Source organism: Herbaspirillum lusitanum, assembly GCF_046025995.1.
GTDB lineage: Bacteria > Pseudomonadota > Gammaproteobacteria > Burkholderiales > Burkholderiaceae_D > Herbaspirillum > Herbaspirillum lusitanum_A.
Genome location: NZ_JAQQFM010000013.1, coordinates 57,672 through 114,944, shown reverse-complemented (window position 1 = coordinate 114,944; position 57,273 = coordinate 57,672). Strand labels below are relative to the sequence as shown.

At 60.9% G+C, this 57,273-nt stretch carries 52 protein-coding genes (2 of these 52 running past the window's edge); 20 read left to right on the top strand and 32 right to left on the bottom strand.

The window, feature by feature from the left end; translation table 11 throughout:
* The 5 genes from PQR62_RS23655 to PQR62_RS23635 all read left to right on the top strand — a co-directional run.
* On the top strand, positions 1–353 hold the 3' portion of the coding sequence (locus PQR62_RS23655) for a MarR family winged helix-turn-helix transcriptional regulator (RefSeq protein ID WP_408160527.1). The gene continues 220 nt to the left of window position 1, outside the view; only the last 353 of its 573 coding nucleotides appear in the window; the start codon falls outside the window, past its left edge; the stop codon is at positions 351–353.
* 444 nt (positions 354–797) lie between these two features.
* Positions 798–1,691 carry an ABC transporter substrate-binding protein gene (locus PQR62_RS23650; protein WP_408160526.1) on the top strand — a complete coding sequence of 298 codons (894 nt, stop codon included), beginning with the start codon at positions 798–800 and terminating at the stop codon, positions 1,689–1,691.
* A gap of 29 nt (positions 1,692–1,720) precedes the next feature.
* Positions 1,721–2,584 (top strand): ABC transporter ATP-binding protein, encoded by an 864-nt coding sequence (locus PQR62_RS23645; RefSeq protein WP_408160525.1) that lies wholly within the window; start codon positions 1,721–1,723, stop codon positions 2,582–2,584.
* Positions 2,577–3,374 (top strand): ABC transporter permease, encoded by a 798-nt coding sequence (locus tag PQR62_RS23640; protein ID WP_408160524.1) that lies wholly within the window; start codon positions 2,577–2,579, stop codon positions 3,372–3,374. Before PQR62_RS23645 ends, PQR62_RS23640 begins: the two co-directional genes overlap by 8 nt.
* An 11-nt stretch (positions 3,375–3,385) precedes the next feature.
* Positions 3,386–4,135 (top strand): ABC transporter permease, encoded by a 750-nt coding sequence (locus tag PQR62_RS23635; RefSeq protein WP_408160523.1) that lies wholly within the window; start codon positions 3,386–3,388, stop codon positions 4,133–4,135.
* A 472-nt stretch (positions 4,136–4,607) separates the two neighbouring features.
* Here the strand turns inward: PQR62_RS23635 and PQR62_RS23630 are convergent, their stop codons facing one another.
* The 3 genes from PQR62_RS23630 to metC form a co-directional block, all read right to left on the bottom strand.
* A complete protein-coding gene (locus PQR62_RS23630; protein ID WP_408160522.1) occupies positions 4,608–5,378 on the bottom strand; it encodes an amino acid ABC transporter ATP-binding protein in 771 nt (256 codons plus the stop codon).
* The gene (locus tag PQR62_RS23625; protein WP_408160521.1) at positions 5,375–6,025 is read right to left on the bottom strand and encodes an amino acid ABC transporter permease; all 651 of its coding nucleotides are present in this window, start codon (positions 6,023–6,025) and stop codon (positions 5,375–5,377) included. Before PQR62_RS23625 ends, PQR62_RS23630 begins: the two co-directional genes overlap by 4 nt.
* A 149-nt stretch (positions 6,026–6,174) precedes the next feature.
* Positions 6,175–7,329 carry a cystathionine beta-lyase gene (gene metC, locus PQR62_RS23620; RefSeq protein WP_408160520.1) on the bottom strand — a complete coding sequence of 385 codons (1,155 nt, stop codon included), beginning with the start codon at positions 7,327–7,329 and terminating at the stop codon, positions 6,175–6,177.
* A 106-nt stretch (positions 7,330–7,435) separates the two neighbouring features.
* Here metC and PQR62_RS23615 point away from each other — a divergent pair, with 106 nt between their 5' ends.
* From PQR62_RS23615 to PQR62_RS23600, 4 genes are all read left to right on the top strand, one after another.
* On the top strand, positions 7,436–8,365 hold the full coding sequence (locus PQR62_RS23615) for a LysR substrate-binding domain-containing protein (RefSeq protein WP_408160519.1): 930 nt from the start codon (positions 7,436–7,438) through the stop codon (positions 8,363–8,365).
* 299 nt (positions 8,366–8,664) lie between these two features.
* Positions 8,665–9,495 (top strand): transporter substrate-binding domain-containing protein, encoded by an 831-nt coding sequence (locus tag PQR62_RS23610; RefSeq protein WP_408160518.1) that lies wholly within the window; start codon positions 8,665–8,667, stop codon positions 9,493–9,495.
* A 96-nt stretch (positions 9,496–9,591) separates the two neighbouring features.
* The gene (locus PQR62_RS23605) at positions 9,592–10,755 is read left to right on the top strand and encodes an NAD(P)/FAD-dependent oxidoreductase (RefSeq protein WP_408160517.1); all 1,164 of its coding nucleotides are present in this window, start codon (positions 9,592–9,594) and stop codon (positions 10,753–10,755) included.
* Positions 10,756–10,876: 121 nt separating this feature from the next.
* Entirely contained in the window at positions 10,877–11,365 is a 489-nt protein-coding gene (locus PQR62_RS23600; RefSeq protein ID WP_408160516.1) for a hypothetical protein, read from the top strand.
* Positions 11,366–11,493: 128 nt separating this feature from the next.
* Here PQR62_RS23600 and PQR62_RS23595 read toward each other — a convergent pair whose 3' ends face one another.
* From PQR62_RS23595 to PQR62_RS23560, 8 genes are all read right to left on the bottom strand, one after another.
* Positions 11,494–12,810, bottom strand: a complete 1,317-nt coding sequence (locus PQR62_RS23595; RefSeq protein WP_408160515.1) for an MFS transporter — start codon at positions 12,808–12,810, stop codon at positions 11,494–11,496.
* A gap of 255 nt (positions 12,811–13,065) precedes the next feature.
* Positions 13,066–14,220: an FAD-dependent oxidoreductase gene (locus tag PQR62_RS23590; protein ID WP_408160514.1), complete on the bottom strand. Its 1,155-nt coding sequence runs from the start codon at positions 14,218–14,220 to the stop codon at positions 13,066–13,068.
* 347 nt (positions 14,221–14,567) lie between these two features.
* Entirely contained in the window at positions 14,568–15,605 is a 1,038-nt protein-coding gene (locus PQR62_RS23585; protein ID WP_408160513.1) for an XdhC family protein, read from the bottom strand.
* A gap of 59 nt (positions 15,606–15,664) precedes the next feature.
* Complete coding sequence (locus PQR62_RS23580) at positions 15,665–16,399, bottom strand: ABC transporter ATP-binding protein (RefSeq protein ID WP_408160512.1); 735 nt, start codon at positions 16,397–16,399, stop codon at positions 15,665–15,667.
* Positions 16,396–17,166, bottom strand: a complete 771-nt coding sequence (locus PQR62_RS23575) for an ABC transporter ATP-binding protein (protein ID WP_408160511.1) — start codon at positions 17,164–17,166, stop codon at positions 16,396–16,398. Before PQR62_RS23575 ends, PQR62_RS23580 begins: the two co-directional genes overlap by 4 nt.
* Positions 17,163–19,085 (bottom strand): ABC transporter permease, encoded by a 1,923-nt coding sequence (locus PQR62_RS23570; RefSeq protein WP_408160510.1) that lies wholly within the window; start codon positions 19,083–19,085, stop codon positions 17,163–17,165. The genes PQR62_RS23575 and PQR62_RS23570 overlap by 4 nt, the downstream gene beginning before the upstream one ends.
* A gap of 94 nt (positions 19,086–19,179) precedes the next feature.
* Positions 19,180–20,391 carry an ABC transporter substrate-binding protein gene (locus PQR62_RS23565; protein ID WP_408160509.1) on the bottom strand — a complete coding sequence of 404 codons (1,212 nt, stop codon included), beginning with the start codon at positions 20,389–20,391 and terminating at the stop codon, positions 19,180–19,182.
* Between the two features lie 110 nt (positions 20,392–20,501).
* Positions 20,502–21,542 (bottom strand): porin, encoded by a 1,041-nt coding sequence (locus tag PQR62_RS23560; protein WP_408160508.1) that lies wholly within the window; start codon positions 21,540–21,542, stop codon positions 20,502–20,504.
* A gap of 24 nt (positions 21,543–21,566) precedes the next feature.
* Between PQR62_RS23560 and PQR62_RS23555 the strand changes: the two genes are divergently transcribed.
* A complete protein-coding gene (locus PQR62_RS23555; protein ID WP_408160507.1) occupies positions 21,567–21,890 on the top strand; it encodes a hypothetical protein in 324 nt (107 codons plus the stop codon).
* Between the two features lie 709 nt (positions 21,891–22,599).
* Here PQR62_RS23555 and PQR62_RS23550 read toward each other — a convergent pair.
* A complete protein-coding gene (locus PQR62_RS23550) occupies positions 22,600–23,214 on the bottom strand; it encodes a flavin reductase family protein (protein WP_408160506.1) in 615 nt (204 codons plus the stop codon).
* Positions 23,215–23,446: 232 nt separating this feature from the next.
* Between PQR62_RS23550 and PQR62_RS23545 the strand changes: the two genes are divergently transcribed.
* Complete coding sequence (locus tag PQR62_RS23545; protein ID WP_408160505.1) at positions 23,447–23,887, top strand: MarR family winged helix-turn-helix transcriptional regulator; 441 nt, start codon at positions 23,447–23,449, stop codon at positions 23,885–23,887.
* Here PQR62_RS23545 and PQR62_RS23540 read toward each other — a convergent pair.
* From PQR62_RS23540 to PQR62_RS23520, 5 genes are read right to left on the bottom strand one after another with little or no spacing between them, the layout of a single operon-like run.
* A complete protein-coding gene (locus PQR62_RS23540) occupies positions 23,864–26,191 on the bottom strand; it encodes a xanthine dehydrogenase family protein molybdopterin-binding subunit (protein ID WP_408160504.1) in 2,328 nt (775 codons plus the stop codon). The two genes, PQR62_RS23545 and PQR62_RS23540, sit on opposite strands and share 24 nt — an antisense overlap.
* 52 nt (positions 26,192–26,243) lie before the next feature.
* On the bottom strand, positions 26,244–26,867 hold the full coding sequence (locus tag PQR62_RS23535) for an isochorismatase family protein (RefSeq protein ID WP_408160503.1): 624 nt from the start codon (positions 26,865–26,867) through the stop codon (positions 26,244–26,246).
* A gap of 41 nt (positions 26,868–26,908) precedes the next feature.
* Complete coding sequence (locus tag PQR62_RS23530) at positions 26,909–27,958, bottom strand: 2,5-dihydroxypyridine 5,6-dioxygenase NicX family protein (RefSeq protein WP_408160502.1); 1,050 nt, start codon at positions 27,956–27,958, stop codon at positions 26,909–26,911.
* 48 nt (positions 27,959–28,006) lie between these two features.
* Positions 28,007–28,831 (bottom strand): alpha/beta fold hydrolase, encoded by an 825-nt coding sequence (locus tag PQR62_RS23525; protein WP_408160540.1) that lies wholly within the window; start codon positions 28,829–28,831, stop codon positions 28,007–28,009.
* Positions 28,832–28,853: 22 nt separating this feature from the next.
* Positions 28,854–29,609 carry a maleate cis-trans isomerase family protein gene (locus PQR62_RS23520; protein ID WP_408160500.1) on the bottom strand — a complete coding sequence of 252 codons (756 nt, stop codon included), beginning with the start codon at positions 29,607–29,609 and terminating at the stop codon, positions 28,854–28,856.
* A gap of 539 nt (positions 29,610–30,148) precedes the next feature.
* On the opposite strand from PQR62_RS23520, the gene PQR62_RS23515 reads away from it, so the two are divergent.
* The 4 genes from PQR62_RS23515 to PQR62_RS23500 all read left to right on the top strand — a co-directional run bounded on the left by PQR62_RS23515 (position 30,149) and on the right by PQR62_RS23500 (position 35,393).
* A complete protein-coding gene (locus PQR62_RS23515; protein WP_408160499.1) occupies positions 30,149–30,634 on the top strand; it encodes a (2Fe-2S)-binding protein in 486 nt (161 codons plus the stop codon).
* 11 nt (positions 30,635–30,645) lie between these two features.
* The gene (locus tag PQR62_RS23510) at positions 30,646–33,561 is read left to right on the top strand and encodes a c-type cytochrome (protein ID WP_408160498.1); all 2,916 of its coding nucleotides are present in this window, start codon (positions 30,646–30,648) and stop codon (positions 33,559–33,561) included.
* A gap of 211 nt (positions 33,562–33,772) precedes the next feature.
* Positions 33,773–34,291, top strand: a complete 519-nt coding sequence (locus tag PQR62_RS23505; protein ID WP_408160497.1) for a cupin domain-containing protein — start codon at positions 33,773–33,775, stop codon at positions 34,289–34,291.
* A 151-nt stretch (positions 34,292–34,442) separates the two neighbouring features.
* Positions 34,443–35,393 carry a LysR substrate-binding domain-containing protein gene (locus tag PQR62_RS23500; RefSeq protein WP_408160496.1) on the top strand — a complete coding sequence of 317 codons (951 nt, stop codon included), beginning with the start codon at positions 34,443–34,445 and terminating at the stop codon, positions 35,391–35,393.
* Between the two features lie 15 nt (positions 35,394–35,408).
* Here the strand turns inward: PQR62_RS23500 and PQR62_RS23495 are convergent, their stop codons facing one another.
* Together PQR62_RS23495 and PQR62_RS23490 are read right to left on the bottom strand one after the other, a co-directional pair.
* Complete coding sequence (locus PQR62_RS23495) at positions 35,409–36,089, bottom strand: dienelactone hydrolase family protein (RefSeq protein WP_408160495.1); 681 nt, start codon at positions 36,087–36,089, stop codon at positions 35,409–35,411.
* A gap of 67 nt (positions 36,090–36,156) precedes the next feature.
* On the bottom strand, positions 36,157–36,885 hold the full coding sequence (locus PQR62_RS23490) for an SDR family oxidoreductase (protein WP_408160494.1): 729 nt from the start codon (positions 36,883–36,885) through the stop codon (positions 36,157–36,159).
* Between the two features lie 302 nt (positions 36,886–37,187).
* On the opposite strand from PQR62_RS23490, the gene PQR62_RS23485 reads away from it, so the two are divergent.
* The 5 genes from PQR62_RS23485 (at position 37,188) to PQR62_RS23465 (ending at position 41,729) form a co-directional block, all read left to right on the top strand.
* The gene (locus PQR62_RS23485; protein WP_408160493.1) at positions 37,188–37,475 is read left to right on the top strand and encodes a helix-turn-helix domain-containing protein; all 288 of its coding nucleotides are present in this window, start codon (positions 37,188–37,190) and stop codon (positions 37,473–37,475) included.
* Positions 37,472–38,773, top strand: coding sequence for a type II toxin-antitoxin system HipA family toxin (locus PQR62_RS23480; RefSeq protein ID WP_408160492.1), 1,302 nt, complete (start codon positions 37,472–37,474; stop codon positions 38,771–38,773). The genes PQR62_RS23485 and PQR62_RS23480 overlap by 4 nt, the downstream gene beginning before the upstream one ends.
* A gap of 249 nt (positions 38,774–39,022) precedes the next feature.
* The gene (tauA, locus tag PQR62_RS23475) at positions 39,023–40,021 is read left to right on the top strand and encodes a taurine ABC transporter substrate-binding protein (protein WP_408160491.1); all 999 of its coding nucleotides are present in this window, start codon (positions 39,023–39,025) and stop codon (positions 40,019–40,021) included.
* Positions 39,994–40,815 carry a taurine ABC transporter ATP-binding protein gene (locus PQR62_RS23470; RefSeq protein ID WP_408160490.1) on the top strand — a complete coding sequence of 274 codons (822 nt, stop codon included), beginning with the start codon at positions 39,994–39,996 and terminating at the stop codon, positions 40,813–40,815. The genes tauA and PQR62_RS23470 overlap by 28 nt, the downstream gene beginning before the upstream one ends.
* Positions 40,815–41,729, top strand: coding sequence for an ABC transporter permease subunit (locus tag PQR62_RS23465; RefSeq protein WP_408160489.1), 915 nt, complete (start codon positions 40,815–40,817; stop codon positions 41,727–41,729). Before PQR62_RS23470 ends, PQR62_RS23465 begins: the two co-directional genes overlap by 1 nt.
* 139 nt (positions 41,730–41,868) lie before the next feature.
* On the opposite strand, the gene PQR62_RS23460 is transcribed toward PQR62_RS23465, so the two are convergent.
* The 13 genes from PQR62_RS23460 to PQR62_RS23400 form a co-directional block, all read right to left on the bottom strand.
* Positions 41,869–42,969, bottom strand: a complete 1,101-nt coding sequence (locus tag PQR62_RS23460) for an ABC transporter substrate-binding protein (protein WP_408160488.1) — start codon at positions 42,967–42,969, stop codon at positions 41,869–41,871.
* Between the two features lie 44 nt (positions 42,970–43,013).
* Positions 43,014–43,829 carry a class II aldolase/adducin family protein gene (locus PQR62_RS23455; RefSeq protein ID WP_408160487.1) on the bottom strand — a complete coding sequence of 272 codons (816 nt, stop codon included), beginning with the start codon at positions 43,827–43,829 and terminating at the stop codon, positions 43,014–43,016.
* A 16-nt stretch (positions 43,830–43,845) separates the two neighbouring features.
* Positions 43,846–45,192, bottom strand: coding sequence for an LLM class flavin-dependent oxidoreductase (locus PQR62_RS23450; RefSeq protein ID WP_408160486.1), 1,347 nt, complete (start codon positions 45,190–45,192; stop codon positions 43,846–43,848).
* Between the two features lie 62 nt (positions 45,193–45,254).
* On the bottom strand, positions 45,255–46,076 hold the full coding sequence (locus PQR62_RS23445; RefSeq protein WP_408160485.1) for an NADPH-dependent oxidoreductase: 822 nt from the start codon (positions 46,074–46,076) through the stop codon (positions 45,255–45,257).
* A gap of 72 nt (positions 46,077–46,148) precedes the next feature.
* A complete protein-coding gene (locus PQR62_RS23440; RefSeq protein WP_408160484.1) occupies positions 46,149–48,278 on the bottom strand; it encodes a TonB-dependent receptor in 2,130 nt (709 codons plus the stop codon).
* A 181-nt stretch (positions 48,279–48,459) separates the two neighbouring features.
* Positions 48,460–49,269, bottom strand: a complete 810-nt coding sequence (locus PQR62_RS23435) for a class I SAM-dependent methyltransferase (RefSeq protein WP_408160483.1) — start codon at positions 49,267–49,269, stop codon at positions 48,460–48,462.
* A gap of 254 nt (positions 49,270–49,523) precedes the next feature.
* Complete coding sequence (locus PQR62_RS23430) at positions 49,524–50,624, bottom strand: ABC transporter substrate-binding protein (protein ID WP_408160482.1); 1,101 nt, start codon at positions 50,622–50,624, stop codon at positions 49,524–49,526.
* Entirely contained in the window at positions 50,621–51,979 is a 1,359-nt protein-coding gene (locus PQR62_RS23425) for an LLM class flavin-dependent oxidoreductase (RefSeq protein WP_408160481.1), read from the bottom strand. Before PQR62_RS23425 ends, PQR62_RS23430 begins: the two co-directional genes overlap by 4 nt.
* Positions 51,980–51,996: 17 nt before the next feature.
* A complete protein-coding gene (locus tag PQR62_RS23420; RefSeq protein WP_408160480.1) occupies positions 51,997–54,234 on the bottom strand; it encodes a TonB-dependent receptor in 2,238 nt (745 codons plus the stop codon).
* Between the two features lie 296 nt (positions 54,235–54,530).
* The gene (locus tag PQR62_RS23415) at positions 54,531–55,301 is read right to left on the bottom strand and encodes an SDR family oxidoreductase (RefSeq protein WP_408160479.1); all 771 of its coding nucleotides are present in this window, start codon (positions 55,299–55,301) and stop codon (positions 54,531–54,533) included.
* A gap of 16 nt (positions 55,302–55,317) precedes the next feature.
* Positions 55,318–56,424 carry an ABC transporter substrate-binding protein gene (locus PQR62_RS23410; protein ID WP_408160478.1) on the bottom strand — a complete coding sequence of 369 codons (1,107 nt, stop codon included), beginning with the start codon at positions 56,422–56,424 and terminating at the stop codon, positions 55,318–55,320.
* Entirely contained in the window at positions 56,417–56,962 is a 546-nt protein-coding gene (locus tag PQR62_RS23405; RefSeq protein ID WP_408160477.1) for an RBBP9/YdeN family alpha/beta hydrolase, read from the bottom strand. Before PQR62_RS23405 ends, PQR62_RS23410 begins: the two co-directional genes overlap by 8 nt.
* 87 nt (positions 56,963–57,049) lie before the next feature.
* Positions 57,050–57,273: the end of an ABC transporter substrate-binding protein gene (locus PQR62_RS23400; RefSeq protein WP_408160476.1), read on the bottom strand. 907 nt of this gene lie beyond the right edge of the window; 224 of the gene's 1,131 nt are visible here — the last part of the coding sequence; its start codon lies beyond the right edge, outside the window — the gene reads right to left on this strand; it ends in the stop codon at positions 57,050–57,052.

Genomic DNA, 57,273 nt, shown 5'->3' with positions numbered 1-57,273 from the left:
AGCGCGATCTCGCGGAGCGCGCCGGCGTGAGTGAAGCAACCACCGCCACCGCGCTCAAATCGCTGGAGAGCATAGGCTACGTCGAGCGCACGCACTTGCCGGGCGATAAGAAAAAAGTGCACGTCTTCCTCAGCAAGCAAGGCCGTGCCCTGAAGAAAAAGCTGGTGCCGCTGGCCGAGCAAGTGAATGACATCAGCCTGGCCGGTATCACGGAAGATGAACTTGAAATCACGCGCAAGGTGCTGGTCGCGATGTCCATCAATCTGAATCGCGACGAGCTCGAAGCCATTGAACTGGGCCAGCGCATGCCGTCGACTCAGGAGGTCGGTCGACTGACTTCGGGTATGGGATAAGCGGTCCGTCGCTGCATTGCATTAATGCCTCCATGATGCCTGCGTGACGCCCCATGACTGTGCGCATGCACCGTCAAGTGACATTCCGGATGCCGCTTTGCACCACGAAAGAAGGTAACTCCGGCATGTAGAAATTCGCTGAAATAATTCACACATCTAAGATATCTAACTATAATGGCCTCGTAGTAAATGCACTTTTTTAAGATTTTTTGATTGATATCTAAGGTTGGCACATCGTTTGCATTGACACCTCTGAATGCTCGCAGGTATGCGACTTGCCAGAACGGACAGGAGGATCGAAGCGAGCAACCACTGCAGTGCCCACAACGTATCGAGGAAATCATGAGAATCTTTTGCAAGAATCTGCGAGCTGTGATGTGTCTTACTGCTGCGCTGTCCTTTACGGCAGCCCTCCCCTCCTCGTCCAGCGCCGAGGAAATATCCGTGACCCAATGGGGCACCAGCCTGTACGGCCTGCCCTATGCGGTGGCGATCCAGCAAGGCTACTTCAAGCGGGCCGGTGCGGACATTACCGGCATCCTCACTTCCGGCGGTGGCGGTACGACCGTGCGCAATATTCTGGCCAGCAAACTGCCCTACGGTGAAGTCGCCGTGTCGGCGGCGCTCGCCGCCCAGCGTCAGGGTCTGGATGTGGTGATCGTCAACACCGGCACGCGCAGCGTGGCGGAAGCTTCGGCGGTGACCATGCCCGGCTCCGCCGTCAAGAGCGTGGCCGATCTGGCGGGCAAGAAGGTCGCCATCACCTCGCCCAAGGGCGTGTCCGAAATGCTGTTGCTGATGGTGCTCAAGGCCAAGGGTGTGGATGCCTCGCAGGTGCAGCGCATCGCCTCCGGCGGTTACGTCAACGGGCTGACCATGCTGGAGCAGGGTTCGGTCGCGGCAGCCGTGCTGATCGAGCCGCTGTCCATTGTGCGCAAGGACAAGTACCGCACCGTGTATAGCGCCTCCGAAGCCTTGCAGCCGATGACCACTTCGGTGGGCATCACTACGCGCGCCTTCGCCAAGGCACATCCTGAAGTGATTCGCTCCATCATCGAAGGACGACGCCAGGGCGTGCAGGCGGTATACCGTGATCCGGCCGCTGCCGCCGCGTTGCTGGAAACCAGTTTCAAGCTGACTCCGGAAGTGGCGCGTGAAGCCGTGGACAACATGGTCCGCGCGCGCATGTGGAGCGATGGCGACTTCGAGCAGGCCGAACTGGAACGCATGGTTGATGGCCTTAAGCTGATCGGCGAGATCAAGGAAAACGTGGACTGGAGCAAGCTGATCGACAGCAGCATGTTGCCGGCGTCCGTCAAGGTGAAAAGCAAGCTGTGAGGGAGAATTCGATGGAGATGGGAAATACCGTGTTGGCATATGACGCAGCGGCGCGCAAGGCGCCGCAGGAAAGTGGCCGCGAGCCCTTGGCCGGACAGAGGCAGGCTCACGCGATTCTGCATGGCGTCACCCGCAAGTTCAAGAAAAATGGCGGCACGGAGGTTTTCCATGCGCTGGGTCCGATCGACCTGACCTTGTACAAGGGAGAGTTCTTTTCGGTGGTCGGTCCCTCGGGCTGTGGCAAGTCGACCTTGCTCGACACGCTCTCCGGCCTGGCGCGTCCATCGGACGGCACTGTGCAGTTCGAGAACCGCGAGGTCAAGGGCGTGCCGGATGGCGTCGGCGTGGTGTTTCAGGAAGACGCCTCGTTTCCCTGGCTCAATGTGCGCGACAACATTTCCTTCACGCTGCGCATGCGCGGCATGGATGGCGCCGAGATCAAACGCCGGGTCGATTACGCGCTGGCGTTCATGGGGCTCAAGGATTTCGCCTCGGCCTTCCCTGCCCAGCTTTCAGGCGGCATGCGCCAACGTGTGTGCATCGCGCGAACGCTGGTGCAGCAGCCGCGCCTGATTCTGCTGGATGAGCCCTTCGGCGCGCTCGACCAGCAAACGCGTCTGCTGATGGGCGACGAACTGCTGCGTCTGTGGCGCGAAACCAATGCCACCATTCTGCTGATCACCCACGCGCTGGATGAGGCCGCCATGCTGTCGGATCGGGTCGGCGTGATGTCGTCGCGCCCGGGGTTGTTCATCGACATCGTCGAAACCGGCTGGGAGCGCGACCGCGACAGCCGCGTGGTATCCACTCCGCGCTTCGGCGAAGTCAATGCGCGCCTGTGGGAAAAACTGCGCGTCGAGTCGCTCAAGGTCATGGGGGGGCAGCATGGCTGACGGCGCAGCTGCATCCGGCGCTGGCCGGCAGGCCGGCGGCCATGGCATCGAGAGCTTATTGCGCATCCTGGTGGTCGTGGTGCTGATAGGCGCTATCGAACTGTTGTGCCGCACCGGGGTGATCACGGCCACCACCATGATCGCGCCTTCGGCGATGGCGCGGCATGCCTGGGAGATTCTCCAGAACGGCAAGTTCGACAAGGACATCGCCATCAGCCTGGGCAACATCGGCGCCGCCACGTTGCTGGCGGTGGTGCTGGGATTCATCGTCGGCCTGGCAGTGCATGCCCTGCCGACCTTGCGTACCGCGCTGGAGCCCTTGCTGGCCAGTTATTACGCAGTGCCGACCTTCATTTTCTATCCGGTATTCATCGTCCTGTTCGGGGTGGGCGCCGCGCCCATCATCGCCATCGCGGTGCTGCTGGCGGTCGTCACCATGATCACGGCCACACTCAACGGTCTGGATCGCATCCCGGCTTCGCTGCGCAAGACTGCCTTGGTATTGCGGCTGACGCCCTGGCAATCGGCGGTGCGGGTCAAGCTGCCGGCGGCGCTTCCTTATCTGTTCACCGGGGTCAAGCTGGTGGTGGCGTATGCCTTTATCGGCGTGATCGCATCCGAGTTCATTCTGTCGGGCTCGGGCGTGGGTTATGCCATCGGCTACGCCTACAACAACTTCGAAAACGATGACATGTACGCCCTGATGTTTCTCGTGCTGGTGACGGTGACCGTCGTCAACATCCTTCTCAATGCGCTGGACCGCCGCCTGCAAGCCAAGCTGCGCCGCTGACCGGAGCCGACATGAACAATACAAGCGATATGAAACCGCAGACGCTCTACGTCTTTCTCGCTCTGGCCCTGGCCGGAGCCTGGCAGGCGCTGCACTGGATGATAGGCGGCGATGCCCTGGCCTCGCCCGCGCAGGCCGTGACCACGCTGGTGGCGCTGATGCAGACCGGCGACTTCTGGTCGCACACGCTGGAGACCGCCAAGGCGCTGATCTATGCGCTGGCCATCGGACTGGTCGGCGGGCTTGCGGCCGGACTGCTGCTGGGCGTCAACCGCCTGGCGCGCGACGTCGCGGAACCAATCCTGCTCAACGTCTACGCCATCCCCAAGGTCACGCTCTACCCCTTGGTGCTGCTGGTGTTCGGCCTGGGCCTGTCGGCCAAGGTGGCGTTCGGTGTGATGCACGGCATCATCCCCATCATGGTGTTCACCATGAATGCCATCCGCCAGATGCGCCCGGTGCTGCTGCGGGCCGGACAGTCGATGCGTCTGACGCGGCGCCAGTCGATTCTGCACATCGTGCTGCCGGCCATCCTGCCGGAGATCGCGGTCGGTCTGCGTCTGGCATTTTCGCTGACGCTGCTGGGCGTGCTGATCGGAGAAATGTTCGCCTCCCAGCGCGGCCTTGGTTTCTTGCTGACCAACGCCATGAATCTGGGGGATATGCGCACCATCATGGCGGTAGCGCTGCTGCTGACCACCTTCGCGCTCGGCTGCAATGCAGGTCTGATGCGCTTGGGACGACGTCTTTCGCCGCGCTGAACGCGCGGCACCCTCTCAGCAAGTTGGTTTGCTGATCCCGGGCGTCCCCGGACGTCCTTTGCCCTGTGCTGGCCGCGCAGGGCTTTTTTCTTTTCACCTGAGCGCAATGATTCCGGGGCCACACGCATTCGTGCGCTTGCTGCCTGAGTTCATCATCGCGCGAAAAAACGCGCCAGGCAGCAGCGAGACCTGCTGCCGCAAGTGGCCGACCCCACTCGGCCGGCTGGTAGCGATGGATCTCTTCCGCGATCATCCGGGCAAAGGGGATGAGATTTTCCCCGGCCGCTCGTCCAGCAGGATTTCGCACAGTTGAATACGCAGCTTGAGACGGCCTGCCGGCGCAGCGATTGCGCGGGCCTTGCCTGCCGCCATCTCGCCACTAAGGCAGCGAGATGCCAATCAGAAGAGCGCGCGGGAAAAGACTGCAAGAACAGCGTACGAGACGAAACCGGGAATCGCGGTCCGCCCGTGATCATTCCGTCAGGCGGCCCAGAAACTGTTTGCTGCGCTCGCTGGCCTGAGCACCGAAGAACTGTTCAGGCACGGTGTCTTCAATGACGTGTCCGCCCTCCATGAAGATAATGCGATCGGCAACCTCACGCGCGAATTTTGTTTCGTGCGTGACGACCAGCATGGTCATTCCCTCTTGCGCCAGATCTCGCATGACGCCCAGCACGTCGTCGCGCAATTCCGGGTCAAGGGCCGAGGTTGGTTCGTCGAAAAGAATGACTTCAGGATCCATGGCCAAAGCCCGTGCAATGGCAACCCGCTGCTTCTGGCCGCCGGAGAGTTTTCCCGGATAGGCATCGGCCTTTTCCAGCAGCCCGACCTTGCCCAGCAATGCCAGACCGCGTTCGCGGGCGACGACTTTGGCAACGCCCTTGACCGACAGCAAGCCTTCAATGACGTTTTGCAGCGCAGTCATGTGCGGAAACAGGTTGAAGGACTGAAATACCATGGCCGTTGCGTGACGTATCTGCAGCGTTTTCCGGCGCAGTTCCACACCGGCCAATGTTGCCGGCTCGGCCAGTTCAATACCGCAGATTTCAATGCTGCCGCGGTCCGGCATTTCGAGCAGGTTGAGTGAGCGGATGAAGGTGGTCTTGCCCGAACCCGATGGCCCCATGATGACGACCACCTCGCCTTTGGCGACTTCCAGACTGACGTTGCGCAAGACCTGATTTGCGCCAAAGGCCTTGGCGAGTCCGCGAACGCGGACCGTGCATTGCGACAGATTCTTCATTGGTAGCGCCTCGATAATTTTTCTTCAAGCCAGGTCTGCAGGATGGTCAGGATCTGATTGATGAACCAGTAGATGGAGCCGACCATGATGAACATTTCCATGTAGCGAAAGGTAGTCGCACCGATCTGATCGGCGACCCGCGTCAGTTCCACCACGGTCACGGTCGAGGCCAGCGAGGTGTCTTTCATCAAGGCGATGAGACGGCTGCCGACGGGCGGAATGGCAATGCGCAGCGCCTGCGGCAGGATGACCCGGCTTAGCGTTTTCGGGTAGCTCATGCCCATGGCCCAGGCCGCTTCCCACTGGCCTCGGTCCACCGCGTTGATGCCGGAGCGGAAGTTCTCGCTCAGATAGGCGGCTGCGAACAAGGTCAAGGCCAGCAAGGCCGCCGGTATGGGATCGATGGTGATGCCGTAGTTGGGCAAACCGAAATAGATCAGCAAGATCTGTATCAGCAGCGGTGTGCCGCGAAAGATAGAGACATAGGCAAATGCCAGCCACCGCAAGGCCCGGATGGAAGACAGGCGGGCCAATGCGACCAGCATGCCCAGCATGGAGCCGAGCACGAAGGAGCCCAGCCCCAGCCCGAGTGTGATGAGCACTGCCTTTTCCAACAAGGGTAGCGCCTTCATAAACAGTTCAAACATGTTTCCCCCTTCTACTCTTCTATATTCGGCCGGCATGCAGCCGGCCGTAAAAGAACATCAACAAGCAAATCAACTAGTCGGACTTCATGAGCAGCACTTAACGAGTCGAACTAAGAAGTCGCACTAAGAAGTCGAACTCGGCAAGCCCTTCAGTTTGCCGTCAGCGCCTTGCCGTAGGCCACCAGCGCCTGATCCAGATCGGCCAGCAGCAGCTCGGTATTTTCCAGACCGATCGACATGCGCACCACCGGCTGATCCGTGGCAGGAAACGGACGGTTTGCCTGCAAGGCAGCCGGGTAATACGCCGCCAGACTATGAACGCCGCCCCAGCTCGCGCCGATCACGAAGTGTTGCAGCGTATCGAAGAATGCATGGAAGGCGCGCTCCGGCGCCGGCTTCAGGATCAGGGAAAAGAGGCAGCCGTTGGTGCTGAAGTCGCGCTTCCAGATGGCGTGCCCCGGGTCGCTCTCCAGCGGCGGGTAAAGCACACGATCCACCAGCGGATGCTGCGAAAGATGGCGCGCGACCTTGAGGGTGGATTCGCTCTGGGCCTGCACGCGCAATTGCAGGGTTTCCATGCCGCGCAGGACCAGAAAGCAATCATCCGGGCTGACCTGCTGCCCGAGGATGCTTTGGGTCTCGCGCAAGATATCGTAGTGTTCGTGGCTGTTCATGCTGATGCTGCCCATGAGCACGTCGGAATGCCCGCTGAAGAATTTGGTCGCGGCCTCGATGCTGAAATCAACGCCATGTTCCAGGGGCTTGAAGCCCAGCGGGCTGGCCCATGTGTTGTCCAGCATGGTCAATACGCCGCGCTGTTTTGCCACCTTCGCGATGGCAGGAATATCCTGCATTTCCATGGTGACCGTGCCCGGTGCTTCCATGCAGATCATTCTGGTATTCGATTTGATAAGCGACTCGATTTCCGCGCCGATGGACGGTTGATAGAGCTCCAGCTCGACACCCATGCGCGCCAGCCACTTCTCGCCGAAGGTCTTGAGCGAGCCATAGCATGCGGCCGACATCAGCAGATGATCGCCGCCACGGACGAAGCCCATGACGGTCGTCATCAGCGCTGCAGCACCGGAGGGCGTGATCACACAGTGCCGGCCGCCTTCCAGCGCAGCGATGCGTTGCTCCAGCAGGCGCGCGGTCGGGGTGCCGGTGACGCCATAGCTGAAACCGTCCGGCTGGCGCTGCTTGCGCTGAACAAAATCTTCCAGGGAATTGAAAACCACCGTCGATGCGCGCATCACGGCCGGTGATAAGCTGCCAAAAGGCTGATGTTCTTTGTTCGTGCTCATACGAGTATTTTTGATAATCTAAAAAAGGGCGATGGATGCAAGTATCCGTAACGCCGTACTCCCCATCAACAGCGAGCAGCTCTAACTCTATAAGCACAAGTTATATATGGACATGCGTGATATCCAGGTTTTTCGTGCCGTCATGCGCGCAGGAACCACCAGCAAGGCGGCCACACTTCTGAACGTCTCCCAGCCTGCGATCAGCCAGTCCATACGCAAGCTGGAGACCTCGTCCGAGCTGCGCCTGTTCGAGCGGACCAGAGGGCGGCTGGTGCCTACCCAGGAGGCGCTGGCGCTGATCGTTGAAGTAGACCGCTGCTTTGCCGGTTTCGAGATGATCGAACACCGCATCCGCAGCCTGCGCTCGTTCGGCCTGGGACGTCTTGCGATTGCCTCCTTCCCGGCGCTCGGCACCGGATTCATGCCGCGCGCCATTGCGGCGTTCGGGCTCGACACGCGCCGGGTTCAGATGTCATTCCAGATCATGAGCTCGCGTGAAGTGCATCAGCAGGTCAGCGCCGGCCAGCTGGATTTCGGCCTGATGGCCGATGAACTCTCGGTGTCCGGCCTTGAGCATTCCCAGTTCATGAGCGTGCCCGGCGTCATCGTGATGAACGACAAGCACCCCTTGGCCGGCAAGCCCACCATCAGCTCCGACGATCTGATGGAGCATCCCTTTATTGCTCTCAATCCTGAAGACGCAAGCCGGCGAAGGCTGGAACAATCGCTGGTGCTGGACGGCAAGATTCTGCGTCCGATTCTGGAGACGCCCTATTCCAACTCGGTGTGCGAATTCGCGCTGCGCGGCGTCGGCATGGGAATGGCGCACCCGATTCTGGCGCTGGACTATGTCACACGTGGACTGAAACTGAAGCCGATGGAAAACGCGGTCGGCTTCACCGCCCTGCTGGTGTTCCGGCCCGGCATTCCGCTGTCGGAAAACGCCAAGGAATTGCTCCGCGTGATGCGGATTCAGATGGAGTCGGACATGAGTTCGCTGCGTCAGATTCTGTATCAGAAGGCGGGAAATATTTAAGCCGGATGATGCCGCGCACCAATTTGTGCGCTGCGCCCGAATAATGGGCAAATCAGCATTCCGCCGGCAGGAAAAATCCTGTACACCAGCGCCAGCCCTTTATCCGCCTGAACCGCGCCGATCCGGATCACTTTCGTGCTCGCTCAAGATTGGTGCGGCACTGCATCAGACCGGGCAGGAAAAGTGCAAAGTCTATAAGCCTGGCTTATCAAGCAAGAAAGCGCCTGTGATTGTTCATGCCTCCCTGAGCTTGCAGAATAGCTTCACTTTCAAACCATTCTGTTAAAAACGAGGGAGTCATGAAATTACATCATCTGGTCCGTAGCATTGCCTGTGCCGCCGTTCTAGGCTGCGTGGCTTACGCCGCCGACGCGCAAATCATTCCGGCCGACATTCTCGCGAATGCCCGCGCCACCGGCGTCATTCGCGTCGCCAACACGCAAAGCAGCCCGCCCTGGAGCCTGCTGGACGACAAACTGCAAGTCGCTGGCTATGACGTTGAAGTCGCCAAGGAAGTGGCGCGCCGCATTGGCGTGGCCAAGGTGGTGTTCGTGGCAGACAGCTTCAAAAACTTCGTGGACGGCCTGAAGGTCGGCAAGTACGACCTGGTCATGAATGATGTGACGCCGACCCCCGAACGCGAAAAACAGATCGACTTTTCTGCACCCTACGGCGTTGAAGAATTCCGCATCTTCGTCCTCAATGCGAACAGCGACATCAAGGAAAAAACCGATCTCAAGGCAAAGCGGGTCGGCGTGACCACCGGTTCCAGCAATGAAACCTGGGCCCGCGCCAATCTGAAGGAATCCGACATCCGCACCTACGACAATGGCGGCTTCGTGTTCAACGATCTGGCCAACGGCCGCATCGATGCGGTCATCGTCTCCCACTTCGGCGGCATGAAGTACGCCACCGTCAACAAGCTCCCCATCAAGGAAGTCGGCAAACCGCTGACCTTCCAGCTGTCCGCCGCCGGCATGGTGAAAGGACAGCCGGCACTCAAGAGCGCAGTCAACAAGGCCATCGCCGACATGATTGCAGACGGCACGATCGACCGCCTCTCGCGCAAATGGGTGGGCCCTCAGTACGACATGATCGGCGACATCAAAGAAGCGCTCAAGCAACAGTAAGCCACCGCTGGTCTTCCCCTCGGAAATTGGAGCACCGCCTGGCTCAAGGCAGGACGGTGCACATCCCTCTCTTTCAACTCTACTCAGGATGTGAACATGAAACGTCGTGAATTTTTCCCATTTTTTGCCGTGCCTCTGATTGGCATGGTGCCCGGCATCAGCACGGCTGCGCGTACCAAAGATAAGGTTATTGTCGTCGGCAGCGGCGTCATGGGGGCCTCGATTGCCTATCACCTGGCGAGGCGCGGCGCTGATGTCACGCTGATAGAAAAGGACGCGCCGGCCTCCGGCACGACGAAAAATTCCTTCGCCTGGATCAACGCCAACAACAAGACGCCTTACTCCTACTACGCGCTGAACTACGAAGGCATTCTGGGGTGGCGCCGGCTTCAGGTAGAAATCGGTGCTTCGCTGCAAATTCAGTGGGGCGGCGGGATTTCATGGTGCGGCTTTGATCAGAAACAGATCGACAAGCTGAACTACACGACGGCGGTTCATCAGCCCTGGGGCTATCCGATTGAAAACATCTCGAAGGACGATCTGCAGCGTCTGGTGCCTGGCATCAATGCCGGCGACTACGGCGGTGGATGGTACTCCACCATCGACGGCACGCTCGACCCGGTGGCAGCTACTCTGGCTTTGGTTCAGGCCGGGATCAAGGCAGGCGTCAGACTTGAAAAGGCCAACGTCAGGAATATTGACTTCAAGGGTGATGTCGCGACTGGTGTGACGACCGACAAAGGCTCTTTCGTGGCCGACCATGTCGTGATTGCCGCCGGCAACGACACGACCCGTTTGGGTGCGCAGGCGGGAATCCCGGTTCCGCTGCGAACCTCGAAGGGAATTCTTGCCCATAGCAAGCCGATGCCGCCGCTGGTCCATCAGGTGCTGATGCCCGCCGGCGCAGACATCAAGCAAAATCCGGACGGCCGTATTGTCACCGGCTCCAATTTCGGCGACACGGGCTCGGCGGAGGCCACGGCAGAACTTGGCGCCAAGCTGCTTGAGGTGGTCACCCAATATCTTCCGCAGACGCGTGGAATCGAACTGGATTACATGACGCTGGGCTACCGCGTCATGCCCAGGGATGAATATCCCATCATGGGTAAAGGCCGGAAGTATCGCAACGTGCACGTCGCCGCCATGCACAGCGGCATGACCTCGGCGCCAGTGATCGGCCAGTTGCTGGCCATCGAAGTGCTGGACGGCGTGGAGACGCGCCAGCTGCAGGAGTTTCGTCCGCAGCGCTTCTACGTCTGAAGCGCCCCGCGCATCCTTGCACCTCGCACTTTCCATACGCATTCGCTGTGTACCGCTACACGGCGAATGCCCGATGTCCCATGTTCTTTCGGCCACCTGATAGCGAACAATGAAATTCAATATGAAAAAATTCAGCATCCATCTCTGCACGGCATTGATCGGTCTGGCTTGCGCGGCGACTGCCGGCGCCGAAGGCAGCTTCGATTACGCGAACACGACCAGCTCCCATGTGACGACTTTCGTGCGCGGCACAGAACCGGTGGAAGTGAGCAAGCTCAAGCTCACGACAGGCAAGGATGCCAAGGTTCTGTTTCAGTTTTCCAGCGCGATCAGCTCGGAGTCGGCCGAAGGCTGCCCTTGCTCCATCCGCGCCATGGTGTCGCTGGATGGCCAGGAGCCAAGAATCATCAAGCGCATCAATGTCGGATCGCCGGAGGTCTCGACGGCCTTGCATTATCAATATGACCGCCAGCCGCTTGATGGCACAACGGTTTTCGACGTCGGCCCCGGAACGCATACCTTTGTGCTGCTGTTCAAGCAGGTGAGCGGCGCCAGCAAGAAGCTGGAGGTGAATTATCCCAATGCCCAAGCCTGGGTTCTGGGAAACTGATCGCTTCGGTTTGCGCTGGCTGCAAAGAAAAAACGGGCTCTCCGATCGTATCGGGGAGCCCGCTTGGTTGTTGGCTGTTGGCGTCGGCATGAGGAGCGATTCCTCATGGCCTGGCGCTATTTCGGTGATTATTCCAGGGCGCGGTTGCGCGACTCCACGTCGACGCAAAGAATGGCGATGGCGCCTGCCACCAGGAAGCTGGACAGCATCACCAGCGACAGCGTGAAGTGGCTGGCCATCACCGGTGCGACGATGGTCGGTGCGAACAGGCCACCGAAGCGTGCCACCGCACCGGCTGTTCCCATGCCGCTGGCGCGCAGATCGGTGGGATAGACCTCCGGCGTGAAGGCGTAGAGTGCAGCCCAGGTGCCGAGCAGGGAAAAGCTCAGCAGCAGCGTCGAACCGATCACCAGCACCGGCGTGCTGCCCAGGCTGTAGAGCATGCAGCCCGCAGCGGACAACAGCAGGAAGCCCACCAGCGTCGGCTTGCGACCCCAGCGTTCCACACCGTAGGCCGACAATGCATAGCCCGGCAATTGCACCAGCGCCAGGAAGATCAGGAAAATCTGGCCGCGCATGAAGCCGAAGCCTTCCGAACCCAGCTTCACCGGCAGGTAGACGAACACGCCGTAGTAGGCAATCGAGATCAGCGCCCACGCCACGTACAGCGACAGGCTGCGGCGGCGCAAGGTGGCCGAGAACAAGGCGCTCATGGGCTTGCGTTCGACCACTTCCGGCTGCAGTCTCGGGATCTCGACCTTGCTGCCATTGACCTTGGCCACGCGTTCCAGCACCTTGCGCGCTTCTTCCGACTTGCCGCTGCGGTTGAGGTACATGGGCGATTCAGGCACGTAAAAGCGCAGCACCACGCCGACCAGCGCCGGCAGACCGGTGACGAAGAAGATCACGCGCCAGGCGTCATCGCCCCAGCTCACCGCCACCAGCGCCAGCACCGCCAGGAAAATGGTGCCGATGGCCCAGAAGGATTCCAGCATCACCAGCCAGCGACCGCGTTTTGCGCAGGGCAGGAATTCGGCCATCATGGTGTAGTCCACCGGCAGGGTGCCGCCTACGCCGATGCCGGTCAGCAGGCGCAGCGCCAGCAGCCAGGTGAAATCAGGAGCGAAGGCTGACGCCACGCCGAAACAGGCGTCGATCACCACCGCAGTCATCAGCACCGGGCGACGGCCGATGCGGTCCGCCAGACGGCCGAAGACGAAGGCGCCGATCAGCATGCCGACGAAAAACATGGTGCCGCTTTGCAGCGCCTGCGGCACGGTCAGGCCAAAGGTTTTGGAAATCGACGGCGCCGTAAAGCCGATCGACAGCACCTGCATCGCATCCGCCAGCCACACCAGGCCGAAGATGACGAACAGCCGGTACTGGAATTTCCCTACACCTGCGGCCTGAAGCCCTTTTTCCACCGTCGCGGGTAGTGTGGACATACATATCTCCTAAATATTCATTCAAACAGCTTGAATTCTTGTATCGGCGCCGCGCGCCTAGTTTTACATGCTTCTTGCACGCGTCATGCATACGTCTTGCGTTGCTGCCGCGCCCTAGAGTACTGCGTCGGCATCTGGCCCGATGGCAGCCTGCGTCGGACTGATGCAAAAGCCGGGCCACTCAGGACTGCAGTGGCACCGGCCTGCCGGAGCAGCACCGTGTCGGCGGGCGCTCCCTTTATTGCCAACCGTGCTTCAGGCAGCGGCCTTGCCGGGTGACACCAGCGGCACGTTGAACACGTCGTAGCCGAAGCACCAGGACGGATCTTCGTTAGTGAGCAGCCAGGTGTTTTCGTGCGAAATGCGCTGGACCTTGCTGGCGCGTTCGGCACGATTGGCTTCGTACAAGGCAAACGCCTCGCTGTGATTGTGCGCGCCCACTTCCTTGAAGCAACGTGCCAGCATGGCGCCGTCTTCGATGGCCATCGCCGCGCCCTGCGCCATGTGCGGCTTCATCGGGTGGCAGGCATCGCCCAGCAGCACCAGACGGCCACGGCTCCACAGCGGCAGCGGATCGCGTTCCAGCAGCGACCATTTGGTCACTTCCACGGTGGCGTCCACCAGCGCCTGCACGGTCGGATGCCAGCCGCGGAAGGTCTCGCGCATTTCTTCCTTGCTCGATGGCAGCCAGCGGTCGTTCAGATCCCATTTCTCGACCGGCACGCCGGTCACGTAGTACAGCTCGTCGGCCTTGCTGGTGACGAAATACGTCATCATGTGGCGATCATCGCTCCACCACTTGACGCAGGCATCGAAGGGCAACATGCCGGCCTTGAGTTCCGGGGTGCGGAACACGGCGCGGTGCGCCAGATAGCCGGCGTACTTGGGCGGTTCGACGCCCAGCAGTTCTTCGCGAATCTGCGAATTCACGCCGTCGGCGCCGATCACGATATCGACTTCTTCGGTCGTGCCGTCGGAGAAACTCAGCAGCACGTCGTTGCCGCGATCTACCACCTTGGTCAGGCATTTGCCGAAGCTCACTGCTTCGCTGGGCAAGGCCTTGATCAGCAGCTCGTGGAAATCGCCGCGATGCACGGTCAGATAAGACGCGCCGTAATTTTTGACGGCATAGTCGCCCAGCGGAATCTGCGCCAGCACGTCGCCGGTTTCCCAGTGGCGGCTGTACCAGAAGTCGGGGCGCGAACCCTGACGGTTCATTTCATCTTCGATGCCGATACGACGCAGCACCTTCATCACGTTAGGCCCGACATGGATGCCGGCGCCCAGGCGCGAAAAACCGGACGCCTGCTCATAGACGTGGACGTTGAATCCTTCCTGGAGCAGTAAAGCGGCGGTTGCCGCACCGCCCAGGCCGGCGCCGACAACGGCGATACGGGGGGACTTGGACACTATTTTCTCCTTGCGAAATTGGGAAGACCACACGGCGACGCGGTCTGCGCTTGACAATCCACCGGCCCCTTCATGCCCCTGCCGGGATCTGAAAAAGCATGTGGCGCCGCCGATTAAAATACAGTGTACACGCTATATATTTTAAAGAATAGATGTTTGTTTCAGAGAATTTTCATGCTGCATCGCAGTGCAGATAATGACCTGAAACAGGGATTGAAATCCAGTTTGGTGCGCGTTTCAGGGCTGCCCGGCAATTCTGGTCTTGAATGTCGACAATGGTGATATTTAAAGCGTACACATTGTTTGTTGCGGCCATCTGAAGATATTCCGCACGGACACGCCCGGCGCTAGGCGCGGCGGACCGCGCAGCCCTCTGTGAAGTTCTGGGCAGAGCCTGCGGCGCGGGCGGATTTGGCGCCGTCCACGCCCCAAATCTGAGGGATGACGATGCCGTTACGCACCGCAACAATCTCGGCCATGATGGAAATCGCGATTTCCGCCGGCGTCTTGCTGCCAATGAAAATTCCGACCGGCCCGCGCAGCCGCCGGAGTTCTTCTTCGCTCACATCAAACAAGCGCAGCCGTTCGCGTCGGGCGTGATTGTTCTTGCGCGAACCCAACGCGCCGACATAAAAGGCCGGGGTCCTGAGCGCCTGCATCAGCGCCAGATCATCGAGCTTGGGGTCGTGCGTCACGGCCAGCACGGCGCTGCATGGATCGGGCTGCATGGCGTCCACGGTGTCGTCGGGCATGGTGCGCACCAGCGTAACGCCGGGCAAGTTCCACTCGTCCATGTATTCGCTGCGCGGATCGCACACGGTGACCTGAAAATCCAGCCCCAGCGCCATCTGGCACAGGTAGCGCGAGAGCTGGCCGCCGCCGATCACCAGCAGCCGGTAACGCGGCCCGTGCACGCTCTCCAGCCGCTTGCCGTCGAAACGCAGCATGGCGCCGGAGTCTGCCGGCTCCAGCGTGACGCGGCCGCTTTCCATGCACAGCACGCGGCGCACCAATGCGCCGCCGGTGATCATGCCCAGCAGCTCGCCGATGCGGCTGGCCGCCGACAAGGCTTCGGCCACCAGTTCGATGGTGCCTCCGCAAGGCAAGCCAAAACGGTGCGCCTGATCGGCGTCGATGCCATAGGAAAGACAGGCCGGCGCGCCGTAAGCGATGCCGGCCTTGCGCACGCCGTCGATCAGATCGTCCTCGATGCAACCGCCCGAGACCGAGCCCGCCACGATGCCGTCATCGCGGATGGCCAGCATCGCGCCCACCGGCCGCGGCGACGAGCCCCAAGTGCGCACCACCGTCACCAGCAAGACCCGGCGCCCCTCGGCCAGCCACAGCCGGCTGCGCTTCAACACATCAAGATCGACGCTGTCCATGCTTGCCTCCCCTTTACGCTTGTTTCATGCCTGTCTCTGCCGCATTCCCTTGATGAGATTCACACCGAGAGATAGTTGCGGCGCACCTCCTCGTCGGCGGCCAGCTGCGCCATGCTGCCCTGATAACGGATGTGTCCGTTTTCCAGCACATAAGCGCGGTCGCTGACCAGTTCTGCGAAATGCAAGTTCTGTTCCGACAGCAGGATGGCCATGCCTTCGCGCTTCAAGGTCATGATCATGTTGGCCATCTGCTCCACGATGACTGGCGCCACGCCCTCGGATGGTTCATCCAGCAGCACCAGATAGGGATTGCCCATCAGGGTGCGCGAGACCGTCAGCATCTGCTGCTCGCCGCCGCTCATCTGCCCGCCCGGGCGATCGGGCATTTCGCCCAGATTGGGAAAGAGCTTGAACAGTTTGTCCGGGGTCCACTCGACCGCGCCTTCGCGTGCCGGCTGGCGACCGACTTCCAGGTTTTCCATCACCGACAGGTCGGCAAACACGCGCCGGTCTTCGGGCACGAAACCCATGCCCATGCGTGAAATCTGGAAAGGCTTGGCCCGGCTGATGTCGCTGCCGCGGAACTCGACCTTGCCCTGCGCCCGGTCCAGCAGGCCCATGATGGATTTCATGGTGGTCGATTTGCCGGCGCCGTTGCGCCCCATCAAGGCCACCACCTCGCCGCGCCCTACTTCCAGCGCGACGTCGAACAAGATGTGGGCGCGTCCGTAAAAGGCATTGAGGCCGCTGACCTTCAGCAGCGCCTCGCCTTGCTGTTGCGTGCTTGCGCTCACGATGCCTCCCCTTCTTTTTCGAATGTTTTGCCGCTGCCGAAATACACTTCCTGCACCTTGGGATGGTTGCGAATGGTCTCGCCGTCACCCTCGGCGATCAACTGGCCGCGCGCCAGCACGATCATGCGATCGGCGAAGGCGAACACCACGTCCATGCTGTGTTCGGTGAAGAGCACCGACATGTTTTTCTCTAGCACCAGTTTCTTGGTCAGCGCCATGAGTGCGTTGCGCTCCTTGGGCGCCATGCCGGCGGTGGGCTCATCCATCAGCAGCAGGCGCGGCTTGTTGGACAGCGCCACCGCCAGCTCCACGCGCTTGACGTCGCCATAGGCCAGCACGCCGCAGGCACGCTCAGCCTGCGCCGCCATGCCGACCTGCTCGAGCAGGTCCATGGCCTCCTCCCTGAAATAGGACGGCGCCGGCTTCCACAGCCCGAACAGCTTGCGCTCGCGCGACAGCAGCGCCATCTGCACGTTCTCCAGCACCGTCATGGAACTGAAGGTGGCGGAAATCTGAAAGGTGCGGCCCACGCCCAGACGCCAGATGTCGCGCGGTTTCATGCCGGAGATATCGTGGCCGTCGAAGGTGATCGAGCCGGTTTCCGGGCGGTACTGGCCGTTGAGGATGTTGAAGCAGGTTGATTTGCCGGCGCCATTCGGGCCCAGCAGCGCCAGCAACTGGCCGGCCGGCAGATCGAAGGACACGCCGTTGACCGCCTTGTTGCCGCCGAAGGACTTGCTGATGTTGTTGACCGTGAGCAGACTCATGCCGCCTCCTTGCTAATGCCGACCTTGGCGCCCTTGCGCGCGCCGCCGTCGCGGATGAAGCGTTGGAAATAGCCGGCGATGCCTGCGGGGAACAGCAGCACCAAAGCCAGAATGGTCAGGCCGAGGATGGCGCGCCAGTAGTCGGTCTCGCGCGAGATCACGTCCTGCAGCCAGGTGAACGCCGAAGCGCCGACCACCGGCCCCAGCAAGGTCTGCAAGCCGCCCAGCATGACCATCACCAGACCGTCGACCGAGCGTCCGACGCTGATCGCCTCGGGCGAAATGCTGCCCTTGGAGAACGCGAACAGCACGCCGGCTGCGCCGCAGAATACGCCCGCCAGCGAAAACGCCATCCACTGCATGTGCTTGACGTTGATGCCGACGGCATCCGCCCGCAGCGCCGAATCGCGGCCGGCGCGCATGGCGTAGCCGAACGGCGAGAACAGCACGCGGCGCAACAGCAGCAGGCCGATGACCGCACAGCCCAGCGCCAGATAGTAGTAGGCCAGCGGTGACGACAGCCAGGCGGCCGGCCACACTCCGACCAGACCGTTGCTGCCGCCGGTGACCTCGTCCCATTGATAGATGATGGCCCACACGATCTGCGCAAAGGCCAGCGTCAGCATGGCCAGATAAACGCCCGACAGGCGCACGCAGAACCAGCCGAACAGCAGTGCGCCGAGCCCGGCCACCAGCGGACCGATCACCATCGCCAGCTCCATCGGCAGATGCAGCTTGACCACCAGCAAGGCGGCCGCATACGCGCCCAGACCGAAATAGGCAGCGTGTCCGAAGGAATGCATGCCGCCCGGCCCCATGATGAAATGCAGGCTGGCCGCGAACAGCACGGCGATGAAAATTTCCACCAGCAGCACGGTCAGGTAAGGAAAGCTGTGCGACAGCAGCGGCACCGCCAGCAGCAGCACCAGCGCCGCCCAGGCCAGCTTGCGCACGCCGGGTCCGGCCGGCGCCAGCGGCGCTTCCGGCTGGCCGCTGGCGCGCGACGCGGCCTGCGGTTTGCCCAGCAGGCCCCACGGACGCACCACCAGAATGAATGCCATCACCAGAAACTCCACCACCAGCGTCAGCTTGGACAGCGAGACGTCGATGCCCAGCACCGACACCTGGCCGACCGCCACGCACAGCGCCTTGATCTCGGCGATCAGCAAGGCCGCCAGAAAAGCGCCCGAGATCGATCCCATGCCGCCGACCACCACCACCACGAAGGCGTTGCCGATGGTCTCCAGATCCAGCGCCAGATTGGCGGGAATGCGCGGGCCTTGCAGGGCGCCGCCGAGGCCGGCCAGAAAGCAGCCCAGCGCGAACACCCCGGTGAATAACCAGGACTGGTTGATGCCCAGCGCGCCGACCATTTCACGGTCCTGAGTGGCGGCGCGGATCAGGGTGCCCCAGCGGGTCTTGTTCAGCACCAGCCACAGGATGCCCAGCACCAGCGGGCCGATGGCGATCAGCACCAGATCGTATTGCGGCAGACGGCGGCCGAGCAGTTCCACCGAACCGCCCAGACCGGGCGCACGCGGGCCGAACAGATCTTCCGCGCCCCACAGATAAAGCGCAGCGTCCTTGAACACCAGCACCAGCGCGAAAGTCGCCAGCAGCTGGAACAGTTCGGGCGCGCGATAGATGCGGCGCAGGATCACGATCTCGACGACCGCCCCCAGCAAGGCCACCGCCAGCGCCGACAACAGCACGCTGGACCAGAAACCGATGCCGCTGGCGCCGATCAGGTTGACCAGCGAATACACCACGTAGATGCCCACCATGTAAAAAGAGCCATGCGCAAAATTGACGATGCGCGTGACGCCGAAGATCAGCGACAGGCCGGCAGCGACCAGAAACATGGTCGATGCATCGGCCAGGCCGTTGATCAATTGCACAATCAAACTGGATAGAGTCATGCTGTTTCCTCTGAAGTCCCGCGCCGGCGCGAGGGCGATGCCGATGGCCGGCGGACGGCATACGGCATACGGCGCGGGACAGGTAGTGCTGCGATCAGTTGGCCGGACGCAGTTTCTTGACTTCCGCATCGGGCAGCTGCACGGTGGCGCCATCGACATAGATGAAGTTGCTCATCACGCCCTTGCCGTCCTTGACCGCGGTGCGACCGACGTACGCACCCAGCGTGGACTGGTTGTCCTGCGTGCGGTAGGTGATCGGGCCCACCGGCGTATCCAGCTTCAGGCCGGAAAACGCTGCTGCCAGTTTCTCGGTATCGGTCGAGCCCGCCTTCTTCAGGCCGGCGGCGATCGACATCAGGGCGGCATAGCCGACCAGCGAGCCGTTGCGTGGATAGGTGTTGAATTTCTTGCGATAGGCTTCCACGAACTTCTTGTGCTCGGGCGTCTCGATGGCGTACCACGGGTAGCCGGTGACGATCCAGTTGGCAGGTGCTTCAGCCTTCAGCGGATCCAGATATTCCGGCTCGCCGGTCAGCAGCGACGCCACCTCGCGGCCCTCGAACAGGCCACGGGTATTGCCGTCACGCACGAACTTGCCGAGGTCGGCGCCGAACAGCGCATTGAAGATGGCGTCAGGCTTGGCGTCGGCCAGCGCCTGCGTCACCGAGCCGGCGTCGATCTTGCCCAGCGGCGGCGCCTGTTCGGCCACGAACTCGATGTCCGGCTGCCGTTCCTTCATCAGCTTCTTGAAGGTGGCGACGGCCGACTGACCGTATTCGTAGTTGGGGTAGACCAGCGCCCAGCGCTTCTTCTTCAGCTTGGCGGCTTCATCGACCAGCATCGCCACCAGCATATAGGTGGAGGGGCGCAGACGATAGGTGTACTTGTTGCCGTTCTGCCAGACGATCTTGTCGGTCAGCGGCTCGGCCGCGAGGAAGAAAATCTTGCGCTGCTTGGCGTAGTCGGTCAGCGCCAGACCGGTATTGGAGAGAAAGCCGCCGAACATCAGCGTCACCTGTTCACGCGTGGCCAGTTCTTCGGCTACGCGCACGGAGTCGCCCGGATTGCCGTTGTCGTCGCGTGAGATGACTTCCAGCTTTTTGCCGAGTACGCCGCCTGCGGCATTGATTTCTTCCAGCGCCATTTCCCAGCCGTGGCGATAGGGCTCGAGGAAAGCCGGCTGGGCCTTGTAGCTGTTGATCTCGCCGATCTTGATGGTGGACTGAGCCAGGACGGAGGCGGCGGCCACCAGTCCGAGGGTGGCGGCGACGACATGTTTGATGCGGATGCGGATGCGGATAGTCATGATCTTCCCTTTCTGCACTTGCTTGTGCAAAGAAACGCTGCTGTGGTGTTGGCAGGCGCCCTCAGGCGCTTGCCGTCGCCATCCTGTGAAAGGAGGCGACGGCATGCCGGTCAGAACAGGTGGCGGATGCCGAACTGCACGCCGTTGACGGTGCCGCCGGCGGTGGGTACGTTCTTCGTGATGGGAGCGGCGGCCGACAGCGAAAAGCTGGCGCCGTTGTTGTTGGTCAGGCGCGCATAGGTCGTATAGAGCATGGTGCGCTTGGACAGGTCGTAAGTGCCGATCAGACTGATCTGGCGTGCGTCGCGGCCGGCGCCGGTACTGTCCTTGGCCCAGCCATAACCCGCACCGACGGTGGCTTGCGGGCTCACGCGATAGTTGGCCGACAGCGAGTAGGCGCTGTAGTAAGAGCCCGGCGTGTTGGTCGCAGCGGCTGCGCCGAGATTGTTGCCGCGGTAGTAGCCGAGGAAGATCTTGCCCTGGCCGTAGTCATATGCGCCGCCGGCGAACGTCGACTTGATCGACAGGTTGTCGTTGGCGCTGTTCTGCATCGAGGAACTGATGCCCAGATAGAGCGGACCGCTTTCGTATTCCGCCGCCAGCATGTAGGTCGACAAGCCGTTCTTGGGCGTGGTCTGCTCGCCCAGACCATAGTAGGCCTGCAGCTTGACGCCGCTCATCGACGGCGAGATGTAGCCGATGACGTTGTCATAGCGCGGCGTATAGGACGACACGTTATTCAGGAACGAGGCATAGGTGGCGCCGGCGAAGGGATCCAGACGAGCGATCATGAGGAAGCCGGGCGAGTTCTGGCGTCCCAGACGAACTTCACCGAAACCGCCGCCCAGACCGATCCACGACTGGCGGTTGAACAGGCGGGTGCTGTCGGCCATGCCGCCGGTGTCGGAGGCGAAACCGTTTTCCAGCTGGAAGTTGGCGCGCAAGCCGCCACCCAGATCTTCGGTACCGCGAAAACCGACGCGGCTGGCCTGATAGCCGCCGCTGTCCATTGAAACCACGCTGCCCTTGCCAGTGGCGTTGGTGTAACCCATGTAGGTGTCGATCACGCCGTAGATGGTGACGTTCGACTGTGCCATTGCGCTCCCCGCGCAAAGCAAGCCGACAGCTCCTAGTGCCAGTGCCTTTTTCATTTTGCTGATCCCTATATTTATGTGTTGGATGTACTGCTGGTGTTTGCCTTCGCACTGCAAGGCGGTGCCTGGTCTGCCATCGGGGCCGGCCGTCCCCGGCGACATTCCAGCTTTGTTTCAGCTTTTTTCGGACTTCTGTTGATGGCATCGCGCCGGCGATTCCGGTTCGCCGGCGCGATGCTCCTGCTCACGGAAGAGTTCCGGCAGATGCTGGCCGCACTGCGCAAAATTTCTTCCATGTTTGCCGCTGCTCTGACATGCCAGGCCAGCGACGGACTCTCTGCTGCGCACGACGAAGACGGCATTGATACACGTTGCAAATTACAAATTGCGAGTTGCGAGTCATGAGTTGCAAGTCATGAGTTGCAACGCACGCGTCATGACGTCTTCGATAGCGATACGCCGGTCCAGGATTCGGAATCACCCGGCTCAGAATTCGCCGGGTGCGGCGCGATCACGCGCGCCTTGTTTATCGCCATCGCCGGGAGCAGATAGACCTCCTCTAAGTTGCGACGCGAACCCGATTCCTGATGCCGCAAACGATCCGGATTTTCACCCCGGAAACACATTGCATCCGTCTGCGACACTTCATCAACTATGTGGCGTACACGCTATTAATTTTGAGTGTTAGCAAAATACAGGCCAGCTTTTGATTTAACTCAATGGCCGAACAGATTTAAGGAAAATACTTGTATTTACTTGGTTTAATGTAGGCAAAGCCCGTCTCCGGCGCTTATTTCAGCACCGCCTTATCGCAGCGCTGTTTTATAATGTGTACATCATATTAATGCGATATTTGAAAAGCGCACAAGCAAAGTGCGTTGTGCGTCGCCACATCGCTCCAAAGTGGGTCAGGCGCAATGCCGGCGAGGCGCTTCAGCGCAAGAAAGAAACGCCGACAAAAACGTAGGCAAAAGAGAAACCGGACGTGGAAATGAGGCGGCCGCGTCGATGCCGATGTGGCGCAATACGACGACACGGCGAAGATGGTGGTGGCAGTGTGTGCGAAGGGAAAGTGCGGCGCGCCGGCAGCAACCCGGTGCGCCGGAAAAGCCGTTTAGCGAGGACGCGGCAAGGTGAAATTGTTTTCGGATTGCGTCTTGCCGTACCACTCGCCGCCCATGCGAAACAGCAGATCGACCTGACCGGGGTCAAGCACGCCGCCGGGGCCCAGCAGTGCATCGTCGACATGCGCCGCCAGCACCTGACCGAAGACCAGATGGCAGGACGGATCTTCTTTCGGATAGGGCTGCAGCTGCGCCAGCTTGCACTCGAAGCTGGCGACCGCGCCCTGCACTCGCGGCGCTTTCACCAGCGTGCCGGTGACGGCCTCTACGCCGCAGGCCTCGAATTCGCTGACGCCGGCCTCGAAAGGAAAGGACGTCGCATTCAGCAGTTGCGCCTGCGCCGGTCCTGCAAGATTGACCACGAACTCGCCGGTGGCGGCGATGTTTTGCACGGTGTCCTTGAGCTTGCCGCCGCGTTGCATCAGCGGGCACACCATCAGGGTGGGCGGCTTGCCGGTAATCATCTGGAAAAAGCTGAACGGCGCCAGGTTCGGCCGCCCCTCGGCGTCCAGTGTCGATACCCAGGCGATGGGCCGGGGCACGATCAGCGACGACATCCATTCATAAGCTTGAACGGGCTTGAGGCCCGCGAAATCGATCAACATTATTTTTCCCGCTCACATGAACGAACCAACATCCATTACGACAAAGCCCGCGCGCAAGGCCGCAGACAAGACCGCAAACAATAATGCAAAAAAACGCGCACAGAAGAAGACAGGCCCGCGCACAAAAGTGCTTCCCGCGTATACAGCCGGCGGCGAGGCCATTAGAATCACTAGCTCCTCTCTGCCCGCCTCCGGCGGCAGATCCACGGAAAGTCACCCCAACATTGTGTCCATGGACCAGAAGCCAGCCCTCTCCGAATATCATTTTTCCGACCAGATCGGCCACCTGCTGCGCCGCGCCTACCAGCGCCACGCATCGATCTTTCAGCAGCACATCCCGGATTCCCAGCTGACGGCGGCGCAGTTTGTCACGCTGTGCGCGATCCGCGACCTGGAAACCTGCTCCCTGTCCGACATCGTCAAGATCACGGCCATCGACCAGGCCACCATTCGCGGCATCGTGGAGCGCCTGAAGTCGCGCGATCTGATCGTGCTGTCGCACGACGAGGCCGACCGTCGCAAGGTGCTGGTTTCGCTCAGCAAAGGCGCCGCCGAACTGGTGGCCGAGACCGTGCCCTTCGCCGCTCAGATCACCGAAGCCACTTACGGCAACCTCAATCCCGCCGAACGCGTGGCGCTGGTGTTCCTGCTACGCAAGATGATTGACGAATGAGGATGGGCCGGCATTCGCCGGATTGTCCTGATTTGCCGCAGGCTGTTTCAATGCCGCCAGGATCGTCTCGGCGGTAAACGGCGGCTGCCGGAAGCGCCGTCCGGTGGCGTCGAACAAGGCATTGGCCAAGGCCGCCGCGCTCGGCACCGAAGCCGATTCGCCGGCGCCCAGCGGCGGCTCTCCCTGACGCTCCATCAGCACGATCCCGATAGGCGGCACTTCGCTGAAATGCAGGATGGGATATGCGCCCCACTCCAGACTGGAGGTTCCCTGCGGGCCGAAGCTCACGCGCTCCTTGAGCACCCTGCTCAGCGACTGGATGATGTTGCCGTGCATCTGATGCTTCACGCCGGCGGGGTTGACCATCATGCCGGTATCCTGCCCCACCACCAGTGAGACCACCGTTAAAGTGCCGTCGGCCGGATCGACCGTGATGTCGGCCACCCAGGCCGACCACGCCGCACCAAAGCCGGGAAATTTGCTGTGCACATAGCGCGCATAGGCGATGCCGCGGCCGTGCAGCTTGCCGTCGGCACCCGCCACGCCGCGTGAACCGCGTGCGCCTGGCTGCCAGCCGGCCTTGTCGGCGACCGCCTGCAGCAGTTCGCAGGCGCGGCTGTCGGGCAGATGGCGCAGGCGATAGTCGAGCGGATCCGCGCCGGCCAGTTCGGCCAGCTCGTCGATGAAGCTGTCGTGCGCGAACGAGTTCGGCATGGCCGACACGCCGCGCAGCCAGCCGGCACGCACGATGGGCGCGACGTCGTCGCAGACTATATGACTGTTCGGATAGGCATAGGGCGGCACCACGGTGCGGTCGCCCATTTCCAGCACACGCGGCTCGGGCGCGACCTTGCCGGTCAGCAGCAAGGCCAGCACCGGCGCGTCGTTGGAGGGATAGCGGGTCTTGAAATCGTAGGCGGCCAGCTCGCCGCCGGCATCGAAGCCGCCGCGCACATCCATCAGCTGGGCTGCACCCTTGGGCTCCCAGGCATGTTCTTGTTCGCGCGTGAGTTGCACGCGCACCGGACGGCCGACCGCGCGCGACAACAGCGCAGCATCGGCCACCACATCGTCGGCGCAGTTGCGGCCGTAGCAGCCGGCGGCTTCCAGCCGCACCACTTCGATCAAGCCTTCGTCCAGATCGCACAGACGCGACAGATCGATGCGCATGACGTGCGGGTTTTGCGTGCCCGACCATACCGTCAGGCCGTCGTTGCGATAGTCGGCCACCGCGCACGAAGGGCCGATCGAGGCATGCATGTGGTAGGGCCAGACGTAAGTGCGGGCGATGCTCACCGCGGCCTCGGACAAGGCGGTTTCGGTGTCGCCTTGTTGCACCAGCTCGCGGCGCTTGAAGGGGATGTTGCGCAGGCGCGCTTCGAGGTCATCCATCGGCGGCAGCGGCGGAATGTCCTTCCAGCGCACTTTCAGTTCGCGCATGGCGCGCTGCGCCTGCTCTTCGCGTTCGGCCACCACGCCGATGAAGTCGCCTTCGACCACCACCGCCACGATGCCCGGAATATGCGCCACCGAAGCCTCGTCCACCGACAGCAGGCTGGCGCCGACGAATGAGCCGCCGTCGCGCCCCGGATGCGGCGGTCGCACCACACGGCCATGCAACATGCCGGGCATGCGCACGTCATGCACATACACCGGGGCGGCGCGCACCTTGGCCGGAATGTCGACGCGCTGAGAGCTGCGGCCGACGATGGTGTATTGGCTGGGAGGCTTGAGCGGCACCTCGCCGGACTCCAGCGTGAGGACGATCTTGCGCCCTTCCAGCAGAGAAAAATAAGTGAGGCCCTGCGCCACGTCATCGCGCAGGTGGATGCGGCCATCGTCGATAAGCAGCGCTGCGACCTCGCATTGCAAGCGCTCGGCGGCCATCAGCAGCAGATGCTCGCGCGCCTGCGCTGCCGCCTTGCGCAGCGGCACCGCTGAAATCTGGATGGTGGCGCTGGCGATGGTCGGCCCCTGATTGGGCGCTTCCTCGGTGTGGCCGAGGATCATCGTGACGCGCTCCATGGTCACGCTCAATTCTTCAGCCACGATCTGCGCCAGCGAGGTGCGAATGCCGGTGCCGAGATCGACGTGGCCGTTGAAGGCCAGCACGCGGCCATCGCCCAGCAGCGCGACGAACACATCCGGCAAAGTCTGCACATAGGAAGAGGCCGCGCCGGGCTGGCCGGGCGCCGGCCTGGCGCCGGGTTGCGGCGCGCGCGTGACCAGCAGCGCGCTGTCGCTGTCGAGCAGCTCACGGCGCGCGTCTTTGGGGGTCCGGTAAGAATTGTTCACAGATTCCATGTCACCACATCATCGTCTCGTTGGCCCGGCCGAGCATGACGCGGCCCGGGAATCAGCCCTGGGCGACGACCTTCAGGGCCTCGTCCAGCGGCATCACGGCAGCATACTTCTGCGCCATGTCGAACAGGTTGGCATCGTGCGGACCGATGGCGCGGTCGCCCACGCAGTCCGACACCACCAGCGGCCGGAAACCCCAGGACATCGCATCCACCACGCTGGCGCGCACGCAGCCGCTGGTCACAGCGCCGGCCACCAGCAAAGTCTGCACGCCGTGCTGCGTCAGCCACGGCGCCAGCGAGGTGCCGAAGAACGCCGACGGCACGGTCTTGCGCACTACCAGCTCACCTTTTTCCGGCGCCAGTTCAGGCACGATGGCGCTGCCCGGCAGATCTTCCTTCAGCGTGACCATGCCCGGCACTTTCATGCCGAAGATGTTGCGGTCGGCATCGTCGTCGGCGAACACGATACGGCTGTGCGCCACCGGCCATTTGTGCTTGCGCGCATGCGCCAGCAGGCTGCGGGTGCGCTCGATGGCGGCCGGGATATTGCCGCCGCCGAACTGCGCCGGATCGGCAAAACTGTTGACGAAATCGACGATCAGCAGGCCGAACGGCGGCTTCATTTCCAGCGTCTGGCCGAAGCCCTGACGCTGATAGGTTTCCACTTCCTTGTGCATCGTATCTTCCTTTTAACCGGGCTGCCGGGAAACTCCCGGCCTTATTTGGAATAGCTGAAGTTGTCCAGCACCTTGCCGTCCTTCACCACCGGCTCGCCATCCAGGCTGACGGTGCAGCGGCGCAGCGGGATGTCGATATGGCAGGCTGTGGTGCGGCTGCCGCCGGCTTCGTTGTTGGGGCCGAAGGAAAACAGGAAATTGCCTTCGAAGGCGCGCGCATCCATGCCGATGGTGGCCTCGCGGTCGTACATGGCCAGCGTCGACCATTGCGCGCGCGGCTGCAGGCCCCAGCCTATGTGCGACATGGCATAGGCTTCCGGGTCCTTGAAGGAGGCCATGTATTCGCTCAGCAGTTCGGCATCCAGACCGCCATCGATATGGGTGACGAAACCGTTTTCAACCGTGACCACGATGGCTTCCTGCGCATACGACTTCATCGGCAGCAGAATGTCGCCGCGATCGATCACCAGTGTGCCGTTGGTCTGGCGCTCGTTGGGCCAGGTCAGCACGAAACCGCTGGGCCAGTGATCCCAGCGACCAGGCTGATCGACGAAACCGTATTCCTGAATCACCGGAAACTCGCCCAGCGGGCAGCGCAGATCGGTGCCGGCGGCGGAGGTGATGTGCATTTCCTTCTTGCCTTCCAGCAGACGCGCGGCACGGCTGACGCGTTCGCGGTCGTCTGCGCTGGGCACCATGCGCACCAGCACTTCAGGCGGCTCCACCGCCAGCAGGATTTTGGTGCCGGTGGACAGAATTTCATGCTGCTCGGGAGAGAACAACAGCGTCATCAGATCCAGCACCAGATCGCTTTCCTTCAGCGCGGCGATGGCGGCGCGATTGCCGGTCAGCGGCGTGGTGCCGAGATAGGCCAGCGAATCGCGGCTCAGCGCCTTTTCGGCGTTGACCGGCGGCAGGTCGAGACGGTTGACCATCGCCCCCATCATGGACACCGCCGTCATGGCGGTGGACAAGGTCTGGGGATGGGTGGTGCTGCTGGTGAGCACGGTGACGATCTGCCCCGGCTCCAGTTTCGACAGAGTCAGAACCTGCTTCCAGGCTGCGATCAGGTCATAGTCGCTGACGGCCATTGCGTTCTCCTTTGGTCCGGTTAATCCTGCATGCTCGACGGCCCGCGCTTACAGCGCCGCGCCGAGAAAATCACCGAAGGCAGCATAGAAGCCGGCTTCGTTATCCCAGGGAATCATGTGGCCGGCATCTTCCACCCGGCTCACCACCACCTGCGGCAGCAGGCTGCGGAACTCGTCCACATCGGCCGCCAGAATCACATCGCCGCGCGAGGCTTGCATCAGCATGGCCGGCAATTTAAGCGACGGCAGATCGCCATGGATGTCGTCGCTGTGAAAGCCCTCGAAGCTGGCGATGATGGCGCGCTCGTTGCAGGTATGCAGCCATTCGGCGCGCAGCTGCAATTGCTCTTCGGTCCAGGTCGGGCAGAAGGCGCGCATCTGCTCGGCGCTGCAGCCCTGACGCGCCAGCGCCATCGAGTCGACATACCACGGCAGCTTGGATGGATAGGCGCGACGGCCGGGGCCGGACACCGGCGGATCGATCATCACCAGTTTGCTCAGGCCGCGCGGATTGGCCAGCGCCGCACGAATGCCGATACGTCCGCCCATGGAATGGCCGACGATGGCATAGCGCGTCAAGCCCAGCGCCTCGGCGAAGGCAATCACGTCGGCCGCCTGCGCGTCGAGGCTGTAGTCGAGTTCATCCGAGGCCGACGACAGACCGCGACCGCGCACATCCAGCACGTAAGTGTCGAACTGCCGGCCGAAGCGCTCGCCGACGAAGCCCCAGGTGATCGCCGGGCTGGTGATGCCCGGCACGATGATGACCGCGTCGCGACGGGCGCGTACGCCATCGCTGCCGCCATAGCGCAGGTAATGCTGGCGAATGCCGTTGGCCCTGACGTTGGCGCCGTAGAGGAAGCTGCTGCCCATGTTCATACGGTGCTCCCTTTCCTTAATACGCGCCGGACAACAAGGCGCCGGCGCCCGGCACGATGCGGTCCAGTTCCAGGCGCTTGAGCATGGCGTAGGTGGTGGCCACGGCCGCGGTGATCACAGGTTTTCCGGTCATGGCTTCGACCTGTGCGATCACCGGCAGCGATGGCATCTGCACGCAGGCCGACAGCACAATGGCATCGACCTGGCTGGCATCCATCTGGGCCACGATGCCGGGCAAATTGGCCGGGTCGTGGCGTGCCACCTCGAGGTTGTCGGGAATTTCCAGCGCGCGGTAGTCCAGCACTTCAAAGCCTTCGTGGCGAATGTAGTCCACTACCAGTTCGGTCAGCGGTTTCATGTAGGGCGCCACCACCACGATTTTCTTCGCACCGATTACCTTGAGCGCATCAATCAGCGCGCCGGCACTGGTGACCACCGGCGCGTCGGCACCGTTGGCGGCGGTGTGCGCGGCCAGGCGCTGCTCGGACTGCCGATGGTAGCCGCGGCCCATGGCCATGATCGCCACCAGGCAGGCATAGCCCAGCACGTCGACGCGCGCATCGCTCAGCTCAACTGCGCAGCGGTCGGACTCGCCATCCATCGCGGCCAGTTCTTCCTTGACCACCTTCTTCATGCGCATGCGGCTGGAGTGAAAGGTAAAGCGCTCAGGGCGGATTGCCTGACGCGCGGTCAGCATCGCCGGGATTTCGGTCTCCATGGTGGTGTTGGAGCTGGGAACGATCTGTCCGATACGGTAAGGGCCTTGCTGCATTTCTTGATCTCCTTGATCTGCCGTGCTTTATGCGAATTTCGCTAATATGTAATGCATACACTATATTTAACCATTTTCAGAATCTTTGCAATACAGATTTTTCAGTGCCTTATTTCATGCTGCAGTGCTCCCCTTTTATGTGCGACAAGGCACCAAATACGGGAGATTCGGCCCGCCATTCGCACCAGATGGAGACTATGCGGTGCAGCATGAAAAATTGTGCATTTACTTCGAATTATTCAATGTGTACACTATTTTAATCGCAGCTCACAGCACCTCGGAGCAAGCCGTACAAGCGAGAGGCCGATGCCAATACCGCCCGCATAATCGCCGGCTGCCGCCGTCGCCACCGTATTGGCGCCGGCCGGCGTGGGGACCGATCTGCAGCAGAGCCGGAACCCACGTTGCGGCGCAAGGTGGATTTCGGTACGGCGGATCGCACATACTGGCGCGTTTGAACAAGTCGGCGATTGGCATGAAGCATGCTTTGAACCGGGGACGACTCATCAGGCGACACGTTCGCCGCGACACTGAAGAACATGCATATCCAAGGCCCCATCTCCGTCAAGGTCAATGGTCAGCAGACCACGCTTGACATTGCGCCCGACGCGCCGCTGTTGAACGTATTGCGCAATGACCTTTGCCTCAACGGCCCCAAATTCGGCTGCGGTCTGGGTGAATGCGGCGCCTGTACCGTGCTGGTGGACGGCGTGGCGGCGCGCTCTTGCGTGATCCCGCTGGCCGGGGTGTCCGGCCGCAGCGTGGTCACGCTGGACGGACTGGAGCAGAACGGCAAACTCGACCCGGTGCAACAGGCCTTTATCGATGAACAAGGCGCGCAGTGCGGCTATTGCATGAACGGCATGATCATGACGCTCAAGGCGCTGTTGCTGCGCTCGCCTCATCCCACCGAACAGGAAATCCGCTCGGAGCTCGACTTCAACCTCTGCCGTTGCGGCACCCACGTAGAAATCATGCGTTCGGCCCTGCGCGCGGTCGAGCTGTCCGCCAAGGGCGACCAGTGATGCAGGAACCCGTGCAACACGAGACTGCTGCTACTGCTGCCGCTGGCCGCTTGCTCCATGCGCGCCTGATTCTGCCGCCGGCGCTGAGCTGGGACGGCAGCCGCTACTGCGGCGCGCGCTTGCAACGCATCGACACCGCCGCCGCACTGCAGACAAACGGGGTGCGGCAGGTGCTGGCCATGAAACATCTGGTGGCCGTGATTGCAGACAGCGATGCGCTGGCGCGCAGCACGCGTCATCTGGTGCGCATCAGCTGGAGCAAGTCTGACGATATGCAATCCGCAGTGCGCACACACGGCGGAACAAAGTTGTTCGCGCGCGGCGTGAGCGCGTCATCCTCAAACGACACCACGCAGCTCGACGCCGTCTATCAATGGCAGGCTCCCAAGGCTGACAAGCACGCCAGCGATGCGGCCACGCTGGTGGTGCTGGCCGCGCCTGCGGGCGACGGCATGCGCATCGATCTGCCGTTCGGCAATCCGCGCTCCATCGCACAGGAGTTGTCGTCCTTGCTGGGGCTGGAGCTCGACAAGATTGACGTGCGCAGCCACCGCACGCCTGCCGACGCCAGGGAAAGCGCCGACGCCAGCCACGCGGCGGGCGTGGTGGCACTGCTCTGCCGACAATGCCGCGCGCCGCTGTCTCTGGTGATGGCGACGGACGCCGGCGTAGCGCAGACCACCGTTTTTCAGCTGCGCGCCGGCTTCGGGCCGGACGGTGCGCTGGGCCACTACGCACAGCAATTCGACCATCGCACCGCGCCGCCTCCGCTGGCCTGGCTGCTGACCGAAACCCCTTATGCCCTGAGCGATGCCGGCGCTGCACCGCCCTCCTCGCTGGCGCCCCCCTATGACTGGGCCGGGGTCGAGATTGCCGGGACTGCCGGCGCAGACCTGCCGCTGGCCGCAGCCACCTTTGCGCAGGAAGCCTTCTTCGACGAAGCGGCCGGCAAAAACGGCGAAGATTCGGTGCAATACCGCCTCGACCATCTTCCGGATGCCCACGGCGTACAACTGATTCGCTCCGTCACGCAGGCTGCCGGCTGGCTGCCGCGCGCCCCTGAACGTGCTCGTGCGGGGCAGATCTTGCGCGGACGCGGCTTCGCCTATGCCAGCACCATCGAGCAGGACGCAGCACAGCCCGTGCAAAGCTGGTCGGCCTGGGTGGCGGATGTGGAATACGACCGCGCCTCCGGCGAACTGAGCATCACCAAAGTGACCGCCGGCCACGACATGCGCCCTGCCGCTGCTGCTGCTGCCGCCGATGTGCCGGCACTCGATGCCGGTCAAGCCCATCTGCTGGGTGAGCAGGTGCAGCTGGCCATGGCGAGCACGCTGGTGCCCGGCAACAGCTTCGATGCCTGGGCCCGTGACCATCAGCTGGTGCCGTCGGATGCCGTGCACAGCGCCCAATTGCCTGCGGTGGAGGTAGTCGCCAGCCCGCCTGCGCCGTATCTGAAGGATGTCCAGCTCAAGGCAGGCGGCGCCTTCACGCTGCCGGCGGCGGCGGCCATCGCCAATGCCATCCACGATGCCACCGGCGTACGCCTGCGCAGCGCGCCGTTTTCCGGCGAACAGGTGCGACTGGCGCTGGCGGCCGATGAGAAGCCGCGCGGCTGGCGCCGTTTCAAGAAATACGGCTGGCTGGGCGGCGCAGCGGCCGCATTGGGCGCGACACTGACGCTGGCCATGCCCTGGCGGCCGGCCATCGCTCCGATCCAGCGGCCCGATTCCAATCTGTACTCGGCCGCCACCATCGAGCGCGGCCGTCTGGTTGCGCTGGCCGGCGACTGCGCGGTGTGCCATACGGCACCCAACGGCGGCACGGTCAACGCCGGCGGACATGCCTTGCAGACGCCCTTCGGCACCATCTACAGCACCAATATCACGCCGGATGAAAAGACCGGCATCGGCAACTGGTCTTACGCCGCCTTCGAGCGCGCCATGCGCGAGGGCGTCCACCGCGACGGCCGCAATCTCTACCCGGCTTTCCCGTACACCGCCTTCGCCAAGATCAGCGAGGCTGACATGCAGTCTCTGTATGCCTACCTGATGGCGCAGCCGGCAGTGGCCGCCAGGCCGCCGGAGAACGAGTTGCGCTTCCCCTTCAATCTGCGGCCGCTGCTGTCGGGCTGGAACCTGCTGTTCCACAAGGCCGAGGTGTATCAGCCGGACCCGGCCAGATCGGCGCTGTGGAACCGCGGCGCGTATCTGGTGGAAGGCGCAGGCCATTGCACCGCCTGCCACTCGCCGCGCAACGCCCTGGGCGCCGAAAAAGGCGGCCGCGAATACCTGACCGGCGGCATGGTCGACGGCTGGGAAGCACCGGCGCTGACCGCGCGTTCGAAGTCGCCCAACCCGTGGACCGAGAACGAATTGTTCACCTATCTGCGCACCGGCTTCTCAAGCAAACACGGCATCGCCGCCGGGCCGATGGCGCCGGTGGTGGCCGAATTGTCGCAACTGCCGGCGGGCGACGTGCGCGCCATCGCGCATTACCTGGCGTCCTTCAATGAAGCGGCGGAGCAAAGCCAGGCTGCACCAGCACCAACGCCCCTCTCCGCTCCGGTCATGAACGAAGGCCTGCTGCTGTCGCAGGCCAACGGCAAGCGGCTGTTTCAGGGCGCCTGCGCCGCCTGTCATCAGGAAGGCACCGGGCCGACGCTGTTTGGCGTGCGCCCCTCGCTGCGGGTGAACACCAATGTCCACAGCGATACGCCGGATAATCTGATCCACGTGATCCTGCATGGCATACGCGAACCCGCCAATCCGGATCTCGGCTACATGCCCGGCTTCGCCAACAGCTTCAACGATGCGCAAATGAGCGATCTGCTGACCTACCTGCGCAGCAGCTTCGCACCGGACAAGCCGGCATGGAACGGGCTGGATGCCAGCATCGCCAGATCGCGCGAGCAGACGTCGCATTGACGTTGCATTGACGCGCCGGCTCAACGGCGCTTATTTTCAAAGTTGTTTTCAAAGTTGCTTGCAGGGGATGTTGGAATGCGCCGAGGCGGAGCGCGATATGGGCCGCGTACAATGGCGTACGTGAACCCGGTGCTTGCGCTTTAGCCATGTTAGCCATGGCGACGGCGAACTTCCACGACAGACTTCCCAGACAAACTCCATCATCCCGCCCATGATTCGCAAAACCAGCCCCGACGAGTTGATCTCACATCTGGCCCTGCTGCCGCATCCGGAAGGAGGCCATTTCAGAGAGACCTATCGCAGCCAGCAGCGTGTGACACGATCCGGTGACGATGCAACGCGCTCGGCCGCGACCGCGATCTACTACCTCCTCCGAGGCACAGAGAGATCGACGTGGCACCGCATCAGGTCAGATGAAATGTGGCATTTTTATGATGGCGCGCCCTTGCATGTTCATATCCTCCTGCCGGAGGGTGGACTGACACTTTTGCAGCTCGGCAATCCACTGAAACACGAAGCTGCCGAGTTTCAGGCAGTGGTTCCTGCCGGCGCCTGGTTCGCCGCGGAGTGTACCGACCCTGAAAGTCATAGCCTGGTCGGCTGCACGGTCGCTCCCGGTTTCGAGTTCGAAGAGTTTGAGATCGCGCAAACAGAGCTGCTCTTGAAGAACTGGCCCCAGCACAGAGCCTTGATTGAACGCCTGGCCGTACCGTTTCAGACTGCGGGCTGATTGACGGAGCGAAGCCCGGAGCATTTCTCAGGACTCAGGAAGGTGAACGACTTGCGTGCCCTACGAGGGACTCCGGAGTTCGGTATATTCAGTCAGATCGCATGGCCTGTAAGCGCCTCCTCATTCGTAGCCAGTCTTCAAACCAAACGACATGTCCGCAATAAATCACTTCAATCTCAGAAATTTCGATCTCAATCTGCTCATCGCATTTGACGCACTAATGCGCGATCGCAGTGTGACAAAAGCTGCGGCCAGATTGAAAGTGCAGCAGCCTGCCATGAGTCACAGCCTCGCCACGCTCAGATTGTTGCTGGAAGACGAACTATTTGTCCGGGTCGGCAACCAGATGGCGCCGACAGCGAAAGCAGAAATGCTGACGCAGCATGTTTCCCAGATTCTGCAGTACACACAACAGTTGCTGTCCGTCAGCGATACCTTCGATCCCTTGCGATCCGAGCGCACGTTTAACGTCGGCTTCTTTTGTGAAGAGTTATTGGTCCTGCCGCAGCTAGGCAAGGCGCTGGCGACCTGCGCGCCGGGCGTCAAGCTACTTGCGCGTCGTGTATTGACCGCTGACGTCGCCGCCGCGCTGGACAATGGCTCTCTGGATATCGCCATTGGCTGTACCCCGCCGCCCGCCTCTCGCTTCCGCTCGGAAGACCTTTTCGATCAGGAGTTGGCCTGCTGTCATAACCCGAATCTGCTGGCACTGGATGGTGATCTCGATCTGGATACCTGGCTGTCTGCCAGGCATGCGTTCGTGTCGGAGCATGATGCCGCAGAAGGTTGCCTCGGAAGTTTCCTGATCGGCGCGGGATATCCGATCAATGTCGTGCTCGGAACCCCGGACTATTTATCCTTACTTGCAGCGGTGGCGGATGCACCGCTTCTGGCAACCTTGCCGGCGCAAATTGCCTATCGCTATGCATCGCGTTTTGGTCTGGTGACAAGGCCGGCGCCGTTCCAGGTTCCGCTGGCGCCCGTTCAGATTATCTGGTCCGCCGGCTCGGACGCTGATCAGGGTCTGGCGTGGATGAGATACCAGATCAAAGTGGCCTGTGCTTCCTCCAGCGCGGTAACCGCGACCGCCGATATCCTTTAACGAGGTCGTTGATCCTTAAACCATCGTCGCGCGTTTGTAGAGATCCAGTGTTCTTTGCCGAGCCAGCTGCGCGCTTGAGGCATCAAAATCGGAACGACGATCCGAGTTGAAACCATGGGCGGCGGCGTATGTCCAGATTTCAGCTTCAGGGCGCAACGCGCGCACCGCTTGCACGCGATCAAGAGGAATTTCCTGATCAAATTCTCCGAAATGCAAGGCCACCGGACATTGAGGTGTTTCGTGCGCGAGATCAGGAATGCGTGAGCCGTAGTAACAGGACGCGCCGCTCAATTGCGGCAGGCGGCAGGCGCAGGCCCAGCTGACGGAGCCGCCGTAGCAATAACCAAGCATAAAAACGTGGCCGATTTTAGCGAGTGCTTCGATGCAAATCTGCGCATCGCTGACAGCTTGATCCATGGAATGCTGCTTCACCAAATCAATGGCCCTGGCGATATCCTCCGGTGAATAAGATAATTGCAGGCCCGGTGCTTCGCGATCAAAAATCGCCGGCGCCCACACTTCATAGCCCTCTTCCGCGAAGGAATCGCACTGCTCGCGGATGTGCGCAGTCAGTCCGAAAATCTCCTGAATCAAAACGATTCCACCACGTCTTTCACCTTTTGCAGGGACGCGATAAACCTCAATGTGCGCGCCGTCTCGCATCGCCATTTTATGAATCTGACCTGCACTCATCATTGCTCCCTTTTCTTTCTCATTTTTTCAAATCGGTGAAACGCCGGGCCGGTAGCCCGGCGCAAAAACGCTACCAGGCCAGCACTTCGCCTTCATGGAAAAAGCTGCCAGTGGGGCCGTCTGGCGGCAGCAAGGCCAACTGCACACAGGTCCTGGCGCCTTGTTCCGGCGTCATTGGCGCGTCTACGCCATGCAGATCGGTTTTAACAAAGCCCGGATGCGCAGAATTGACTTTGATCGCGGAGTCTTTCAGCTCAAACGCCAGATGAATCGTCCAGGCATTCAATGCCGTCTTTGAGATGTTGTACGCCGGGATTTTGAAACCGTAAAAAGCCGACGCCGGATCAACATTGGCGGCCATTGAACCCAGAACGCTGGAGACATTGACGATTCTGCCCTGCGCAGATTTCTTGATCAGGGGAAGGAAGGCCTGCGTCACGGCGACAACACCGAACAGGTTGGTATCGAAGGTGGTTTTCCAGGTCGACAGGTTTTGTGCGGACGGCGCCTGATCAAATGCGTCGAGCATGACGCCGGCATTGTTCACAAGAATATCGATATGCCCGTGGCGGGCTTCGACATCTGCAGCCGCCTGTTTGATACTTTGTTCGTCGCTGACGTCCAGTTTGATTGCTTCGGCACTGAGTCCTTGCTTGACCAGGGCATCAACTGCAGCCTGCGCGGCAGCAAGCTGCCGGCTTCCGAGGATGACATGGACATCGGCTTGCGCGAGCTGACGCGCAGTTTCCAGCCCGATCCCTTTGTTCGCTCCGGTGATCAGCGCAATAGTGTGGGTCATTTCATTTTCCTGTCTGTGGGTTAAGTGACAGACGGAAGATAAAGCGATGACCTTCATTAATCCAATCGATCTGAAGCATTCACAGAATGCATATTTTCGATACAGATCAGGACCGGCATGCAAGCTGCTGAGCGCGTTTCATTATCTTGCATGGGAGAAACCGAACATAGTGATTGCAATCGTCAAATATGTATGAATACATAAATATGATAGCTATAAATTGATGTTTTCATACATATCATGTAGATTGTATTCATATGCAAACGTACATATTCATGTTAAATATTAACGTATAGGTACATATGAATATCATTGATCAACTCAAGAAGCGTCGTGAAAACCAGGGCAAGACCTTGGACGATCTGTCGCAACTCACGGATCTGGCCTCCACCACGATAAGCCAGATACTCAGCGGCAAGCGCAATTCCAGGATAGGCACATGTGAACTGCTCGCCGCCGCCATGGACGCCCAGCTGGTGTTGATTCCAAATCATCTTATGCCTGAAGTGAATCGTCTTCTTTCCGGCAAAACCATCGGTCCCGACGACGTCCCGACCGCGGCTGAACTCATCTTGCGAGGTGGCGCTTGAGCAAGGAACTGAGGCCGCGATATCTGGAAGTCTGGTTGCAGGGCCAGCACGCTGGATGGCTCTGCGAAGCCGGCCGTGTGACGCGTTTCGTGGCCTCGGAAGCCTATCTGACGAATCGCGGGCGTCTGACACTTTCCGCATCGATGACAGCGCCAGGGATCGAAGCCGTGACGCAGTCGATTCTGGGAAACCATTTCAACCCGGCGATCTATCGCGAACGCGGTGAGTTGCCCCCGTTCTTTGCGGGTTTGATGCCTGAGGGCGCATTGCGCAAGCGCCTGGCCGCCACGCGCAAGGATGAACGGGATATGGACGATTTCGGCATCTTGGCCGCCGCCGGCGAAGACTTGCCGGGCGCCGTAGTGGTTGTGCCCGCCAATCTGGATAAGCTGACCCAGTCGGCTCGTGCCTTCGGGGTAACCGGCGGCGCCGACAACCTTGAGTCTTATGTGCCGGAAGCAGCCGCAGAAGGTGCCGCATCACTTTCGGGTGTGCAGGACAAGCTGGCCTTGTCCAATGCCAGGAACGGGCAGCGCTTCTGCATGCCGGTCAAGGGCACGCTGTCGGACCTGATCGCGAAGCTTCCACTCAGCCACGACGACTCGCAGGTCATGAACGAATACGTCTGCATGCATCTTGCGCAGCTGGCAGGCGTAGAGGTTGCCCATTGCCGGCCTGAGCGCATGGAGGCAATGGAAGACCATCCTGACCTGGTCGAGGCTTTAGGTGCGCAAACGCGGTTCCTCGCGGTGGACCGCTTCGATCGAACTCCTGCAGGACCCGTCCACATGGAAGATGCATGTCAGATGCTGACATTGATGCCTGCGCAGAAGTACGCCGGTCGCAGCCAGTTCGTCACGTTTATCGCGCTGTTGAACCGACTGAGCGTCAAAGGCATTACTGACGTGCGCCAGATGTTCATTCGTCAGGCAGTCAATACGCTGCTCGGGAACTCGGATGCCCACCTGAAGAACTTCAGCGTTCTGTATCGCGACGGCATCAACCCGGCATTGTCGCCGGCCTATGACATCGTCTGCGTCTCGGCGCTGCCTGGCTTCCGAGGTTTTGCCACCAATGTGGCCATCGACAAGATGCAACGTGCAGAGACACTCGATACCTATTCTGAGGTCGCCAAACTGGCAGATGTACCCCATGGAATCGCCACGGCCGCGGTCAGACAAACCGTCGCCCGGGCGAAAGAGTTGTGGCCAAAGGCGCTTCAGGATATGGATATGCCGGACCCGGTCCGCGTGGAAATCCTGGACCGGTTAAAGACCTTGCCGCTGGCGGCGCAGTAGTATCAGACCGGCATAGCGTGGTTGAATTTGGCATCAGCTGCGCAACTATATTTGCGCGGACGGTATCGATCGCTCCCGGGCGATTACCAGAAAGCATTTCATCCATAGAAATGTGCTACGGCGACTCGCAGACACCGCAGTCATTCCCGCACAAGCACGGTGCGCTTATATGCATAGCCGGAAATATTCGTATTGCTGCAAAAATCCGACTTCTATACTCAGACGCCTATCCACTTGTCCGTCAATACAATGAAAAAAACTCTGCACGCTCTGATATTGGCCGCCTCGGCGGTGCTGATGGGAAATGCCGTCGCACAAAGCAAGGAAGTCGTCATCGCTTACCAGGACATGGTGGTGCCATGGCGTTATGCGCAAGACGCACAGAATCTGGAGCAGAAGACCGGCTACAAGATAAGCTTCCGCAAACTGGCCAGCGGAGCCGATGTGATCCGTGCACTGGCATCTGGCTCCGTGCAGATCGGTGAAGCGGGTTCGGCACCGATTGCCTCCGGCCTGTCACAAGGTCTGGATATCGAACTGTTCTGGATTCTGGACAACATCAACGATGCGGAAGCGCTGGTCGTGCGCAACGGTAGCGGTGTGAAGACGCTGGCAGATCTCAAGGACAAGCGCATCGCCGTGCCGTTTGTCTCGACCTCGCATTTCCACACCCTGCTGGCGCTGGAGAACGCCAGGGTGGATACGCGCAGCGTCAAGATTCTGAACATGCGTCCACCCGAGATTGCCGCAGCGTGGGAACGTGGCGACATCGACGCTACCTTCATCTGGGATCCGGTTCTGGCCAAGGTGAAGAAAAGCGGACAAGTACTGATTACCTCGGGTGATATCGCCAGGCAGACCGGCAAAGCCACTTTTGATGGCATCGTCGTCAACAAGGCATTCGCTCGTCAGAACGACGTTTTCCTGACCGAGCTGGTGAAGACGCTGGCTGCAACCGACGAAGACTATCGCCGTAACAAGGCCGCCTGGACTGCAGATTCACCCAAGGTAAAGGCGGTTGCAAAATGGTCGGGCGCGGAAGCGGCCGAAGTGCCTGCAAGTCTTGCGCTCTATGAGTTTCCCACACTGGAACAGCAAGCTTCAGCGCAATGGCTGGGCGGTGGTGCGGCCAAGTCGCTGGCGGCGACGGCAGCATTTCTGAAAAGCCAGGGCAGCATCCAGACAGTCCTGCCCGATTACAGTACGGGAGTCAACGCAACATGGGTACGCAAAGCCGCAGCACGATAGTCCGCAGCGCGACGCAGACAGGCGGCCGGCTGGACATACGCCGGCTGTCGGTTCGGTTTGCCTCCGCATCGCAGAACGAGGCTTTGGCCTTGTCCAGCGTTGATCTGTCGATCGCTGCGGGAGAGTTTGTGGTCGCCCTCGGCCCGTCCGGCTGCGGTAAAACTACGCTGCTGAATTGCCTGGCCGGTTTTGTGCAAGCCTCGCAAGGGGACGTATTGCTCGACGATGTCGCTATCACCGGGCCCAATCCGGAGTTGGGGGTGGTGTTTCAGAAGCATGCCTTGCTGCCATGGCTCAACGTCGTGGACAACGTGGCGCTGGGATTGCGCTTTCGCGGTATGCCGCGCGGCGAACGCAATGCTGTCGCGCTGGATAAGCTGCAACTGGTGGGACTCGGGCAGTTTGCGCAATCTCCGGTCTATCAGTTGTCCGGTGGCATGCAGCAGCGTGTCGGTATCGCGCGCGCCCTGGCCAACGACCCACGTGTGCTTTTGATGGACGAACCCATGGGAGCGCTGGATGCATTGACCCGCGAGTCGGTGCAGGAGTTGTTGCTGGAGGTCTGGAGGCAAACCGGGAAGACGGTTTTTTTCATTACGCATAGTGTGGAAGAAGCAATTTTTCTGGGTTCCAGAGTGATCGTCATGTCGCCGCGTCCAGGGCGTATCGCGCACCAGTTTGAGCTGCCCTTTTCGCATGACTATCTGGCCTCGGGAAATGCCCGCGCCGTCAAGTCCTCACCGGATTTCATCGCATGGCGCGAACGACTGCTGCAACTGGTGCATGCCCCTTAATGGCCTCTTCCGATATGACCTCCCGCACCTCCTCGCCATCCACCGCCGACGCCATTGACGCCATTGACAACGATGCCGTCTCCGCGCCCCTCCTCCCCGCTGCGACAACACGGTTACCCCCCGCGCGCGTTTACCCGCGGCCCGGCAGTGGCAAAACGCTGGGTGTAACCGTTGCCACTATCATCATCTTGTTTCTGGGCTGGTGGCTCATCACCGCGCGCGCTTGGGTAGCGCCACTGTTTCTGCCCTCGCCGGCCGCTGTGTGGAATGCGGCAGTGCAGGCCTGGAGCGGCAATGTGCAGGGCGGTCTGCCGTTAATTCAACATCTGGCATGGAGTCTGCTGCGGGTCTTTGGCGCCTTCGTGCTGGCAGCCATCACTGCGGTGCCGCTGGGCCTGCTGATGGGCACCAGCCGTATCGTGCGCGGCATTTTTGATCCGCTGCTGGAGTTCTATCGGCCGCTGCCACCACTGGCTTACCTGCCATTGATCGTGATCTGGTTCGGCATCGATGAGACAGCCAAGATTCTGCTGATCTATCTGGCCTGCTTTGCGCCCATTGCGGTTGCAACGCGCGCCGGCGTCGCGGGCGTGCTGTCGGAACAACTGCATGCTGCATTGTCGATGGGCGCAAGCAGCTGGCAACTTCTGCGGCATATTTTGCTGCCGGCGGCCCTGCCTGATATTCTCACTGGCCTGCGCATTGCCATCGGTTTCGGCTGGACCACGCTGGTTGCAGCTGAAATGGTGGCGGCTACGGCCGGGGTTGGTCAACTGGTACTGAATGCCTCCAATTTCCTGCGGACTGATGTTGTCATCATGGGCATCGTACTGATCGGCATCGTGGCCTATCTGTTCGATCTCATCATGCGTCGTCTGGAACAGAAGCTGGTCCCCTGGAAGGCGCATCGCTAGTCTTGTTTTGACGACCCAACGCCAATGGCAAGACTGTCCCGAACGCATTTTTTCCTGCGCCGGGCTCGATCAGCAAGCGCTTGCTCCGCCACGCTTTCCTGCAATCGATCCCATTAGATTCGCACTAGACATCTCGCCTCTAGTTTTGCGGCGTACCGCTTTCATCCAGTGCGTGCCAATAATTTTCCAGCTTCAACTCCTTGAGCGCCGCGTTGAGATAGCGACGATCAAACCATTGCTCGACATCGAACTTGGCGCCGCGCAGCAATCCAAGCGTAGCCGCCTCTTCCACCGTGGCCTTGTACCGGTCGACATAGAAGGCATCCATCAGCGGACTCACCTTTTCGCCCAGCGGCCGTTCGGCGCCATAGTCTTCTTCGGTATTGGAGCGCAGCGAACGATCTGAAGTCCAGAGTTCGAAGACTTCCTGGCGATTTCTGGGATCCGACATCCAGCGCGCCGTCTTCACGATCACCTTGACCACGCGGGCGGTGGTTTCCGGATATTTCTCGGCAAACTCTTCCCGCACCAGAAAGCCGGACTGAGCGGTTAGCAAAGGTGAGCCGCGCGTCGAATACACGATGCGCGCCAGACCTTTGTCGCGCAGGGCCAGCAGATCGGAGGCGCCGAACAGTGCATCGATATCGCCTGCCGCCAAGGCCGGCGCGGATGAGGCCGGATCGAGATAGATCGAGCGTATATCCTTTTCGCTCATGCCATGCGCAGCAAGAATGCGCATCACCTGCAGGTGGATGTAATTGCCCTTGAAGTAGGCCACCTTCTTGCCGCGCAAGTCCTCTATCGATTTGATCGATGAGCCGACCGGCACGGCCAGATAGGCATTGGCCTGCTTGACCGATGGCAGGATCAGCCTGGTCTTCAGCCCGGCCGAATAACCGATGACCGACATCAGATCGCCCTGTGCGGCAAAATCCAGCTGCTTGTTCGCGAGCGCCTGGCCGACCATGGGCGCACCGCCCTTGAAGGTCGGAAACTCCAGCCTGACCTTGTCCTTGCTGAACTCCTCTTTCAGCCAGCCCTTGTAATTGGCGACGCCGACGATGACACCGCCGGTCAGCACGCTCTTGGCAAAACCGGCCGGCGAACCAAAGCGAATCACTTCAGGCGGTGTTTCCGCTGCGGCAGCGGGATGGGACATGGACTGCGCCAGCAAAAGCGTGCCCGGCATCAGCAGCAGACCGACGATATGGCGTACAGCAGGAAGAAAAATGGATTTCATAAGATGGCAACAGTGGCTGGAGATCTGGCGCGTGACTCGGCTGCTCAATCGAGCAGGTCCGGTTGTTCGCGCACGATGGACTGGAACATCGGCTGGAAATTCAGCCAGCCGATGTAGGGCTGAAAGCGCTGGGAAATTTCTTCCGCGTGCTGGTGATTGATGCGTTGCGGGGTGCCGACCGCTTCCGCCAGCAACTGCGCCTGCGCCGCCTTCTCCATGGAGATGAACAGATAGGCGGCTTCATCGACGCTCTGGCCCACCGTGAGGATGCCGTGGTTCTTGAGCAGCAAGGCGCGATTCTCGCCGATGGCATTGGCCAGGGTATAACCCTCACCATGCTCATAGCTGTCGTAGATCGCATGCTTCTGATAGAACACCGAAGACTCCGCCGACAGCGGATCGAGCAGGCGGCCCAGCGATGACCACGCGCGTCCGTGCACCGAATGCGTGTGGGCGGCGGCAATCACATCCGGGCGCGTCTTGAGGATCGGAATATGCAGCACCGTGTTGCCGCGATGAATGAAGCGCGTATTGCCCTCGACGATCTGGCCGTCGAAGTTGTACAGCACCAGATCGCTAGCCTTGATCGAACCAAAATCGGTGGCGTAGGGATTGGCCCAGTAATGGTCGGTCTTTTCCGGATCCCGCACCGAAAAATGGCCCATCACGCCTTCCTGAAATCCCAGTTTCGAGAAAATGCGAAACGCGGCGGCAAGCTTCTGTTTGCGATGACGACGTTCGTCTTCCACGCTGGCAAACACCGGTTGCGGCGGCCGCGCTATGGGCGTGGGAGCCGTTGGATTCGCCAAGAGCGTCGATGGCGCTGCAGGCTGCGGAATGAAAACTGGCTGGCTGCTCATGCTTGCTCCTTTGAAATCAGGCGCTGACTGCCACGCCGGCCTGAGGGCTTTGCGTGCGCAGTGAGGTGTAGCGATTGGTCGGATAGGCTAGGCCGAGGTTGCCGCGCAAGGTGTCGGACTCGTACTCGGCGCGGTAGATGCCGCGTTCCTGCAGAATCGGAATGACGCGATCGACAAAATCCCTGAGTCCGCCGCCGATAATGAAGCCATCGACGATGCCGGTTTCAAAGATGGATTGCACCTTGTCCGCCACCTCCACCGGCGTGCCGACGTAATCACCTTTCGGCGTCGCCACGCGCAAGGCCAGTTGCCGCAGCGTGAGATTCTCTTCCTTGGCCATTTTCAGATAGAGCTCAGCGGTGGACTTGAAGCTGTCCTTGCCGATATCGCCCAGTTCGGGCAAGGGCTCGTCCAGCGGAAACTGCTTGAAGTCGAAGAAGCTGAAGAAACGGCTCAGCACCTTCAATGCCTCATCGATGCTGACTGACTCAATCAGTTGCTGATACTTGTACTCTGCTTCTTCCTTGGTATCAGCGACGATGGGCGTGATGGTTGGAAAGATAAGAATGTCGGTCGCAGCTCGCCCATAGGAAACGGCCTTGCTTCTCAGCACATTGGAGTAGACGGTCGCCCGGGCCAGATCGCTGTGACGCGAATACACGCCGTCTGCGGTACGCGCCGCCAGATCAATGCCCTCCTCCGAGCCGCCGGCCTGGAAGATGACGGGACGCCCCTGCTCCGAACGTTCCAGATTCAGCGGCCCCTGCACCGAAAAGAACTCACCCTTGTGATTGAGCGTGTGCATCTTGTCGAAATCCACGTACTGGCCGCTGTCCTTGTTGCGTACGAAAGCATCGTCTTCCCAGGAATCCCACAGGCCTTTGACCACTTCCAGATATTCGTTGGCGATCCGATAGCGCACGGCATGTTCATGCAGACGCTCGTGGCTGTGGTTGCGCCCCAGGCCTTCCAGCGCTGAGGTGACGGCATTCCAGCCGGCTCGCCCGTGGCTGATCTTGTCCAGCGACGCCAGTTGCCGCGCCGTAGTGAACGGCTCGCTGAACGAGGTCGTAAACGTCCCTACCAGACCTATATTTCTGGTGACCACCGCCAGTGCCGAAAGCACCGTGGCCGGTTCGAAGCGACTCAGAAAATAGGGAATCGAATCCTTGGTGATGTAGGCCGAATCGGCAATGAAGGCAAAGTCGAACAGGCCGCGTTCAGCGGTCTGTGCCACCTGTCTGTAAGCCTCGAAATTGACGGCGCCGTCGGCCAGCGCCTCGGCAGCTTTCCAGCCGCCCGCACCGTTCGGAAAGCCTGAGCCGAAGGTGCCGAATCTGATTTTTCGTTTGAGCTGTGTCATGTGATTTCCTTGATGCGAAGTCTTGTAGAGAGATATCGGTGTGCACTGCCTGAAAACCGACGCTATTTCAATGCGAAGCCCTGCTCGGACAGCGCGGTGCGCAGCCGGTCGCGTCCCTTCAGGCTGGCGGCGTCGTGCAGTCGCTCCACGATCTGTTTGCTCCAGTCCACCACCGGCAATTGCTGCTCTGCATAAAAGGCCTGCATGCGGCGGTCGTAATCCGCGGTCTCCTGCTGCACCGGCCGGCGCACGTATTGCTCCCGGTGCAGGACGGCCGCCTGCGGCAGGCGCGGCTTGACCGACGCCGGACGCTGCGGATCGGGTCGCCCTATGCACAGGCCGAACAGTGGAAATACGCCGTTGGGCAAGCCCAGCTCCTGCGCCACTTCGCCCGGCTTGTTGCGCAAGGCGCCGATGTAGACGGTGCCGAGTCCCAGCGATTCGGCCGCCGCCACCACGTTCTGCGCGGCCAGTCCGGCATCGATGGCGCCGGTGAGGAAGGCGTCCAGATAATCGGTGCCGTCGGTGGCAATGCCTTGCGCCAGCCCATGCCGGCGTACGCGCGAGACATCCACCAGCCAGGCCAGAAACAGCGGCGTCTCGCGGATATGCGCCTGATTGCCGGCCAGCCCGGCGAGACGCTCCTTGCGCTCTTGTGTTTCAACCGCGACCACGCTCCACAGTTGCAGATTCGATGAATTCGGCGCCGACTGGGCCGCCGCGATCAGCAGATCCAGGGTGCCGGGCGGCAAGCGCGCCGGCAGAAAATGCCGCACGCTGCGATGCGCCAGCAAGGTTTCAAGCACGGGATTGATCTGATCGGCACCGGCTGCGATGTCCGCCGGGCCTCCGTAACGCGCGTTCAGCAAGTGATTCAAGGCCATTGTTCTCTCCAGATACTCAGTTGTTTTCATTCCTCGCAAGCGAGCTCGCTGGCTTGCGGGTTGCCGCTTGCATCAGAAATCGCGCCGCAGCGCCAGCCGTATCGTGCGCGGCGCGTTGTAACGGGCGGAATAAACGTTCACCGATGGCGTACTGACGAAGTTGAGCGGATAGGTGCGGTCGAACAGGTTGGTCACTTCCAGCGAAGTGGTCCAGGCCGCATCCTGGCTGGTGTAGCTGCCGCCCAGGTTGACGTAGGTTTGCGCCGGCGTGGTGGTGGCGCCGGCGTTATCCACTGCGGTGTAAATCTGGCTCAGATAGCGCGCCGACGCATTCAGCCTGATCGTGCCGGCATCCTGCAGCGGAATCTTGTAGGCGATGCGCGTGCCCAGCGTCAGCTTGGGCGAGAACGGCAAGGTCTTGCCCTTGTAATCGGTATTGGCGGCGCCGGTGGGATTGGAGAATTCATCGAACTCGGCATGCAGCACCGCCGCCGAAAAATTGAACTCCAGCCGGCTGCTCGGATACACGCTCGCTTCCAGTTCGGCGCCGTAAGTGGTGGCCTTGCCGGCATTGACCGTGACCGAGGCAAAGATCGGCACGCCGTTGACCACCGGATTGGCCACCGCCGCCTGATAGCCGTCGAACTGGTTGTAGAACAACGCGACATTGGTCTTCAGACGGCCGCCGAAAGAACTGGCCTTGGTGCCGATTTCATAGGAAGTGACCTTCTCCGGCGATACCGGCACCTGCGCGATCTGCAGCGAGGCCGCCACGGGGTTATAGCCGCCGTCTTTCTGGCCGCGCGTCACGCTGGCGTAGGAGAACAGATCGGGATTCCATTGATAATCGATGCCGAGTTTCGGGGTCCACGCAGTGGAAGTCGTCTTCAGATCGCCATTGGTGCTCCAGACCGTGCGCACATGATCGTAATTGACGTTGGAGCTGTAACCGAAAGCGCTGTAAGTCTGATCGAAGTGATTGAAGCGCAGACCGGCCGTCACCCCCAGCTTCTCGGTCAGCTTGTAATTGCCCTGCGCGAATACGCCGTAACTCTGGTTGTCCACCACCGAACCGGTGCCGCTGTAGACCGAGTTGGTCCACTGCGGCCGGTCGACCGAGAAATGTTCATTGAACAGCACTGCGCCCAGCGTGTAATTGAAACGGCCGTAATCGGCGAGCAGCTGAAACTCCTGCGAAAACTGATGCTGATCAAGTCCGAGAATGAAGCCCGAGGTGGCCGTCGGCAGGCCGTCGCTCAGATTCGGCGCATACATTTCGCGGAAGCCGCGATAGGCCGTGATCGACTTCAGCGTCAGCTTGTCGTCCAGATTTTTGTTGATGCGCAGCGAGGTGCCCCAGATATTCACATTGCCCTCGGGCCGCTTTTCTTCGTACGAAGTGCGCGGATCGCCGCCACGGTAATTAATCGGCGAATAGTCGCCGTTGCTGGAGCCGTCGTGCGTGCCGTCGATGGACAGGATCGCTTCCAGACCGGGCGAAGGCGTCAGCCGGAACTTGGCGCGCAACTGATCCACCGAAACCGAATTGGTGTTGCGTCCCAGCGTGGGGTTCTTGGTGTAGCCGTCGTCCTGCTCGTGCGTGTAGGCCACGCTGGCCGACAGGATGCCGGGATTGATGGCGCCGGTGGCATAGCCCTTCACCCCGAGCGCGCCGTAGTTGCCGGCCGATACGCTGACCCAGCCGCTGCGCTCGTCGACCGGATCTTTCGACACCAGCTTGAAGGCGCCGGCGCTGCTGTTCTGACCGTACAGCGTGCCTTGCGGCCCGCGCAATACTTCGATGCGCTCGACATCGGCGAAGCTGGCATACAGCTTGTTGGCCCGAATCCGGGGGATGTAGACATCATCGACGTACAGGGCGACGGCCGGATAATAGGTCGGACTGGACGTGCCGATGCCGCGTATGTACAAGGTGCCGGGAGTCGGCACCGGCGCCACGAAGCCAGGCACCTGGCCGGACAGATCATTGAACAGCAGGATGCCGGGCTTGACGATATCTTCCTTGTTCACCACGCTGACGGCGACGGCGGTCTTCTGGATATCGGTTTCGCGGCGTTCGGCGGTCACCTTGACCTCCGGCACCGTGAAACTGCCGGAGGCATCCGGTGCGCTCTGCGCGAAGGCCGGTGCAAACGACAGACCATACAGGGCGGACAAGGCGCCCCAGGTCAAAAGACTCATTTTCTTCAATTTGAAGGCTTGCTGTTTCGCTGGCGAAGGACGAGTTGAGCCAGCCGGCTCCTTGCGCACGGACATCTGTTTTTCCCCTGAGATAGGTTTAAGGCTTTGAGTTTTTTGGTCGCGTACCGCTGGCCGCGATCAATTATTAGCTTCGTCTGTTCATCGAATTGCCGATACCGGCTCAGACGAAGCGTGGGTTGTTGCGACGAAATATCTGCACCACGATGTTGTGCGGCACGAAGAATTTTTCGGGCACGGTGCGATTCAGTATTCGCTGCAATTCGGAATCAAAGGCGCGTGTATCGTCTTCCGACAAGGCCGCGCCTATCCATTTGCTGGCGCGGAATCTCCCGCGCCAGCTCTTATGTGTGAACGCAATGTTCTCTGTGTAGCGATGATAGGTTTGCAACTGAAAACTCTTGGCAGACCATTCCGGAATGACGCCCCAGTGCGCCACGCGTTCTTCGCTGTGAAAGCCCAGGAATGAACGGTTGAAATGCGATACCAGCTCTTCCGTGGCGCGCACGATATCGCTGGAATCCGACTTCCAGATGATGTGGCTCAGCATCAGCACGCCATCCCGATGCAAGTAATTGCCGATCATCTTCAGGATCCGCTGACGGTCAAAATAGTCCCAGCACATGCTGGCCGTAATCACATCAAAACGTTCGTTGCCCAGATCGATATCTTCTGCCGGCGCCACGATGAAGCGGATATCAAGCCCGTCCTTCTCCGCCATGCGTCTTGCAGTAGCGATCTGGCCCGGAGAGATGTCGACGCCGGTCACGAAGCTATGCTGGCGCGCCAGCGGGAAAGCCAGGGCGCCGGTACCGGTGCCTATATCCAGAATCTGCTGCCACGGCATGCCGATACCGAACTGCCGTATCAGCCTGAAAAAACTTCCGGGATAACCGCGTCTGTGGATGATGTAATCGTCCGACGTCACATCCCAGTTCAACGCCACTTTCTCTTGTCCATCCTTCACCAGCATGCATTGCCTCCGTCCTAGCTCACTCAATTCAGGACAGATTGCGTTGCGCTCCGGCCCTTCGGGTTTCATCGCCGCGACTCAGTTGCGCTTTGCGATCGAAGCAATATAGGGGAATGAAAAACGATATAAAACGAATTATTTAATATGCCTTTATGACGCTTTCAGATATGCGCGATTGAGCAATCAAGCCGCTCTGGGGCTGCGTCGTATCGATAAAACAGATAAGCATGCTTGATTTCGTAGTTAGCCCTAGATCAGCGTCGATCCGGCGTCAGCTTCTCTTTCTGCGCGGCCTGTCCGGCTGGCAGCGGCTGCCAATAATCTTCCAGCTCTTGCGCGCGTAACGCCTGCCGGAGAAAGCGCGGCTCTATCCACTGCTCGATATCGGTGGCGGGTCCACGCAACAGACCCAGCTTGCCGATCTGTATCTGGGTTTCCTTGTAATGACGGATCAGCAAGGGATCCAGCAGCGGGCTGATGCGATCGGCCCAGGGACGATCTGAAAAATCTTCCACAAAGTACGTCGATGCACGCACCGGCCCCATGCCCCAGATCTTCACCGCTTCGTCGCGATGTTCGGGCTGCGAAACCCAGTGCGCGGTGCGCACCAGCACATTGACGAAACGTTGCGCCAGATCGGGATGCTGCGCCAGGAACTCTTCGCGCACTACCAGCGCATTGTAGGAAGTCAGACCGGCCGGGCCGCCCCGGGTGCTGTAGACAATACGGGCCACGCCGCTGTCGCGCAGGGGCAGCAGCTCGAGAGAACCGAACACGGCATCGACATCGCCCGTGGCCAGCGCCGTTGCTGCGCTGGACGGATCCAGATAGACCGAGCGGATATCTTTTTCCGCCAGGCCGTTGGCGGCCAGAATGCGCAACACTTGCAAATGAATCTGATTGCCCTTGTTATAGGCTACACGCTTGCCGCGCAAATCCTTGACCGAGGCAATCGTCGATTTCAGCGGCACCGCCAGATTGGCATTCACCAGCTTGTCGAGCGGAAAGATGATGCGCGTCTTCAGTCCGGCGGAACGACCGATGATGGACAAGAGATCGCCCTGCCCGGCCAGATCGATCTGCTTGTTGGCCAGCGCCTGCCCCACCGCCGGCGCACCGCCCTTGAATCCGATGAACTCAAGCTGAATGCCGTCCTTCGCGAACTCTTCCTGTAGCCAGCCCTTGTAACGCGCAACGCCCGGCACGCCCCAATAGACCTTGTCGCGCAGCGTCCAGTCAGGGGCGCCATAGCGAATGATCAGCGGTGCAGCGCTGACGGCGCATGCGGGCCAGAATGTTGCCACGACTACGGTCGCGACCAGACTCATGCTCAAGCGCTTCAGCAAGCTGATCACGCGGCTTGCTCCGGGCGTTTTCTGGCCGCCGTGTAGCGATTCTCGGGATAGGACAAACCGAGGTTGCCGCGCAGCGTGTCCGATTCATAGTCGCTGCGAAACAGCCCGCGCCGCCGCAAGATAGGCACGACCTGATCGACGAAATCGCGCAGGCCTTCGGTCTGTACATGCGGATAGATGATGAAGCCGTCCACCGCACGCGCTTCAAATAGTTCTTGCATGCGGTCTGCCACGGTTTCAGGCGTGCCGACGAATTCGCCTTTGGGATTGGCGGCGCGCAATGCCAGCTGGCGCAGCGTCAGATTTTCTTCGCGCGCGATACGCTTGTAGTATTCCGCCGTGGAGCGGAAGCTGTCCTTGCCGATATCGCCAAGATCGGGCAAAGGCTGGTCCAGCGCAAACTGCGAGAAATTGAAGAAGCTGAAAAAGCGTCCCAGATATTTGACGGCCAGATCGATATCGAGATAAGCGCTGGTCTCGGCATATTTACGGTCGGCCTCGGCCTGGGTCGCCCCCAGGATGGGCGTGATCGAGGGCATGATCAGGATGTCTTCGCTGGCGCGATTGTATCTGGCAGCGCGGCGTTTGATGTCGGCATAGAATTCGCGCGCCTCGCTCAGCGGCGTGTGCGTGCCGTGATTGGAAAAGACGGCATCGGCTTCGCGCGCCGCCAGCTCACGCCCGGTGTCGGAAGCGCCGGCCTGAAATACCACCGGCCGGCCCTGCGGCGAGCGTTCCATATTCAGCGGCCCTTGCACCTTGAAGAATTCGCCCTGGTGATCGAGCGTGTGCATCTTGTCGAAATCCACATACTGGCCGCTCTCCTTGTTGCGTACAAAGGCATCGTCTTCCCATGAATCCCACAGGCCCTTGACGACATCGATGTATTCGCTGGCGATGCGATAACGCAAGGCATGCTCATGCAATTTGTCGTGTCCGTGATTGCGCGCCACCCCTTCCAGCGCCGAGGTCACCGCGTTCCAGCCGGCCCGCCCGCCGCTGATCTTGTCCAGCGAGGCCAGCTGCCGCGCGGTGGTGAACGGCTCGCTGTACGAGGTGCTGAAGGTGCCGGCCAGGCCGATATGCGTAGTGCATGCCGCCAGTGCAGACAAGGCCGTAATGGGTTCGAAGCGGCTCAGGAAGTACGGCGTCGAATCACGCGTGATATAGGCCGAGTCGCCATTGAACAGAAAGTCGAACTTGCCGGCCTCGGCGGTTCTGGCCACCTCCTTGATGAACTCAAGATTGACCGGCGCATTTGCCGGCGTGCTGTGATGGCGCCACGCCGCGATGTTGGAACCCGGGCCGATCAGAAAGGAGCCCAGCTTGATCTGCCGTTTTGCTGTGTGTGTCATGGATGAATCCTTCCAGCTTAAAAGTCGCGGCGCAGGCCGAGCAGAATCTGACGTTCCGGGTTATAGGTCACGGCATACAGATTGAGCGAGGGGTTATAGGTGCCCGGCAAGACATAGGTCTTGTTCAGCAGATTGCGCACCGACAGGGACAAGGTCCATGCGCCATCTGCCGTGGTGTAGGCGGCGCCGGCGTCGATGAAGGTCTGCGACGGATACTTGGTGCTTTCGCGATAGGCCGTGATGTCGGAATACGATTCGGTCTGATAGCGTGCGGTACCGGTGACACGCAGCACGCCGGCCTCTTTCAGCGGCAGCGCATAGGTGCCGCTGAGGGCGGCGGTCAGCTTGGGCGCATTGGGCAATTCCTTGCCGTTGAGATTGGTGGCGGAGGAGCCGGTAGGATTGCTGAACTCATCGAACTTGGTGCGCAGATAAGTCAGCGAAGCGCGGCCGTCGAAACGCGTGGTCGGCTTGAATGCCGCTTCCAGCTCGACCCCGTAGGTATGCGCCTTGCCGGCATTGGCAATCACGCTGCCGGTCACCGGCACGCCGTTGATGACGGGATTGGTGATCGAGGCCTGATAGTCGGTGTAGTCGTTATAGAAGAACGCCGCGCTGGTTTTCAGACGACCGTTCCACGCATTGTCCTTGATGCCGATCTCATAGGCGGTGACCTTTTCGGTATTGATCGGAATCGCCGCCACCGCCGCGTTGCCGGGCGCCGCATTGAAGCCGCCTGAAGTCTGGCCTTTGGACCAGCTGGCATAGGTCAGCAGATCCGGCGTCCATTGGTAATCGAGGGACAATTTCGGCGTGGCTGCGTTATAGGTCTTTTCCAGACCGTTGACGCCAAAGGTCTGCGCCAGTTGGGCGCGGTTGATGTTGCTGCCATAACCGGAAGCATCCATGCCCTTGGTCTCGCGATTCAGGCGCAGGCCTGCCGTCACCCCCAACTTGTCGGTGATCTTGTAATTGCCCTGGCCGAAAATGCCGACGCTGCTGGTGGTGTTGTGGCTCTTGAGAATCGAATAGGCGTTATTGGTCCACGACAGGCGATCGACATTGAACACTTCGCGATACAGCGACAGCCCGGTGATGAAGTTGAAGCGGCCGTAGTCGCCCAGCAACTGGAATTCCTGCGACAGTTGTTCCTGATCCAGATCCTGGGTAAAGCCGAAGATGCGCGTGGGCGCGACGTCATAATCGGTCGGCATGGTGTACTTGAAGGTGCGCCAGGCCGAGATGGAACGCAGACTGAGATTCGGATCGAGGCGCGCATTGAGTTTCAGCGACAGACCACCGCCCTGATAATCCTGGGTCGGATTGACATAGGCGTAGGCATCTCTGCCCGCGCCCGGACGGAAACGCGGATCGGGCGACAGCACATAGTCCTGCTTGAACTGCATGGCGTCGATGGAGAGTGTGGCATCGAAGTCGGCCGATGGCGTCAGACGGAAGATGGTGCGCAACTGATCGTTACGGGTGATGCCGACATCGCTGTTGGTGGTGTAGTTGTGTATCTCGCCGCCCTTCTGATCATGCTGATAGGCCACGCTGGCGCTGAGCAGGCCGGGCGTGATCGGCGCGGTCGCATAGCCGCGCGCTTCGACCGCACTGTGATTGCCGGCGGCGACGCTGACCCAGGCCTGCTTCTGATCGCCGGGCTGCAGCGAAATGAACTTCACGGCGCCGGCGCTGGTGTTTTGTCCGTACAGCGTACCTTGCGGGCCATGCAGAATCTCGATGCGCTCCAGATCCGGCAGGCTGCCGTAGAAGCCGCCGCCGAAGGCGCGCGGAATGTACACATCGTCGAGATACAGACCGACCGAAGGATTGCCGATCGGGCGCGAAGTACCGATGCCGCGAATGAAGACCGCTGTGGTGCCGTTGTACGAGGAAGTCGGCGTGGAGACGCCCGCCGCCAGACCGTTCAGATCGCCAAGCCGGCGCAGGCCGCGCTGATCGATTTCGTCGGCCGAGATCGAGTTGACCGCCACCGGCGTTTTTTGCAGACTGGTTTCACGACGCTCGGCCGTCACTTTGACGTCGGGCACGGTCACCGCATCGCCGGCGGCGTTGCTGCTCTGGGCATGGACTGCCATTGGCAAGGCCAGCGCGCCCAGCGTGGCCATCAAGGCGCTGTACGAAATACGGCTGACTCCCTGCAACGACTGAAAGTATCGCGCCAGGTGCGCCTGCCCTGCACTGCGCTTGCTGTCCATGTCGCGCAGCACTGCGGCTACGGCGCTTGCCATTGTTGTTCTTTTCCCCGCGATTGCTTGCAAAACTCTTCTCCCTATGAGGTTGTGCCGACCACGCGCCATCAACGACGGCAGCAGTGGGAGCGAAATGAAGAGGCGATTCTAGAAGCTCGTCCGAGCCCAGTGAACGAATATAAGCAAGCGAAGATATGCAGCTTGCGCCTTTGCACCAAGTCAGTTTTTCATATGCGAAAACCGACAAAGTGCAGCGGTGAAAACACAGCTAAAAATCCTTTCCGGAAATAAAAAAAGGCCTGCATGAAGCAGGCCTTCAGGATGCTCGGCCGAGCTTAGCGATACAGCCTGCCGCCATCCAGATTGATCACGGTTCCGCTCAGATAGGCAGCGCGCGGCGACGCCAGAAAGGCGGTCAGCTCCGCCACTTCCTGCGGCTCGCTGAGCCGGCCGAAAGGCAGATCGGTCAGCAATTCCTGCCAGCGGTTTTCATCGCCGTACCTGGTCTCGGCCTTGGTGCGCAGCAAGGTCTCCTGACGCTGGGTGCGCGTCGCGGTGGGATTGATGCCGACCACGCGCACGCCCTTGTCGACGCTACGCGAACCGAGCGCATTGGTGAAAGCAATCAGCGCGGCATTGCCGGCAGAGCCGCAGATATAGTCGTAATCATTGGCGACCCCGGCCATGCCGATGATGTTGACGATCACACCTGCGCCGCGCCGGCTGAACTGCTCATACACGATGCGGGTGAGATTGATATAGCCGAATACTTTCAGCTCCCAGGCCTGGCGCCAGCGCTGCTCGTCGATCTGCGTCAGCGATCCGCCCGGAATCGCGCCGGCATTGTTGACCAGGATGTCGATATCGCCGACCTCTTCCGCCAGCTTGGCGACCGATTCGGATTTCGACAGGTCATGCGCATACCACGCGGTGCGAAATCCATACTCGTGGTGAATATGCTGTGCCGCATTTTCCAGCTCGTCCGGGCTGCGCGCAGCGAGGTGAACTTCAGCACCGAGCGAGGCCAGCGTACGGGCCACGGCCAGACCTATGCCCTTGGATGCGCCGGTGATCAGCGCGCGTTTTCCCTGCAGTTCCAGACTCATGCTTGTCTCCTGTTGTTCAAGTAAGGGGTTTTCCATCCAGGCCCAGCGGTGCCCAGTATTTCTCCAGCCCGAGCTCTTTCAGCGCAACGTTGAGAAAGCGCGCATCGATCCACTGATCGATGTCGACCCGCGGGCCGCGCAGCAAGCCCTGCTCCGCAATCTGATCCTGGGTGCGCTTGTAATGCTGCACCAGCAGCGGATCGAACAGCGGGCTGAAACGCTCGCTCCAGGGGCGGTCGTCGTAGTCTTCTTCGGCATAGAGGTTGGGCAGCGGCCCCATTGCCCAGATGCGCACTACTTCCTTGCGATTGGCCGGATCGCCGGTCCATTGATCGGCCTTCACGTACACCTTGATCAAGCGCGTGAGAGTCTCCGGATACTTTTGCACGAAGCTGTCGGTGGCGACCAGGCCGTTGTAAGAAGAGAGCTGCGGCTGGCCCTTGGTACTGTACACGACATCGGCAATGCCCTTCTGGCGCAGGGTCAGCACCTCGGCGCTGCTGAAGATGGCGTCGATGTCGCCGCCGGCCAGGGTGCTGCCGGCGGTCGCCGGGTCGAGCGAGATCGAGCGTATGTCTTTCTCGGCCATGCCGTTCAGCGCCAGAATCCGCAGTACCTGCAAGTGGATCTGATTGCCTTTGAAGTAAGCCACCTTTTTGCCGCGCAGATCGGCCACGGAGCGGATGCCGCTATCCTTGCGCACCACCAGATAGGCATTGCTCAGCTTGGTGAACGGCAACACCAGCCGGGTCTGCATGCCGGAAGAGCGGCCGATGATGGATAGCAGATCGCCTTGCCCGGCGAGGTCGATCTGGCCATTCGCCAGCGCCTGTCCGACCATAGGCGCGCCGCCCTTGAAGCCGACGTATTCGATGCGCACGCCGTCCTTGTCGAACTCTTCTTCGAACCAGCCCTTGTAGCGCGCGATGCCCGGTGCGCCCCAGTACACCTTGGGTTGCGCCACAATGGCCGGCACGCCGATGCGTATGGTTCTGGGCGGCGTTTCCGCGCGCGCCGCCGACATCAGCGGCAGGCTGGCCGCATAGGCCAGGGGGTAAGCCAGCGGAGACGCTGCCGCCAGCGACAGTTTGCGCAAGGCGGCGCGGCGGAGCGGATCACGCATCGATCAGTTCCTGCAGGAAGCCATAGCCATAAGGCCAGGCGGCCAGCAAGGACGCCGAACCGAGGTGGCCGTGCGCGCCGGCCACTTCGAGGCGCGCGCCCCAGGCTTCGGCAAATGCGGTCGCACGCGGCAGGCTGACGCGCGGATCATCGGTACTGGCGATCACGATGCTGCGAAACGGCAGCCGCTGACGCGGCAGCGGTGCAAAGCCGGTCGTGCCGGGCGGATAGGCCGGCGCTTCGACATCGCTGGGCGCCACCAGCAGCGCCCCCTTGACCGGGCCGTGCGGATACTGTTGCGCCCAGTGATTGACCAGGCTGACCGACAGCGAATGCGCGACCAGCACGGTGGGCCGCTGGCTTTCGCTCACTGCGGCCTGCAGCGCCTCGACCCATTCGGCGCGGTCGGGCGACTCCCATTCGCGCTGCTGCACCCGCCGGAATGCGGGATGCGCCTGCTCCCAGTGGCTTTGCCAGTGGTCGGGGCCGGAGCCGCCGCGGCCCGGCAGGATCAGAACACGGGTATCGCTTGCAGACATTTTTTCTCCTTTGCTTGGTTCACGGAAGTGGCGCCTGAAGCGCTACCTGCAGAGCATCGTCATGCAAGACGTGCGTCCGAAACATATTCACCGGGCGGCCGGCCTGCCTTGTGCATCCAGCGGCGTCCAATAGCTCTCCAGCTTCAATTCATGCAGTGATTGATCGAGATAGCGCCGGTCTATCCAGCTTGCTATGTCGTATTTGGGGCCGCGCAGCAAACCGAGTTCGCCGATCTGCTCCTCGGTGCGGGTGTAATGCGCCACCAGCAAAGGGTCGAACAGCGGGCTGAGGCGGTCGGTCCAGGGGCGGC

Excerpts from the sequence above, each read along its gene's own strand:
- PQR62_RS23635 (WP_408160523.1), top strand. The coding sequence starts at position 3,386 with ATGAACAATACAAGCGATATGAAACCGCAGACGCTCTACGTCTTTCTC.
- PQR62_RS23490 (WP_408160494.1), bottom strand. The coding sequence starts at position 36,885 with ATGACCCACACTATTGCGCTGATCACCGGAGCGAACAAAGGGATCGGG.
- PQR62_RS23515 (WP_408160499.1), top strand. The coding sequence starts at position 30,149 with ATGCATATCCAAGGCCCCATCTCCGTCAAGGTCAATGGTCAGCAGACC.
- PQR62_RS23455 (WP_408160487.1), bottom strand. The coding sequence starts at position 43,829 with ATGAGCAGCCAGCCAGTTTTCATTCCGCAGCCTGCAGCGCCATCGACG.
- PQR62_RS23565 (WP_408160509.1), bottom strand. The coding sequence starts at position 20,391 with ATGACTATCCGCATCCGCATCCGCATCAAACATGTCGTCGCCGCCACC.
- PQR62_RS23610 (WP_408160518.1), top strand. The coding sequence starts at position 8,665 with ATGAAATTACATCATCTGGTCCGTAGCATTGCCTGTGCCGCCGTTCTA.
- PQR62_RS23560 (WP_408160508.1), bottom strand. The coding sequence starts at position 21,542 with ATGAAAAAGGCACTGGCACTAGGAGCTGTCGGCTTGCTTTGCGCGGGG.
- PQR62_RS23595 (WP_408160515.1), bottom strand. The coding sequence starts at position 12,810 with ATGTCCACACTACCCGCGACGGTGGAAAAAGGGCTTCAGGCCGCAGGT.
- PQR62_RS23420 (WP_408160480.1), bottom strand. The coding sequence starts at position 54,234 with ATGGCAAGCGCCGTAGCCGCAGTGCTGCGCGACATGGACAGCAAGCGC.
- PQR62_RS23410 (WP_408160478.1), bottom strand. The coding sequence starts at position 56,424 with ATGCGTGATCCGCTCCGCCGCGCCGCCTTGCGCAAACTGTCGCTGGCG.
- tauA (WP_408160491.1), top strand. The coding sequence starts at position 39,023 with ATGAAAAAAACTCTGCACGCTCTGATATTGGCCGCCTCGGCGGTGCTG.
- PQR62_RS23470 (WP_408160490.1), top strand. The coding sequence starts at position 39,994 with ATGGGTACGCAAAGCCGCAGCACGATAGTCCGCAGCGCGACGCAGACA.
- PQR62_RS23630 (WP_408160522.1), bottom strand. The coding sequence starts at position 5,378 with ATGAAGAATCTGTCGCAATGCACGGTCCGCGTTCGCGGACTCGCCAAG.
- PQR62_RS23570 (WP_408160510.1), bottom strand. The coding sequence starts at position 19,085 with ATGACTCTATCCAGTTTGATTGTGCAATTGATCAACGGCCTGGCCGAT.
- PQR62_RS23505 (WP_408160497.1), top strand. The coding sequence starts at position 33,773 with ATGATTCGCAAAACCAGCCCCGACGAGTTGATCTCACATCTGGCCCTG.
- PQR62_RS23600 (WP_408160516.1), top strand. The coding sequence starts at position 10,877 with ATGAAAAAATTCAGCATCCATCTCTGCACGGCATTGATCGGTCTGGCT.
- PQR62_RS23450 (WP_408160486.1), bottom strand. The coding sequence starts at position 45,192 with ATGACACAGCTCAAACGAAAAATCAGATTCGGCACCTTCGGCTCAGGC.
- PQR62_RS23530 (WP_408160502.1), bottom strand. The coding sequence starts at position 27,958 with ATGGCCGTCAGCGACTATGACCTGATCGCAGCCTGGAAGCAGGTTCTG.
- PQR62_RS23540 (WP_408160504.1), bottom strand. The coding sequence starts at position 26,191 with ATGGAATCTGTGAACAATTCTTACCGGACCCCCAAAGACGCGCGCCGT.
- PQR62_RS23550 (WP_408160506.1), bottom strand. The coding sequence starts at position 23,214 with ATGTTGATCGATTTCGCGGGCCTCAAGCCCGTTCAAGCTTATGAATGG.
- PQR62_RS23640 (WP_408160524.1), top strand. The coding sequence starts at position 2,577 with ATGGCTGACGGCGCAGCTGCATCCGGCGCTGGCCGGCAGGCCGGCGGC.
- PQR62_RS23460 (WP_408160488.1), bottom strand. The coding sequence starts at position 42,969 with ATGAAATCCATTTTTCTTCCTGCTGTACGCCATATCGTCGGTCTGCTG.
- PQR62_RS23415 (WP_408160479.1), bottom strand. The coding sequence starts at position 55,301 with ATGAGTCTGGAACTGCAGGGAAAACGCGCGCTGATCACCGGCGCATCC.
- PQR62_RS23465 (WP_408160489.1), top strand. The coding sequence starts at position 40,815 with ATGGCCTCTTCCGATATGACCTCCCGCACCTCCTCGCCATCCACCGCC.
- PQR62_RS23520 (WP_408160500.1), bottom strand. The coding sequence starts at position 29,609 with ATGCAGCAAGGCCCTTACCGTATCGGACAGATCGTTCCCAGCTCCAAC.
- PQR62_RS23500 (WP_408160496.1), top strand. The coding sequence starts at position 34,443 with ATGTCCGCAATAAATCACTTCAATCTCAGAAATTTCGATCTCAATCTG.
- PQR62_RS23425 (WP_408160481.1), bottom strand. The coding sequence starts at position 51,979 with ATGACACACACAGCAAAACGGCAGATCAAGCTGGGCTCCTTTCTGATC.
- PQR62_RS23495 (WP_408160495.1), bottom strand. The coding sequence starts at position 36,089 with ATGATGAGTGCAGGTCAGATTCATAAAATGGCGATGCGAGACGGCGCG.
- PQR62_RS23440 (WP_408160484.1), bottom strand. The coding sequence starts at position 48,278 with ATGAGTCTTTTGACCTGGGGCGCCTTGTCCGCCCTGTATGGTCTGTCG.
- PQR62_RS23405 (WP_408160477.1), bottom strand. The coding sequence starts at position 56,962 with ATGTCTGCAAGCGATACCCGTGTTCTGATCCTGCCGGGCCGCGGCGGC.
- PQR62_RS23535 (WP_408160503.1), bottom strand. The coding sequence starts at position 26,867 with ATGCACAAGGAAGTGGAAACCTATCAGCGTCAGGGCTTCGGCCAGACG.
- PQR62_RS23615 (WP_408160519.1), top strand. The coding sequence starts at position 7,436 with ATGGACATGCGTGATATCCAGGTTTTTCGTGCCGTCATGCGCGCAGGA.
- PQR62_RS23525 (WP_408160540.1), bottom strand. The coding sequence starts at position 28,831 with ATGGGCAGCAGCTTCCTCTACGGCGCCAACGTCAGGGCCAACGGCATT.
- PQR62_RS23545 (WP_408160505.1), top strand. The coding sequence starts at position 23,447 with ATGGACCAGAAGCCAGCCCTCTCCGAATATCATTTTTCCGACCAGATC.
- PQR62_RS23605 (WP_408160517.1), top strand. The coding sequence starts at position 9,592 with ATGAAACGTCGTGAATTTTTCCCATTTTTTGCCGTGCCTCTGATTGGC.
- PQR62_RS23625 (WP_408160521.1), bottom strand. The coding sequence starts at position 6,025 with ATGTTTGAACTGTTTATGAAGGCGCTACCCTTGTTGGAAAAGGCAGTG.
- PQR62_RS23575 (WP_408160511.1), bottom strand. The coding sequence starts at position 17,166 with ATGAGTCTGCTCACGGTCAACAACATCAGCAAGTCCTTCGGCGGCAAC.
- metC (WP_408160520.1), bottom strand. The coding sequence starts at position 7,329 with ATGAGCACGAACAAAGAACATCAGCCTTTTGGCAGCTTATCACCGGCC.
- PQR62_RS23435 (WP_408160483.1), bottom strand. The coding sequence starts at position 49,269 with ATGCTGGTGAAGGATGGACAAGAGAAAGTGGCGTTGAACTGGGATGTG.
- PQR62_RS23445 (WP_408160485.1), bottom strand. The coding sequence starts at position 46,076 with ATGGCCTTGAATCACTTGCTGAACGCGCGTTACGGAGGCCCGGCGGAC.
- PQR62_RS23585 (WP_408160513.1), bottom strand. The coding sequence starts at position 15,605 with ATGGACAGCGTCGATCTTGATGTGTTGAAGCGCAGCCGGCTGTGGCTG.
- PQR62_RS23485 (WP_408160493.1), top strand. The coding sequence starts at position 37,188 with ATGAATATCATTGATCAACTCAAGAAGCGTCGTGAAAACCAGGGCAAG.